The organism is Cocleimonas flava (assembly GCF_004339015.1).
Lineage (GTDB): Bacteria > Pseudomonadota > Gammaproteobacteria > Thiotrichales > Thiotrichaceae > Cocleimonas > Cocleimonas flava.
In genome coordinates, this window is sequence record NZ_SMFQ01000003.1 from 1 (window position 1) to 57,671 (window position 57,671).

The following is a 57,671-nucleotide window of genomic DNA, read 5'->3' on the forward strand; positions in this document are numbered from 1 at the left end:
AACAAAATAAACTACCGCGTCAACCCATCATTAAGATTACAGGGTAAGTTCAACTACTCAGACACCAAAGATCAGGTGGGCGATACAAACGATGCGACCTTTACCGAAGCAGCGGTAGGCTTTGCCTACAGACCGATCAACCATGACCGTTTAAATGTACTGGGTCGTATCACGTATCTTTACGACTTACAGCCCGTGTCACAAAGTATCGAGCCTGATGAGAAATCATTAATCGCCAGTTTGGAATCAAGCTACCAGCTCAACCAACGCTGGGAGCTCGGTGGTAAACTTGCGCATAAAGAAGGCGAAATCAGAAGTGACAGAGACGCAGGAAACTGGTCACGCAACGATGCCACACTTGCGGCAGTACGAGTGCGTTATCACATGACCAAGAACTGGGATGCGATGGCACAATACCACTGGTTAAACTCAGACGAATCACAAGACACCCAGCACGGTGCCATGATTGCCGTTGATCGTCATATCGGAGAAAACATGAAGATAGGATTAGGTTATAACTTTACAAACTTCAATGATGACTTAAGCAATACCGACGGTGATGCTGAAGGCTGGTTCATCAACTTAGTGGGCAAATACTAAAAGCAATTATCTTCAAGCAAGCGAAGAAACAAGAGTAAAAACAAAAAGCCCAGAGATGGGCTTTTTTTATGCCTGAAATAAACCCAGATCAAAACAATCGATTAATCAACAACCAACAACTAAATCAAAACAAACCAAACCAATTAAATAAAGCTAAAGGCACCCCCCCACCTTACAGGCACTTTTTCAACAGTACGAAAAAAAGGCCTCAAAGTAGGGGGGTGACTTTGATTATTAAGTAACTATACAAATAAAGTCGCTTACTCAGTCGATGCTTTCTTTTGAGAAGAATTGGCTTCTATATCAATTTCATTTGCCTGTTTATTAGCATCAGTATTGATAGGATCAGTTTTCAACGCTTCATTTTTATTCTGCATTATTTTTGTTGCAGGTTTTTGTGGTACAGGCTGATTAAAATTAGGATTCACCAAAGTTCTGGGAGAAAAGCGAGGTTGAATTACGGGTCTTTGTTGCATCAAAGGTGAAAATCTATTGTCATTGTAATAACGATTAGGCCCATTATTCCATGGACCTTGTTGATTATTCCAATTGAAATTTGGCATGCCCAAATTAGAACCATTATTGTAACCATTTCTATAGTTGTTCCCCCAGTTCATGTTTGGCATGTTCCAGTTCGAACCGTAACCATTATTATTTCCCCAATTCATGGATGGAATATTCCAGTTATTATCACCACCATTATTACCCCAATTGAAGTTTGGCATATTCCAATTATTGCCATTGTTATAACCATTTCTGTTTCCCCAGTTCATGGACGGCATGTTCCAGTTAGACTGATTGTTATAGCCATTGCCATTACCCCAATTCATATTGGGCATATTCCAGTTTGAACCATAATTGTTATTGTATGGTACAGGTGAATTATTGGAAAAATAACGCGGTGGGTTGGTTACATTATTGGGTGATGCATGCAATGTATTTGATAATAATAATGTCAATAATAGTGTTAAATATTTCATGTTGTTCTCCTTCTCGTGAAATTTATTCTTTCATTTTAAAATAGAATAAGAATATATGTATATACTAATATATAGATAGAAGTCATGAGTTTTCTCAATAAAACAGGCATAATCTCTATTTTCTTCAACTATGAATCAGTATTAATGAATTTAGCGCGTGAAAATGTACCAATTATCACTATTGATGGTCCTGCAGGGTCAGGTAAAGGAACGATATCCCAGTCTATTGCTACGAAATTAGGTTGGAATTTACTGGATAGTGGCGCTTTATATCGTCTGGTTGGTTTAGCCGCTACAATCAAAGGAATAGCATTAGATGATGAAGTTGCACTAAGTGTTATCGCGCGTGATCTTGATGTAAGTTTTAAGCCCGGTGATAGTGGCATTGTTGATATTATTCTAGATAACAATTTGGTCACCGATGATATTCGTACTGAAGAAGCCGGTGCGTCAGCCTCAAAAGTTGCAGCTGTTTCTGGAGTGAGAAAAGCCTTGCTAGAGCGTCAAAGGCAATTTCAAACGGATCCAGGTTTGGTTGCAGATGGAAGAGATATGGGTACGGTTGTTTTCCCTACGGCTAAAATAAAGATATTCCTTACTGCCAGCGCTGAAATTCGTGCAGAACGCCGTCTTAATCAGTTGAAACAACAAGGGATAAATGCTAACCTGCGCGGCTTGATTCGTGATATTGAAGAACGCGACGCCCGCGATACTAATCGTAAGGATGCGCCACTGATTCCTGCAGAAGATGCCATTATTATTGATACCAGTACTATGAGTATCGATGAGGTTGTAAATACTGTGATGGAAGCGGTTGAAAAAGTCTACTAATTACACATCATATTAAATCATAATTTTAAAAAATAGTGGTCCTTAAAAGCCCGATAGAAAACAGAAGTAACTATCTTTATGTATCGCTATTTAATGAACACCTTATGTCTATCAATAATGATTGGCGAAGGTTTAATTTAACCGTTTAGTATGGGTTTACTAACGTATATATAGGTTTTATACCATGAGTGAAAGTTTTGCGGAGTTATTTGAAGAAAGTCTAACGTATATCGAAATGACCCCTGGGTCTTTGATTACTGCGACTATCGTAGATGTAACTCCAGATTTTGTAACAGTAAGTGCCGGCCTTAAATCAGAAGGCGTTATCCCATCAGACCAGTTTAAGAACGAAGCAGGCGAGTTAGTTGCTGAAGTTGGTGATGTGGTTGAAGTTGCACTGGAAAGTGTTGAAGATGGATTTGGTGAAACCAAATTATCTCGCGAGAAAGCCCGTCGTTTACGCGCTTGGGAAATTCTTGACGAAGCACTAACTAACGATGAAATTATTACGGGTGTGATTACTGGCAAGGTTAAAGGTGGATTCACCGTTGAGCTTGGCGATATTCGTGCCTTCCTTCCTGGTTCATTAGTTGATGTACGTCCAGTACGCGATACTGCATACCTTGAAGGCAAAGAGCTAGAATTCAAACTTATCAAACTTGACCAAAAGCGTAACAACGTTGTTGTTTCTCGTCGTGCAGTTGTTGAAGATGAGTACAGTGTTGAGCGTGAAGCTCTTCTAGAAAGCATCGAAGAAGGCAAGCAAATCAAAGGTGTTGTTAAGAACCTTACTGATTACGGCGCGTTCATCGATCTTGGTGGTATTGATGGTTTACTACATATCACTGATATGGCTTGGAAGCGTGTTAAGCACCCATCTGAAGTTCTTGAAATCGGTTCTGAAATTGACGTATTGGTTCTTAAGTTTGATAAAGAAAAGAGCCGTGTATCACTAGGTCTTAAGCAAATGGGTGATGATCCATGGCAAGATCTTGTACGTCGTTACCCTGTTAACACTGTACTTACAGGTAAAGTTAGCAATCTTACAGACTACGGTTGTTTCGTTGAAATCGAAGATGGTGTTGAAGGTCTTGTACACGTATCTGAAATGGATTGGACAAACAAGAATGTTAACCCAGCTAAAGTTGTAACACTTGGCGATGAAGTTGAAGTAATGATCCTTGAGATTGATGCTGATCGTCGTCGTATCTCTTTAGGTATGAAGCAATGTAAAGCTAATCCTTGGGATGAGTTTGCGAAAACTGCAACTAAAGGCGAGAAAGTTAAAGGTGTTATCAAGTCAATCACTGACTTCGGTATCTTTATCGGTCTTGACGGCGGAATCGATGGTCTAGTTCACTTGTCTGATATCTCTTGGAATGTTCCAGGTGAAGAAGCAGTACGTGACTACAAGAAAGGCGATGAAGTTGAAGCGACTATTCTTGCGATTGATCCTGAGCGTGAGCGTATCTCTCTTGGTGTTAAGCAGATGGATCAAGATCCATTCTCACTATTTGTTGCAGCGAACGAGAAGGGCAGTATCGTTAAAGGTACTGTTACTGAAGTTACTCCTAAGATGGTTAAGATTGATCTTGGTGAAAACATCGAAGGCGTATTACGTGCATCAGAAATCTCACGTGATCGTATCGAAGATGCATCAACAGTGCTTAGCGTTGGCGATGAAGTAGAAGCTAAATTCATGGGTGTTGATCGTAAGACTCGTGCAATTAACCTTTCTATTAAAGCTAAAGATTACGCTGAAGAAGCTGAAGTAATGAAAGAGTACAGTTCTGCATCTGCAACGACTGGTACTTTAGGTGATATCTTTAAAGAGCAGTTAGATAAGTAAACTTTATAATGTAAGTTTATTTACCAAGTGTCACTTAAAAAGCCGATTATGTTTATGCATAATCGGCTTTTTTTATGTAATTTCAGTTGCTTATTGAATCCTGTATACTTATTATGTAAAACATAATTAATAATAAAATAACATTTTCTGTCTTTTAATAGATCGTCTGAAATGCAGGGAGAGCATAAATGACCAAATCAGAAATAATAAATATACTTGCGAGAAAACAAAGTCACTTAAGTAGTAAAGATATAGAACTATCAGTTAAGATTTTATTAGACCAAATTAGCGATACTTTAACCTCAGGTGAAAGGATCGAAATACGAGGTTTTGGTAGTTTTTCGTTACATCATAGAACCGCTAGAAAAGGGCGTAATCCTAAAACTGGGGAACAAGTTCAGTTATCACCCAAGCATGTGCCACATTTTAAACCAGGCAAAGAAATGCGTGAGCGTGTAAATGAGAACAAAGATAAGTATCCCATACAAGATTAATTCTATAAATTAGTACGTTTTCAATTTAAGTTTTATTTGCAGTGAAAGTCTGTAATTTTAAGTTAGATATATTTGGATATATAAATGGTAGAGATTCTCTTCTTACTACTTCCACTTGCTTTTTATTCGGGCTGGCGAGCAGCCCGGAAAAGCTTGCAAAGTAATCAAAAAAAAAAGCACAACTCTCTGATAGTTTTGTAAAGGGTGTAAATCATCTTCTCAGTGAAGAGCCTGATAAAGCACTGGAAGTATTCCTCAATTATCCTGATATTGATGAATACACCGCTGAAACATTTCAACTTCTAGGTAATTTGTTTAGAGATCGAGGCGAGGTCGATAGGGCTTTGCGCGTCCATCAAAACGTGATTGCGCGTTCTAATTTAAATGCCAAGCAAAAACAGAAGGCCATGTTCGCATTAGGACTGGATTTCTTCGCCGCTGGTATGCTTGATAGGTCTGAAAGTGTATTTCAGGAGTTGCTGGAAAACGATGTTAAATGGATTCCTAAAGCGGATATATGCTCATCCTTAAGAACGATCTACGAACAAACGCAAGAGTGGCAAAAAGCGGTCGAGGCGACGCATTGTGTTAAACAAAACACCAAAAAATCTGATGCTTTAAGTCACCTGATCAATCATGACAGTCTTATCTCGCATTATTATTGCGAGTTGGCGGAGATGGCCTTACAAGAGGGTAATCTACATGAAGTCGATGGTTATATTGCCAAAGCCAAAAAAGCGTATAAATTATCCACGCGTTTGATGACGTTGCAGGGTGATACAGCGCTGCATCAAAAACAGTATAAGCAAGCATTAAATCATTACCTGAAAGCCGTGAATGAAGATAGCCGTGTATTGAATATGTTGTTATCAAAAATAGAAGAAACTGCAAATCAAACAGGTGAGTTATCTTTTGTATTAGATTCACTATTAACGTTATTTAAAAAGAATCAAGATAAGAGTATTTTCGAAGTGATTCTGACGTTATCCACTAAGTACAAATTAACTGAAAATGTAGATTCTTTGATTTCTGAGTCCCTAGCCAACAAGAAGTTGAATATTGAGTCGATCTATAAAGCATCAGAATATATTAATACAGGGGAGGGTGAGATTACTCCTGAAACGGGAATGGTTCTTGTGAATCAATCATTAGGAAATTATTTGAAGGGAGTACCTGCCTTTCTATGCGAGCATTGCGGTTATAAAATGCATGATTACCTATGGCGTTGTCCTGCATGTCATCATTGGGATACGGTTGAGCACGCGTAACCTCTTCACCTAAATCGGATAATCACTAAAAAAAGGCCTGTAAGTGGGGGGGTGACTTTATCTATAATAAGGCACTATTAATTTTATTATTTTGAGAAAATATCATGTCTAGCAGGTTAATTATCGCCCTTGATTTCCCAACTAAAGAGCAGGCGCTTCAATTTATAGAGCCGCTGTCTCCACAGAGTTGCAAACTAAAAGTAGGCTTCGAATTATTTGTGGCAGCAGGTCCAGACTTTGTTAAGCAATTGGTCGATAAAGGTTTTGATGTATTTTTAGATCTGAAGTTTCATGATATTCCGAATACCGTTGCATCTGCATGTAAGAGTGCAGCTTCACTGGGTGTATGGATGATGAACGTTCATGCGAGTGGCGGTCAGAAAATGATGCTTGCTGCAAAACAGGCGCTCGAAGAAACACAATCTAACGCTAAGTTGATTGCAGTGACTGTTTTAACATCTATGGATAGCGAGCAATTAGCAGGTACTAATGTTGCGTCTTCTCCAGAAGAGCAAGTCAAACATTTGGCAAAACTCACAAAGGCATCGATGTTGGATGGCATTGTATGTTCAGCTAGAGAAGCTAAGATGCTCAGAGAAATTTTAGGTCCTGAATTTTTACTGGTAACGCCAGGTATCAGACCTGCTGGCTCAGCTCAAGGTGATCAGCATCGTGTCATGACTCCAGCTGAAGCGAATGCCAGTGGCGTTAATTATATCGTGGTCGGAAGACCTATCACACAATCTGCAGATCCTTTAGCTGTGATAGATCAGATCAATCTAGATATGCAATAAGAGTTCTATAAGTGATGAATCGATTACTTAATCAAGCTCTCGATGTTGCACTATGACAGAATCTTTATAAATTGTTTCAAAGTGTTTTGCGAGTTTTTCAATTAAGTAAACTGATCGATGATGTCCGCCCGTACAGCCAATTGAAATAGTTAGATAGGCTCTTTGGCTTGAAATGATTTTGGGAATCCATTTTTCGATGAAATACTTAAGATCGTTTTCCATTTCATTGACTAATTCATGAGACGATAACCATTCGGATACTTCTTTATCCAGTCCTGTGTATGGGCGTAGATCATGAATCCAGTATGGGTTGGGTAGGCAGCGAACATCAAATAAATAATCTGAATCTCTTGGTGTTCCATGCTTGAATCCGAATGATTGAAACATAAGCGATAGAGACTGATGCTGTGTATTGCTTACTCTAGAAGTGATTTTAGATGCGAGTTCGTAAATATTGGTGGTGCTGGTGTCAATCTGGATGTCAGCTATAACTCGGATGGGTTCGATTAGATCGTATTCTTTCAGTATTGCATCCCTGAGGGTTGTATCGGGGGAGCTTAGTGGGTGTTTTCTGCGTGTTTCATCGTAACGCTTAATAAGAACCGACTTACCCGCGTATAAATATATGACATCTGTCTTAAACTTGCGTTTAAGTTTGGTCACCATTTCTGGTAATTTTTTTAAGTATTTTTTGCCGCTTCTGATATCAACACCTACAGCAATCTTTTGATGCTTTAACAGTCGTTCGGTTTCAAATACGTTTTCAAATAATTCCAGAGGCAGATTGTCAATACAGTAATATCCCTGATCTTCAAGCGTATGAAGTACTTGTGTTTTTCCGGCTCCGGACATTCCACTTACAATTATGATATGCATCACATGTCCTCAAAATTAAAAAACTGATCAAAATATTGTGCAACTAATTCTGCATTTTCTGATTTAACCATCGTGTCTAATTCTTTATCTTTCAGAAGGCTTCGGTAATAGTCAGAGAGTATCGCAGAGCATTTTTTTTGTTGTTTTTGTGGAACCAGTATCGCAAGAAAAAGCTTAATATCTTTTTTATCGGCGCTATTTAAACTCAAGCCTCGTTTTAATACCAGTAAAGCAGCACGAGGATTGGTGATATCCAGGTGCGCTCTAGGGAGTGCAATACCATTTCCAATGTAAGTGTCGCCGAGTTTTTCGCGGGAAACTAATGCATCAAAAATTTGGTTTTTAGTAACTTCTTTTTGCCCTTTTTCAAGTAATTCAGTCAAAGCATCGAATACACATTTCTTGCTTTCCATCTTTTTGACGAAAGATACTCTTTCAGGTACTAACACAGGAAGCTTTTGTTTATCAGTCATGCACTATGAATCTCTATCGGATTTATATTTAAAGTTCGGATGGCTAGTTGTTGATATTACAGAAAAAAATATAGCGATTCTATTACATTAGAATGAATTGGGTTATTGTCTTGGTGTCTTATGGGAGTGTATTATTTTTATTGATTAGCATGTCTCTTACTCAGCGTAAGAGACATGTCTATAAGTTAACAGCTTGTAGAAAAATTAAGCATATTGATCCATAACAATATTTCTATGGTTGCCTTCGTGTTTACGATGGCTGCGAATTTTTTCTTTATGCTTAAGAATTTGTCGATCTAGTTTATCGGCTAAGGCATCTATTGCTGCATACATGTCTTCTTCTTGTGCATCAGCGTAAATATGATTACCGCTAACATTGATTGAAGCTTCTGCCTTATTGTGATGTTTTTGAACTTCTAATATGACGTGAATGTTGAGTACTTGATCAAAATGACGCGTTAAGCGTGTTACTTTTTCCCGAATATAATTATTAAGTAATGGGGTTACGTCAATGTGATGACCAGTAATATCTAATTGCATATTTTCACTCCTATCATTGAGGTTGTTGCGACTATTAACCTGAAAGCCCTTTCAGTAAATCGCAGTGTGAAGATCTTGATACTTTTACTATACAGTTAACTCCTATGCGAAAGCTTTACGATCGTGAGAAGATGGTATCGATTGTGCTTCACGGTATTTTGCGACAGTACGTCGCGCTACATTGATTCCCTGCTCATTGAGCAGATTTGTCAATTTGTTGTCACTCAGCGGTTTTTTTGGATTTTCTTTAGCAATTAAGCTTTTGATCATTGCTCGAATTGCGGTCGCAGAGCATTCTCCACCTGCATCTGTACTAACATGGCTGGAGAAAAAGAATTTGAATTCATATACGCCTCTGGGAGTGTGCATATATTTACGAGTGGTTACTCGAGAAACGGTAGACTCATGAATACCTAATTGATCGGCTAAATCACTTAATACCATAGGTTTCATGGCTTCTTCTCCGTATTGAAGAAAAGGTAGTTGATTTTCGATAATGGCATGAGCCACGTTAAGAATGGTGCTGTTACGGTTTTCCAGACTATTAATAAACCATTTAGCTTGTTGCAGGTTGTCTTTGATGTACTTATTTGTTTCCTGGCTGGCCGCAGTTTTTTGAGTTGGTTCTTTTAGCATATCTTCGTAGTAGCTATTAACTTTTAACTCCGTTTTCGTGCTTCCGTTAAGTGATATTTTCCACTTACCATTGATATTTTTCACATATACATCTGGAACAATATAGTCAGTAGAAGAATTATTATAGAGTTTACCAGGTTTAGGATCTAATTTACGGATCAGATGAATCAGATTTTCCAGTACCGTATCGGTTACTCTTAAGCTTCTTTTAATTCCTGTATAATCCCTTTTTTCAAGCAAGTCCAGATGTTTTTCTAATAAGCGTTTGGCTTTTTTGAATAAAGCATGATCGGCGTAATCATGTTGTAACTGAAGAACCAGGCATTCTCCAAGCGATTGGGCAGCAATTCCAGTAGGTGAAAGATGTTGCACATAAGTCAGTACTGCTTCTACTTCATCAAGCTCTACAAGTAGAATATCTTCCAGTGTTTCATGAATTTGTTCGAGTGGCTCAGTCAGATAGCCATCATCATCCAGATAATCAATAATGAGTTTTGCGATTTCTTTATCTTGAAAACTGAGATTGCCCATCTCTACTTGCCACATTAAATGTTCAGTGAGGCCTTGCTCAGTTGAGTGCATGGTTTCTATGAAATCGGATGTGCTATTTGCATTTGAACTGTCAGAATTTGTTGTTTTCCACTCAGGATCGTAAATATCATCCCAGTCAGCATCGATTTTCATATCTTCAGGGATATGCTCTTCGTTAGCGTCTTTGCCTTCTAATTCGGTGTTCGATGTGGGTTTTTCTTCAATGGGTTGAGCATCATCTGATCGTTCTAGAAGAGGGTTGGTATCAAGTACTTCCTGAATTTCCTGTTCAAGTTCTGTCGATGAAAGTTGCAGCAGCTTTATCGCTTGTTGCAATTGCGGGGTCATGGACAAAGATTGTCCAAGTTTGATATTTAAACCCTGTTTTATCATTTTCTGATATCTATGTGCTCTTTATTTATTGTTAATAAAGTGTAACACGAGTTGAGTTTTTTTTATAAAAAAATGATTAATGGTACGGTTATTGCATAGGTTCATTATAACTGCGTTTATAATTTAAAATCTTCACCTAAATAGATTTCGCGTACTTGTTTATTATTCAAAATATCTTCTGCAGAGCCTTCTGCCAAGATATCGCCATTACCTAATACATAAGCGCGATCACAAATACCTAATGTTTCTCTAACATTATGATCTGTAATCAAAACTCCAATGCCTCGCGCCTTGAGGTGAGAAATGATTTTTTGAATTTCAATCACAGAAACAGGGTCTACTCCAGCAAAAGGCTCATCTAATAGTATGAAAGAAGGTTCTGTAGCAAGTGCTCTAGCAATTTCAACGCGTCTACGTTCGCCGCCTGATAGACTTATGCCCAAACTATCGCGCAAGTGCGTAATTTGAAACTCTTCTAGCAGATTTTCAAGCTTGTCTCGGCGCTCTATTTTATTAAGATCTGCTCTGGTTTCTAAGATGGCAAAAATATTATCAGCGACACTCAGTTTTCGAAAAATACTGGCTTCCTGAGCAAGATATCCAATACCTTGGCGCGCTCGTAAATGCATTGTAAGTTTGGTTAAATCAACAGCATTCTCGTTACTTGAAGTGCTCGATTGAATCTTGACGCTACCTTTGTCAATAGCTACTAGACCTACTACCATATAAAAACAAGTCGTTTTTCCCGCCCCATTAGGGCCGAGTAAACCAACGACTTCAGCGCTATTTATTTCTAAAGAGATGCCTTTTAAAATGACGCGCTTGCCGTAACTTTTATGTAAGTCTTTTGCGATTAGTACACTCAATGGTTTACCTATTATCAATCATCAACGAGATTATCTTTATTGTAAGTTTTGGGTGAATGACGTTATTTAGTCTTATTGGTAGGGTAGAAAATTGCTTTAACGCGACCTTTACCAGGTGCTTTTTTGTCACCAGCTTTTAGTTCGCCATTTACCGTGGAGTATTCGATGTGATTACTTGCGAACTGGTCATTATTTTGAGAAATACTCGCATTACCATCAAGCACTATGCGTTTTTCTTTTACTTGATAAATCACTCTATTGGCTTTTCCTTTAGCCAGTTTTCCATCATCCATTTTTTGCTGAAAACTAACAGGAGAGCCACTCGCTGTAATTCGGCTAATTTCATTATTTACAGCATTGATTTCAATTTTAGATGCTCTGATATCAAGTGTTCCCTGAACAATTGTCACGTTTCCTTCGTATACGGCTAACCCTTTTGCTTTATTGAATAGAACGCTATCGGCATTGATATGAACAGGTTTTTCTATGTCATCTTTAAGTGCATAGACAGGTGATAAAACTATTGTAGAAAGTGCAATGGATGCGATAAAAAAACAAACAGTCTTGTTTAGTTTATTTACTAGGGATAAGTATAGCTTGTACATTTTTATGTATCCTTAATTCTTCTTCATCGAGTTTAGTGTTAAAGCCTTGGCCTTTTATGATACCGTTTACAGAATTCAGGGTAATTTCTTCTTCTGAAGATAGTTCTCTTATCAAAGGATTATAAGTCAAATTTCGAGTTAGCAATTCAAAACTTTTTGTAACTTCTGGACTATCTTTGATCGCAATAACATCTCCATTTAGGTTTATAGGTCCGTTTTTTTCTGCCTGTTCTGCTTTTTTAGCGGTTAAAGTAATAACGACACCATCCGTATCTTTGGCTATTAATTCGGGTGAAAATATCTGGCTAGCCCCAGTTGATTGCTGATGAACAAGGTGTTCACCTTTAATCTGGTATTTCATGTTTCCGTTTGGATAAGTATTTAAAACGCTAAAATCACTTAAATAATAATCAATGAGTTTTTCGTTTTTAGAAACAGAGAAGCCTTTAAATGAAAGCCACGTAGAGTTTAACCAGGTAAATCCCAGTGCAATAACCGTCGCCAAAAACAAGAAGAGTAAGCCGCTTCGGTTCATTTAGATATGTTAGTTAAGGTTGTCTGCATGGGGTGTTATTTTAACTACGAATATAGCTTTGTAAAATATCATCAAGAAGTCCGTGTGCTTCGAGTATAAATTCGCAGGCTTCCCGACCTGCGCCTCTGCCACCATTTAATTGACAAATCAAATCCGAATTTTGTTGCACAAACCAGTGTGCATCCGCAGTCGCAATAGATAAACCAACCTGACTCATAATGGGTAGATCTATGACGTCATCACCAATAAAGGCAATATTCTCTTTCTCAAGTTTTGTCTTTTCCAGTAGCTCATAAAAAGCGGGGACTTTATCTCGGTAACCCTGGTAGATATATTCTTTAGGGATCTTTAAATTATTTGCTCTATGCATAACAAGCTCGGATTTTCTGCCGGTTATTATTGCAACGTTAATACCATTATCCAGTAATAATCTGATGCCATGGCCGTCCTTCGAATTGAACGCTTTATATTCCTGACCCTGATTATCAAAAAACAAACTGCCATCTGTTAATACGCCATCAATATCGAAAATCAGCAGCTTAATTTTTTTTGCTTTTTCTAGTAGCTCCTGTCTTTTTTCTTTATCTGAAATTTGATTCATTTATACGATCCCAGCTTTTAGTAAGTCATGCATATGTATGATACCTTTTATTTTTTTATGTTCATCAGTAACCGGTAAAACAGTGATTTCTTTATCTTGCATAAGGTTTAAAACATTTACAGCGAGTTCATCACTGTGTGTAGAAATACATTCTTTATGAGCGATATCGCCAATCTTAACTGTCTTTAAGTCGATGCCATTTTCAAAAGTTCTACGCAAATCGCCATCGGTGAAGATACCTAGCAATGTATTATCCTTATCACTGATCAACGTTGCGCCGAGTTTTTTACTGGTCATTTCCAGAATTGCATTGCTTAATGTTGTTTCGGGCAAACAGATAGGAGTTGCTTCGCCTTCTTGCATAATATCTCTAACGTGAACCAGTAGTCGTTTACCTAAGCGACCACCAGGGTGGGATCGGGCAAAATCATCAGGCGTAAAGCCTCTCGCTTCTAATAATGCCACTGCCAGAGCATCACCCATAACTAAGGTAACCGTTGTGCTGGACGTAGGCGCTAATCCCAAAGGGCACGCTTCTTTTTCTACCGCAATATCCAGATGGTAATCAGATATTTCGGCTAATGGTGAGTGTTTATCGCCAGACATTCCAATGACAACAGCGCCTAATCTTTTAACAACTGAGGCTATGGTTACGACTTCTTCTGTGGTTCCTGAATTTGATATCGCCACAACCACATCTTCAGCAGTAATCATACCCAGATCACCATGCAATGCTTCACCGGGGTGAACAAAAAAAGCAGGCGTTCCTGTGCTGGCAAGTGTTGCAGCAATTTTATTACTGATGTGTCCGGATTTTCCCATGCCTGAAATAATGACACGGCCTTTGCAGGATAAAATAGCTTCACAAGTCTTTATGAAATTTTCATCAAGTCGATGCTTTAAAGCTTCAACAGCTTCAATTTCAGCAGCGATAACAGCTTGAGCCAATCCTATAAAATCGGGTTTATCTTTGTTGATAGTCATGAATAGTGCTAATCCGTCGCAATGCCATATAACGGGGCATTTGAGTAATTAATGTTAATTAAAAGACTTTAAACATTCATTCATACAGTAGGTATCAATGATAATTTAGAAGGCTATTGAATAGTTTTAAAGTAGAGTAATGCTTCATAGGCGATAAACGCCAAAAACAGTACTAAGCCATTCATTTTCGTAATTTTGAAACGGGCGTTTTTAAAACAACCATAGCTAAATATTAACAGGATAACAGTCAAACCTAGCATAACCCAAATATCTCTATCTAATACACCTTCAGGAATGGCTAGTGGTTGTATTAACGCCGGAATAGGTAGAACAGCAAGCGTGTTAAACAGGTTTGACCCAACAATATTGCCAACAGCAAGGTCGGTTTCACCTTTACGTGCACTGCTTATTGTTGCGGCTAACTCAGGTAAGCTGGTGCCGATTGCAACAATGGTCAGCCCTATAACTAAATCACTTATTCCCATGACACTGGCGATGCTTGAAGCACCCCATACGAGTAGTTTAGAGCTCACCAAAAGGAGTAATAATCCCACAATTGTCCATATCATGGCCTGTTTGAAAGGCATGGTTTCTGGTAATTCACCGAGCGTTTCATCTACCAGTGGGTCATGGGTATGTCGGTCTTTTCTTGCAGAAGATATCATCCAGTAAAGAATACCTGCCATTGCACAAACAAGAATGACACTATCCAGTCGAGAGAAGTAATTATCCAGCATAAGCAGCCAGGCCAGAATGGCGGAGGCTAAAACCAGTGGAATTTCTTTTTTCAGCAAGCTTGAATGCACAGGAAGCACAAAGAACATCGCTGTCACACCTAACACCAGTGTGATGTTAGTGATGTTAGACCCTATCGCATTGCCAATACCCAAACCAGGATTGCCTTGTAAGGCAGCAGCAGCAGAAACCAGCATTTCAGGTGCTGAAGTGCCAAGGCCGATAATAAGCATGCCCACAATAAGAGGCGATATACCCATCGTTCGGGCGATATTAGATGCACCATCGATAAAACGATCAGCGCTCCATATCAGTAGAAATAGCCCAAAAATAATGGCTGCAACAAAAGTTAACATAAGGAGATTAGTTCTTGGAAAAACGAGAGATTATACAGGCTTTAAGCGATCACGATAAACACTTAAAGATTATAAAAAGCGTATAAAATATTTAAACCGGGTTTGTAAATAATTGTTTGTTCCTGAGTACATTTCTCAACACATAAGTTAACTATAAAAAACGCCTCAAAGTAGGGGGGTGTCATTTTATTTGATAGCGTTATAATAAATCTTAGTATTTCTAATTAGACCATCCCATCAATGAACAATGATTATCAGCATAATAAAAACAAAGGTTATTTTGAAATAGCGCGTGAGCCTTCCAGTATTTCGTCAGAAGTATTTACAGAAAAATATTATAAAACCGAAACGCCAGTAATCATTGAAAATATCGGACAAGATTGGCCTGCAATTTCTACCTGGAGTGAAGACTATATTAGAGAGAAGTTAGCCAAAGACGCTAAAGCAAAAGCTGCTTCGCTTTGGTACTGGATGGAGAAAGGCTCTTTAGAAGAAGACTATCAAACCCCAGAAATCATTGATCAATTACTAGACACAGAAAATGTGTTTCCACGTAACGAGTTAATGCGAATTTGGGCACACCCACAAGGGAATGTCTCCAGCTGGCATTACGATGCCAATATGGTGAACGTTTTTAATGTGCAGATGACAGGTAAAAAGAAATGGTATCTGGTTTCTCCTGAAACACCATTAGATTGCTATCCATTCACTAGTTTTGCGATTATGGATGGTAATGATGAGAAGATTTTTAACAACAAAAACTACACTCGTGTCATTTTGAATCAGGGTGATATGCTGTATATACCGCCGTTATGGTTTCATAAGGTTGTATCACTAGAAGAAGAAAACCTTAATTTGAATTGGATCTTCACTAAAAAAACTACTAATGTTGTGTCCACAACTTTAAAACGTGAATTAGATCGCTACTCGCTGCAATCGTATCTTTCAAATCATCGTTACCAATGGGTGCAAAAGACGTTTTCGAATATCAACCAGAATATTCCCGGATACCTTCGCTGGAAATGGCGATACCCCGAAATGATCGAAACTCCAGTTAAACCGAGAGTATTCGCATTGACGCGTTTAACCCTTAAAGAGATCTCCTCATTAGCTAAGGTGGCGCTGCATGCAAAAAAAATCAAACCTTATATAGAGAGCATTCGCTCAATCAAAAAGTTAAGTTGATTATTAATTTCTGATATGAAGAGAAATTAATCAGTAATGAAGAGGAATTAGATTATTGTGCTTTTTTGTGTTTGTTGAAAAGTCAATAATAGTTCATAAGATACATAGTGAATATTAATAATTGCCAAAAACGGACTAAAATTGTTGTGGCGTCTTTTAAAGTGAAATCTTTTCAATTACCCTATAAGAAAATCAAGATTTTGTGATATAAGTATAAAATAATTTTTACTTATGATTATTATAATAAAATATCATGATGTGAGTTCGACCAAATTTTACTAGGGAGAAGTTAATGAATATTTTGGCCTTCGGTCCAAATGGAAGTGGCAAAGGCACTCAAGGTGCTATCGTGAAGAAAAAATATGGTCTTGATCATATTGAATCTGGAGCCATTTTTCGTGAGCATATTAAAGGTGGGACCGAACTAGGACTCAAAGCCAAAGAATACATCGATGAAGGAAATTTAGTCCCTGATGATCTAACTATTCCCATGGTATTAGAAACACTCGCAAATTCTAAAGAAAACGGTTGGTTGCTTGACGGTTTTCCCCGTTCGTTAGCGCAAGCAGAAGCGCTGGATAAGGCGTTAACAGAATCAGGTATGAAGCTTGATTATGTTATCGAAATTGTCTTAGATCGTGATATAGCCAAAGAACGTATAATGGGTCGGCGTTTATGTGCAAACGATAATAATCACCCTAATCATATTGCCTTTGATGCGATTAAACCTGTTGAAAAAGACGGCGAGCTAGTATGTCGTGTGTGTGGCGGAGAGTTATCAGCCAGAGCCGATGATCAAGATGAAGCTGCGATCAATAAACGCCATAATATCTATTACGATGATGTTACCGGGACGATGGCTGCTGTTAACTATTTCAAAAATAATACCGATGCAAAGATAATATCTATCGATGGATCAAAAGGCATTAAAGAAATATCTGAAGAGCTAATTAGTCAGTTGCCTTAATCAGTTGTTTTGAACAGTGTAAAAACGAATTGATTACTTCAATGTGATACTAAGTATTTTAAAGCCTGACTCATCATAACGATGGCTCAGGCTTTTTTATTAAACGATGATTTAGAATGATTTCATACTCAATATTTTGAATATGAAAAAAACGCCTGTAAGTAGGGGGGTGGCTTTAGAATTTATAATAGATTGAAGCCTTTTTATCCTTGAGCTAATCAATTTAGAGGCATACAATCCGCTCCCATTATTATTACTCCCTAATATAGTGATAGACTGATGAACATTGTAGCTCTGTTTCCCTTTTTGGCTTGGTTTAAACTCTTAACTAAAGAGACGATAAAAGCGGATATCATTGCAGGGCTGACAGGTGCGGTCATTGTGCTTCCGCAGGGCGTAGCTTTCGCTACAATAGCGGGTCTGCCTCCTGAATATGGTCTTTATACGGCAATGGTTACTCCGATCATTGCGGCATTATTTGGCTCCTCATTTCACCTGGTCTCTGGTCCCACCACTGCGATATCCATCGTTATTTTTTCTGCGGTTAGTCACCATGCAGAACCTGGCACTCCAGAATTCGTATCAATGGCGTTAACGCTGACTTTTCTGGCGGGTATTTATCAATTAAGTTTTGGTATCGCTCGTTTAGGGGCTTTGGCTAACTTCGTATCGCACACGGTTGTTATTGGCTTTACGGCTGGCGCAGCAATTTTGATTGCAACCAGTCAGATGAAAAATATTACGGGTATCTTTGTGCCAAAAGGAGAATCCTTTGTGCATACCTGGATAGAAATAATCACAGGCTTTGCTCAAACCAATATCTATCTTGTGTTGATTGCAGTGGCTACTATGATTGCTGCTCTCAGTATTAAAAAGTTTATACCGCGTTCGCCGTATTTATTATTCGGCATGATAGTCGGTAGTTTGCTCGCATTATTTTTTGGTCAATTTACCGACGACATAAAATTAGTGGGAGAAATACCGCGACACTTACCGCCGTTTTCAACGCCTGATTTCTCATTTGCTAATCTACAACTGTTAACCTCTGAGGCTTTTGCGGTTGCCTTATTAGGACTTATCGAAGCGGTATCCATCAGTCGTGCAATATCCACGAAATCCGATCAGCGCATAGATTCTAATCAGGAATTTATTGGGCAAGGCATGTCTAATATCGTTGGTAGTTTCTTCTCGAGTTACGCTGGCTCAGGTTCCTTTACCCGTTCAGGTATTAACTATGAAGCAGGTGCGAGAACGCCTTTATCAGCCATATTCGCTGCTTTGTTCTTGGTTGTAATCGTGTTGTTGGTGGCGCCATTAACCGCTTACTTGCCAATTGCATCTATGGGTGGCGTTATATTGTTAGTTGCGTATAACCTGATAGATATTCCACACATCAAACAAACATTGGCCTTTAGCAAATCGGAGTCTTCGGTGCTGATAACCACGTTTCTGGCGACACTGTTTCTGGAACTTGAATTTGCGATCTACCTGGGTGTGTTGTTGTCGCTGGTTTTATTTCTGGCAAAAACCTCTACGCCGAAAATACCTGTGTTATCTATCGATGATGGCCCAAAAAACACGCATCGTAAGTTTATCGATATTCGCGAAAAACCCATTCTACAATGCCCACAACTTAAAATAATTCGTATTGATATGTCGATTTATTTTGGTTCGGTGAATCACATTCAAAAGAAATTCGCCAAGATCTCTGATACTGAAAATATTAATCACATCCTGATAGAAGCCAGTGGTATTAACTTTATCGATCTGGCTGGTTCAGAAATGTTAGTTGCTGAAAATAAACGTCTTGATAAACAAGGGGGCGGCCTCTATTTCGTAGGAATGAAGCCCGGCGTTTATGCGGATGCGGCAAAATCCCACTTTATCAAAATGATTGGTAATGATCATTTCTTTGACTCTAAATCGCAGGCAATAAGACTCATCAAGAAAAGACTTGATGATAATAAATGCGCAAGGTGTCAGGTCAGAATATTTAATGAGTGTAATTAACTCTAAATAAAACTCATTAAATACAGTGAATGTTTTGTTATCGTTTGAATTTTGTAGGTTTGAAGATTGTAGGTTTGTAGAATGAAAAGAGAAGAAATTGTTGATACGTTAAAGCTTATGGCGGCAGAGAATAAGACGCCTGCTGAGATGTTGCGTTTTTTAGTCTTGGAGCAAGAAATAGAGCAGCAATTAGAGTGGATGACACTCTTTTCTGAAGCTTTTGATGTAACACTGGGTGAAGTAACAGCATTGAGCGGATGGTGGCACGATGAAAGTGCTGAGCTCAACGATAATGATATCAATGCTTATATTGCACCGTTGATAAAACAGTAGAACATTGATCGAATAATAGCCCATTGATTTATTGGTCGATAACTGACGAAACAGCCGTTTCTATAATCAATAAAAACGGCTCACAACTATTAAGACTTTAGCTTCTTATCTACAACGTTTTTCATAGCGATAAGAAAGCCCATAACCAAAAAAGCACCTGGTGGCAGAATAGCTAAAAGAAAGCCCTGATATTCTTCGAAGGGTTTGATGTACCAGTCTTTTGCAATATCACCAAACATCAATGATGCATCTGCAAATAAGGTGCCACTGCCGATAATTTCACGTATTGCGCCTAAAGCAATCAAAACCAAGGTGAAACCTAAGCCCATCATGAATCCGTCAAGAGCCGCACGTTTAATGGTGTTCTTGGATGCGAACGCTTCTGCACGCCCTATAATTAAACAGTTGGTTACTATCAAAGGGATAAAGATACCAAGCACACTATGAAGTTCTGGCGTGATGGCATTCATACTCAGATCTATCATGGTAACAATGGATGCGATTACTAATACATAGTATGGAATTCGAATTTCTTTTCGTACCCAGTTACGAGTAAAAGCAATAATGATGTTTGATACCGTCAACGTGATAATGGTTGCGATACCTAGACCTAAGCCATTGATCAAATTTCCAGTTACTGCTAGCAACGGACATAGACCTAATAATTGAACCAAGCCCGGATTATTATGCCAAAGGCCATCCATCGTGATTTTTCTGCGTTCACTTTTATTCCAGACAGTTCCTTTCGGAGGTGATACGTCGTCCAGATCTATGCCTGTATCAGTGGGTGATGTGGCAGACATTATTGTGTACCCTTGGTTTTAGATTGTTTATTGCTATTAGGCACAGAGTTTAGATGCGTCATAAAAATTCTGTCCATATTTTCTTGTGCGTAGAGTAAGGTAGATCTGGTAGCATTAACGATGGCTCTTGGTGTGATAGTAGCCCCCGTGAATTGATCGAAATCGCCCCCATCTTTTTTAACATGCCATTGCTCAATATCCGGATTGCCTAAGGATTTTCCATCAAAACCAAGTACCCAGTCACTCTTGCGAATTTCCATTTTATCACCGAGCCCCGGGGTTTCGTGGTGACTTACAACACGAAGACCGTCTACTGATTTATCGTCTACATTGATGCCTAATAAGAATGTGATCGCACCGCTATAGCCCTTCAATGTAGTCACTTCGAAAATGGCAGTTACAGGTTTGCCTTTTAAGGTGGCAAGGTAGACAGGTGTTTCTCGAATAAAGCCATTCTCAGCAGGATCAATAATGATTTTGCTATTTGCCAGATCATTGTCATAGGAATTGTTGGGGGCAATCTGGTTAAGTGCCTTTAACAACATCTTTGCCTGATTTTCTTCAATTTTATGCTTGGTTAAGCTATTCGTTGTCGACACTAGCACCACGCTAATGAAGGCAAATAATGCCAACGAAGCACCCGCTTTTTTCATCGCTTCAAAATGCTGTTTCACGGCTCTATCCTGATCATAGCTTTTTATCCTGTTTTCGCTGTGTAGCACCAGAAGAAAAGAACGAAGGTTTGTGACCAAATACGCGAGGCTGTGTGTAGTAATCAATCATCGGTACAGCCATATTCATGATGAGTACCGCAAATGCGATGGCATCTGGATAATTGCCCCAGACCCGAATAATGTAGATAAAGAAACCAATGCTGGCTCCGTAAATCAACTTGCCTACGGGTGTGGTACTGGCTGAAACGGGGTCAGTAGCGATGAAAAATGCGCCAAGTATGGTCGCGCCACTAGTGATATGAAACAAAGGGCTGGCAAAACTATCTGCAGAAAAAAGATAAAACACAGCTGAAAGTAAAAACAATGTACCTAACAAGGCAACGGGTATCTGCCATTGAATAACTTTTTTATAAAGTAACCAGATGCCACCTAACATGAAAGCCAAACTACTCCACAACCAGGTGTTTTGTGAGAGCGTTTGTAAATAGGAAGATTCTTTCATTACACTGCTGAAATCTGTGCCTGCGCGCAAGCCTGTCTTCACTTCATCCAAAGGTGTTGCCATGGTTATGGCATCCCAGGCGGGTTTTTGATTGCCAAAAATAAAGGAAAGTTTTTCCATAAGGCTAAAATCATAAGCGCCGAGATCACCAAAGGTTCGCGGGTGTACCCATTGGCTCATTTCAAAAGGAAAAGAAACAATTAATACGGCGAAACCGACCATAGCAGGATTGAAAGGGTTATATCCCAGGCCTCCATATAGATGTTTTGCAATGATGATCGCAAAGAAAATGCCAACAAAAATTATCCACCATGGCATTAGTGGAGGTAGCGTTAACGCAAACAACCACGCGGTTACTATGGCGCTTAGATCGCTTAGAAAAGGCAATAAAGGACGTTTGCGAATGATCAGGGCGAGCGTTTCCAGAGACACCGCAAAAACAATTGAAATGATTACATTCAATAATATCCCGGTGCCGAAGAAGTACATCAACGTTAAGGTGCCAGGTATTAAAGCTAATAGCACTTGCAACATCACACTGTTGATGTTCTGACTGCTATTCAAGAAAGGGGATGTTTTAGTTTTAAACTTCATTGTTTATTGAGCTTCTTCAGTACTGGCTTTTGCAACAGTCTTGGTATCAGATTCTTTGGTATCCATTTTCTCAGACTCTGTGCGTGCCAGTTTTTTTGCTTTAGCTCGTTCCATAGCTGCTTTTATAGCATCTGCTTTCGGAGAGGAGCTTTGCCCACCTGTTGTACTGTCTGATTTTGACGCGGCTTTTTTCTCTTGTAATGCTGCCTTGTGTGCTGCGCGTTTTTCTTCTCTTTCGCGTTTATCGCGTTCTTTTCTGTAGAGTAAGAATTCATGTCTTTGGCGTGAGAGATCGGCTTTCTCTAATGCTACTTTCTGTTCACGTATTTCACTTTTACCAAATCTAAAATAGTCCACGAGTGGTATATGACTAGGGCAAACATAGCTACAACAGCCACAATCAATGCAATCTCTTAAACTGTGATCTTCTGCTTTTTCAAAATCTTTTGCGCGAATATGCCAGTAGAGTTGTTGTGGTAATAATTTTACTGGGCATACTTCCATGCATTTGCCGCAGCGGATACATGGCAGTGTTGGTTGATTAGAGAATGCAGGATTAGATTCACGTAAAGATGTTGCAGAAATAAACAAGGCGCAGTTGGTCGCTTTAATAACGGGAACGGCATCATCCGGAATGGCAAAGCCCATCATTGGACCGCCCATGATTAAATTCTCAGCCATTTTTGTATAGCCGCCAGCTTTTTCTGCTAAATGACTAAAAGGTGTGCCAATTAACACTTCGAAGTTTTGCGGGTGTTGAATGCCATTTCCAGTAACGGTAATTATTCTTGAAATTAAGGGTTCGCCTAAATAAATCGCTTTGTAGATACTGTAGCTTGTACCTATATTCAAACACATCAGGCCTAATTCAATCGGTATGCCACCCGAGCGTACTTCTTTTCCGGTGAGAATTTCGATCAGTTGTTTTTCACCACCACTAGGGTAAATAGTAGGAATGGCAACCACTTCAATATTTGATAACTCTGCTGTGGCGTTGCGCATTGCTGCAATGGCTTCAGGCTTGTTATCTTCAATAGCAATCAAGCATCTTTGCGGTTTTACCAATGCTTGTAACAATTGAATGCCTTTTACAATATCAGCACTACGATCTTGCATTAAACGATCGTCGCAGGTGATGTAGGGTTCGCATTCCGCACCATTGATGATCAGGGTTTCAATGTGCTTTATTCCAGAACTGGCTAGCTTTATGGATGTAGGAAAAACGGCGCCACCCAGACCAACAATACCAGCCTGTTCAATTCGCTCTAATAAAACTGACGAGTCCGTGTTATCCGGGTCTTCTATTGGTGGTAGTTTGAAGTGACCCCAATCATCCTCTCCATCTGTTTCGATTATCACGCAAATTTCTGCCAGCCCAGATGGATGGGGAATTGAGTGCTCACCGATATACGTAACTGTTCCAGAAGTCGGCGCATGAATAGCAGCACTAATAACATCTGATTTTTCTGCGATTAATTGACCCTTTTTGACCAAGTCTCCGACATTAACCACTACCTCAGCACTTTTACCAATGTGTTGATGAATCGGTACAATTAATTTACTTGGTATGCCTGCTGACTCGATAGGTTTTTGATTTGAATCTTTTTTGTGAAACGGGGGGTGAACACCGCCATGAAACTTGTACAGTTTTATACTCGTCGTTTCAGCTAATGAACGATTAGATAAAAGCGAAGCATTCATGGTTATGCTGCTCCTCTTGTTTTTTCATTCAAATCATTTTTGCTTTTTTTATCGACGTCGGGGTTGGAATCAGATGAGCTAGATAGACCAGTAGTATCACTCTGATTATCTTGTGTGTCATTTAAGGGCGTAGAGGTTGCCATTGCAGAAGGCTCTTTAATGGTTGTCTCAATAATTGTTGGCACCATGTGATAAGTCTTTTCAATCGATTTTGGCTCAATCCATTTCCAGCTATCTGGCGTTTTTTTGAGAGGTTCCATGACTATGCAGTCAACCGGGCAGGGTGGCAAACATAGTTCGCAACCAGTGCATTCAGATTCGATGACCGTATGCATCAGTTTTGCAGCGCCAACAATAGCATCCACTGGGCAAGCTTGAATACACAGAGTACAACCAATGCAATCCTGCTCGATAATGACCGCAACTTCTGGTGTTTCAGGAGCAGCTTCAGCATCTTCGTCGAGTTCCATGGGCTCTACGTCTAATAAATCAGCCAGCGCCAAAATAGTGGTTTCTCCACCAGGAGGACATTTGTTAATCGGTGCTTCGCCTTTTGCTATGGCTTCTGCGTACGGTCTACAGCCTGGGTAACTACATTGCCCGCATTGCGTCTGGGGTAACAGGCTATCCACCTGATCAGACAAGGGGTCACCTTCGACTTTAAACTTTACTGATGCATAGCCAAGGACTAATCCAAAGAATACCGCAAGGCCAACCAAAATGAGTATAGCGGTTAACATATTATCCTTTGATCAAGCCTGTAAAGCCCATGAAGGCCAGTGCCATTAAACCCGCGGTAATCATGCCAATTGCATTGCCTTGAAAAGCTTCTGGCACATCAGCTGCTGCAAGACGTTCGCGCATTGCGGCAAATAACACCAGAACCAAGGTAAATCCAAGAGCGGAACCAAAACCGTATAATGCAGATTCGATAAAATTATTCGATTGCTGAACATTGAGGAGAGCAACACCGAGTACTGCACAATTTGTGGTTATTAATGGTAAATAAATACCTAAAACATTGTGAAGTAAGGGGCTGGTCTTATGTACGACTAACTCTGTAAAACCAACAATAGCGGCAATCACAAGAATAAAACTAATTGTGCGTAGGTATTCAAGGTCAAAAGGCGCTAATAAGTATTCATGGACCAAATAACTGGAAATAGATGAAAGTGTCAGTACAAATGTAGTTGCCAGGCCCATACCCATAGCTGTCTCAAGCTTGCGCGATACACCCATAAACGGGCACAAACCAAGAAACTGGGCGAGAACAATATTGTTCACCCAGACGGTTCCGACGATGATAAGTAGGTATTCAGTCATTTTGTAACTATTGCGAGTTTAGTCGAATTGGCGTGGTTTCATGTAAATGAAACCTGATACTTAAAAAAAGCGCTATTTTGACATATTTGGGCACATAACCTAACTGATTTTAATAGCCTGAGATATAAAACATACTATTTTTGTTGGTTATTACGATCTGAGTCATGAAAGTTTTCATTTATCGAAATTTGTCATTAAAAATACTTGATAAGTTAGTAAATAATAATATACTGAATTTGTCTATTTGTTTCATTCTTTTTTATGGGTATGTAACAAGAATGGTAATAGACAATTTAATACCCTCCTAGCGGTTGGCGCTCCTCTTTGGGGCGTCTTTTTTTGCCTAAAATAAATAGCCAAAAATATCGCTGTAAGTAGGGGGGTGCCTTAAGAATAAATCTAAATTCATATTTTCATCATGGGTGATGTTTAATTTTGCAATGAACGCTTCTTTTCACGATTTGCTATTAAGAACGAAGACATTCCTGCAGCGATCAAGATAATCAAACCGATAAAACTCAAATGATCTGGCCATGTATTAAATACCACTACACCAAAAATGGTAGCCGCCACTAATTGAATATACACAAATGGGGCAATGACACTTGCTGGTAATTGACGGCTTGCTTCTATGATTAAAAGATTACCAATAGCGGATGACAATGAACTAAGTAATATCAATAGTGAAAAATTTATAGTGAGTTCTGGTACCTCCTTAAGGCCGAAAGGTGCTAATACAAAACTGCCAATCACCAGTGTTGAAATTAAAATCAAACGCGGTCTAAAAGTGCCTGCGAGCCATCTATTGGTCACGAGAAAAAAGCCGTAAAATGTTCCGGCCATAACAGCATAAATCATGCCTGTACTCATACCGAAACCAGGTTTTATGACTAATAAAGCGCCGCCAAAACCCACAAATAACAACGTAGATCTCGCTAGTGTAATGGGCTCTTTCAGAAAAATCGCGGCAATAAAATAAGATAAAATAGGGCCAATAAAGAAAGCACCAAATACATTGGCTATGGATTCTGTTTTAACCGCAGTCAGAATAGAAGATACAGAGGCGATGAAAAGAGCTGCGCGAATAAGTAGCCGCCAGTTAAAGAAATGACGTAATTCTGAAAGTTTTAATCCGCTGAAAGGCAACAAACATAAAGCGCCAATAGCAAATCTAGACCAGGCAACAAAAATGGGGGTTACTCCCTGTTGCATGAGTAATTTGCCTGCTGTATCTCCCAATGGTATAAGCGTCATCGCTAATAAAATCATTGCAATAAATAGCAATTTATTATTTGAAGTCATTGGTGAAAACAGCCTATTTTAAAACGTCATTGAGCAACTAAAGGAACAAACCAGGTCAAAGAAATAGATACAAAAATTAATTAAAGAAGTAAATTGAAGAAGCTATTTGTAATAGCTATTTGAAATATCTAGTCGAAGAAATACTTTGTGTAACTATTTGAAGTAACTGAGAGGCGAATGAGAATAGTAACTAAAAAAACGCCTGTAAGTAGGGGGGTGACCTTTATTTACTTCCACCTTCACATTGAGGAGAATCTGCAACTTTTCCGGCTTTTTCAAAGTATTCACTTGGTGTCATGGTATGCAGTGCCAATGCATGAATCTGTTGTAATTCATCGGCAAGAGCTGCATTGATCATGCGATGACGGGCAATTAACATTTTTCCTTCAAAAGCATCACTTACCGCGATAACTTTAAAATGAGACTCGGTCGCTGGACCGCTATGCATGTAACTTTCATTGATAACTTCCAATACTTCAGGAGCAAGTGTTTCTGTTAATTTTTCTTCAATGGTTGTCTGCATATTCATAATTCTGGCTCTTAATTCATAACACTCGGGTAGGAGTGGCTATTATGCGGTCTAGTCAAATTTAAACAAGGTGATATTGATTTACGTTAAAGCATTAAATGTAAATTATTATTCTCGAACCAGTGAGCCAATCATGTCGGTTTGGGGTAGACCAAATATTTATTAAATGTTTTGTCACTGATTGCTTTGGCCAGTCTGACTAAAATGGCGGTTAGTAACAAGGCGAATAATACGCGGAAATAGAGCGCCCCAGTAATATCTGCGCCAAGTAACATGATGAGTAAAGTGTCCTCGATAATGCTGTGGCATAAAGCTAACAGCGTGAGTGATCCGAAAATATCCATTTTGGAAATGCGTCCACTTTTTGCTTCATTGATTAAAAGTGACCCGCCATAAACAACGCCAAGCGTAATACCGATAATAGTGATTGAGGTGGTTTTTTCGCCTAAGCCTAATAGCTTTAATACAGGTTTGAGTAACCAGCTCATGAGTTTTTCAATCCCACTGCTTTTTAGTAACCGTAAAAAGATAACCAAAGCGCTAATAACAAGAAATACCTTAAATAATGTTTCTAATTGCAACATTAACCATCCCATTAATGAATCATTTGTGCTGACTTCGGGGTTGAATAACGAGGTGCTTGGTGTGTCTAAGTATCCACCCAAGCTGTAAACTTTGTGACAGATAAAGCCTAAAAGTAACGCACCACCCACTCGCAATAACAATAAGTAGATAACCCGAACTCCCGCTTTTTGGGCGATGCGTAACTCAATAGGTAAAGCATGTGCATATAACATCATCGCACCAAGTACGGTAACTTGAGCGACTGTTAAAGGTTGCTCGATAGCCATGGTGACGTAGATGATCATGCCGCCGTAGATATTACTGATTAATGTTGTTGCCCAGACCAATCCCATAGAGGCAGGTAAGCCAACCATTTGCATAATGGGTTCAAGGATAATGCCTATATATTCAATGCCACCCAGTTCTTCAATGATTTTGACAACGATAATGATAGGGATCATTAGCTTGAATAAGTTGTACGTGATAGCAAAGATTTCTATCACCAGGCTTTTCAGCCAGCTTATAAAGACGGTGTATTGCATAGGGTATATTTCATTAAAGAAGTCAAAAATAAATTCTTATTTAATGTATTCGCATCAAATGAAGACTGGAAGTCTAGGTGAATTTAGTAGGTTTTGTCATGACTTTTGGAATTTTGTCATTATCCCAATGTTGAAAAGCCCATTTCCATAAATCATTTATTGATTCGAGGTTAGAACGTTTCGGTGGATTCTGTCCCAGAAATTCAAGCGAGGCTAGTAATGATTCCATTTTTTTATCGCTTGAATCATTATCTGTGAGCACAGGTGGGGAATGATTTTGTTTGCTGAGTTTTTTGCCATCAGCTGTAACTGCTGTAGGAAAATGCAGGTATTCTAGTTGTGGATAACCTAGTAACTGCTGTAAAAAGATTTGTCTTGGCGTGTTGTCTAATATATCTGAACCACGAACCACTTGATTGATTTCTTGAAAAGCATCATCGACAACAACGGCTAACTGATAAGCAAATAAACCATCTCTACGTTTTAAAATAAAATCACCAATTTCCTGTTCTATGCTTTGGCCGATAACGTGGGGCTGACATAGATCTTGGAAACATATTTCCTGTTTGTTGGTTTTTACCCTGATGCTGGGATTTTGTATGTCCGGATTGTTAATACCATTTCTACAAATGCCAGGATAGAGGTAACCGTAGGTGCTAATGTCTGATAAAGACTGCAGGTATTTACGTGTACAACTACAGGGGTAAATGTGATCTGATATGCGTTCTAAAGCAGTTTGATATCGTTCTGTTTGTTCGCTTTGAAAAAGGATATCGCCATCCCATGCAAAACCAAAAGACTCAAGCGTTTGAATAATGGATTGTGACGCGCCTGGCTGTTCGCGCTGAGTGTCAACATCTTCAATTCTTAAAAACCATTTGCCGTTGTTTTGTGTTTTTGCCGCTAGATAGCTGGCAACGGCAGCGACCAAAGAGCCAAAATGCAAAGGTCCAGTGGGTGAGGGGGCAAATCTGCCTATGACTGAATTGATTTTCTTTTGTGATTGATGATTAAAACCCATTGATACACGTTAGATGATCTAAGTACTAAAAACAATGTTCGCTTTAATTTAACAATCATTCAACAGCAATATCTGAATGATAAAAGTCAGCGTTAAAAAAAGCCCTGTAAGTAGGGGGGTGACTAACGCACATAATTTAATCCAAAAAAAAGGAGTGACAGCTGAAACTGTCACTCCTTTAGAGATTGATGTAATCCGGATTACATCAAGTTAAGCGATTTGCTTTTCTTTGATCTCTTCTGTTGTTTTACAGTCAATGCAAAGTTCTGCAGTCGGACGAACTTCTAGACGTTGTAGTCCAATTTCTATGCCACATGCATCACAGTAGCCGTAGTCATCGTTATCTACACGTGTAATCGTTTTGTCGATTTTACGTACCAGTTTGCGTTCTCTGTCGCGTGCACGCAGTTCAAGCGTAAACTCTTCTTCTTGAGTTGCTCTGTCAGCAGGGTCAGAAAAGTTACTCGCTTCTTCTTGCATGTGGCCCATGGTGCGATCTACTTCTTCCATGAGTGCTTTTTTCCAGGCAATTAAGATACTTCTAAAGTGCGCAAGTTGGTTTTCATTCATATATTCCTCATCTTTCTTAGGAACATAAGGCTCAATACCGTCAACAGGTAAAGCGGACTTGCGTGTTATTGGCGTGTTATTTGTTGCCATACTTCTACGTCTCCTTGTTTGCATTTTGCTTACCATAGTTATAAATGTAACCATGTTGCGGCAAAATTTTACGCGCGTATTGTACCTGAATTTTCTGTTAGGTAAATTAATACTTTCAATCAAGCATTTTTAAGTTATAAGTTATTCATAACATTAGTCTTAATCAGTTTAATATTGATATACTTTTCTACTAACGGGGCTTTTACTGCGCTTATTGACTGTTTGATCAGTGCCGATACAGCATTCAAAGGCCATAAAGTTGAATCTTTACTGAAGAAATCCTCCCTATGTCTAAACAAGTATCACCCAATGTACCTGAGTCTGTTCAACAGCGCGTTGCAGAACTTCACGAAATTTTACACTACCATAATCATCGTTATTACGTTCTTGATGACCCTGAGCTTCCTGATGCCGAATACGATAAATTATTGCGTGAGTTGCAAGACATAGAAGAAAAATACCCAGAAACGTTAACCGTAGAATCTCCTACACAGCGTGTTGGTGCTCTGCCACTCAGCGAATTTACGCAGGTAAAACACTTGGTGCCAATGTTATCGCTAGGTAATGCGTTCAATGAAGAAGAAGTATTGGCTTTTGAAAAACGTTTGTTAGATAAATTGGGTGAGAAGGATATTACCATCGAGTATAGCGTTGAGCCTAAGCTTGATGGATTGGCAGTGAGTTTATTGTATGAAAACGGCGTGTTGGTTCAGGCTGCTACCCGAGGTGATGGCGAAACAGGGGAGAACATAACAGAAAATGTCAGAACCATTAGACAGGTGCCACTTAAATTAAGCGGCAAAAATATTCCACAAAGACTAGAAGTGCGTGGCGAAGTGTATATGCCGAAGGCTTCATTCGAAGCGCTAAACAATAAAGCCAGAGAAAATGGCGACAAAACCTTTGTAAACCCTAGAAATGCAGCCGCAGGTAGTTTGAGGCAGCTCGATTCGAGAATCACAGCTTCACGAAATCTTGCTATGTATTGTTATGCCACAGGTTTAATCGAAGGGGGTACGTTAGCTGCTAATCATAGCGATGCTATGAAACAATTAGCAGACTGGGGCTTGCCAATCTGTCCTGAGAATAAAGTCGTATCAGGAGCGGCAGGGTGTCTGGAATATTATAACGAGATCGGCGACAAGCGAGATAGCTTGTCTTACGAGATAGACGGTGTCGTGTTCAAAGTGAATTCTCTGGAATTGCAAAATAAGTTAGGTTTTGTGAGTAGGGCGCCTCGTTGGGCAATTGCCCATAAATTTCCTGCTCAGGAACAAATGACGTTAATAAACGATGTAGAGTTCCAGGTCGGAAGAACAGGCGCATTAACACCCGTAGCTCGTTTAGAACCGGTTTTTGTTGGTGGCGTCACTGTTACCAATGCAACCTTGCATAATATGGACGAGATCAAACGTAAAGACGTACGAATAGGTGATACCGTCATCGTAAGAAGAGCAGGGGATGTGATACCGGAAGTGGCTAGAATCGTCCCTGATAAACGCCCAGCGGACGCTAAGGAAATAGTAATACCCTCGCACTGTCCTGTATGCGATTCTACCGTCGAACTTATTGAGGGAGAGGCTGTTGCTCGCTGTACAGGAGGTTTATTTTGTCCGGCACAAAGAAAAGAAGCGATAAAGCATTTTGCCTCGCGTAAGGCGCTGGATATTGATGGGCTAGGCGATAAGCTGGTTGAACAGTTATTCGATGAGAAATTAATTAAAAATGTCAGCGATTTGTTTAGTTTAAATGAAGAGAGTTTAATAAAGTTAGAACGCATGGGTGAAAAATCTGCGCAAAACCTGATCAAGGCCCTAGAGGATAGTAAGCATCCAGTGCTTGCCAGGTTTATCTATTCACTGGGTATAAGAGAAGTGGGTGAAACGACCGCCAAATCATTGGCAAATCATTACTATTCGTTAGAAGCAATAAAAGCAGCCGATTTAGATAGCCTACAAAGCGTTGATGATGTTGGTCCTATAGTTGCTAACCATATCGTTACTTTCTTCCAGCAAGAACATAACAATGAAGTTATACAGGCTTTGTTGGATGCGGGAGTTGAACCTCAAAATCCAGAAAAAAGACAATCAACAGAAAGTTTACCTCTAGCTGGGAATACCTACGTGCTAACTGGAACACTTGAAAAACTGAAACGAAATGAAGCAAAAGAACAATTAGAAGCATTAGGTGCAAAAGTAAGTGGCAGTATTTCAAAAAATACTACAACTTTATTTGCAGGAGAAAAAGCCGGTTCAAAGCTCACAAAAGCCGAGGAATTAGGCGTTCCGGTATCTGACGAAAATGAGTTGATAAATCTTTTAAAAAAATTGCATTCAGATGCTTGACAGTTTTTAAAAGTAACCTTAATATACGCGCCTCGTTGAGACGGCTCTGGTGGCATGAGTTGTTGATGATACGAAGCGGGTGTAGCTCAGCTGGTAGAGCACGACCTTGCCAAGGTCGGGGTCACGAGTTCGAATCTCGTTACCCGCTCCAAATACAAAAGCCAATCATTTTATTATGATTGGCTTTTTTGTTTCTTGAGTGTTACTTCATAGTTTAAGAAGGAATATTTAAGAAATAATGTAGAGATTATTCAGTATTTTTTATTATTAGTTGCTTAGAGATGATGATGAAAATAGGTGCTGAAAATTTATACAAATTACTTACCCCCCAATGGTCGTCATAAAAGGTGCCGTTGATCATGGTGAGTATAGTTTGAGCAAAGGCTTTTATTTATATTTGTTCACGGCTGGATGGCAGAGTGTTATGCAACGACCTGCAACGTCGGATACCCTGGTTTAATTCCAGGTCCAGCCTCCAAATTTAAATAAGAAAGCCTTAGGATTAATCATTCTAGGGCTTTTTTATTGAAGTAACAAAAAGGTTTGAAATAGGCATTCCATCCGTTAATTTTTGATGCTATCATCCCGCCCCTAGTGAAAAGGTTGAGTAGCAAAATGGTTATGCAGCGGTTTGCAAAACCGCCTATCCCGGTTCGATTCCGGGCTCAACCTCCACTTTTTAAAAGTGTGACTGAAAACTGTGTTAGCCAAACACTTAAAACTTAGGCTAGATTTATAAGACCATCTAAGTAGTATGCCCAGGTGGCGAAATTGGTAGACGCAAGGGACTTAAAATCCCTCGGTGGCAACACCGTGCCGGTTCGATTCCGGCCCTGGGCACCATATCTTTCTGGATAAATACAATCTCTTGTAAATTCTCTTCTGAAATCTAACTAAACATTGTTTGTCAATTATTGTTCATGATTTTGTATCTCTGATATTTTCTTCAAATTCTAAACTTTTCTGTTCAATTTTGCTCAATGATTGAGCAAGTGCTACTAACTAATTATTATATCAACCAATAGTATATTTAATTTCAAGTATCCTCATGATAGTCTGTGATATTTTTAATATTGTTTCGAATAAACAAAAGTTTATAACCATCACATAGAAGAATTTTGCATGAGTAAAGATATTTTCAAAACTATTAGATTAAATGTATTACTGTTTTTGGTTTCGTTTTCTGTTATTGCATGTGGCGGTGGTTCAAGTACAGATTTGGCCAGTGGTTCAGGTTCTTCTAGTTCGTCTTCAACTTCAGGTGGTTCGGGAGTTTCTTTAATATCTACGGACAACATAACGTGGCAAAAAGGTATATACAATTCATCTGGAGAATTTGCTGGACTTTGTGAGATCCCAAGAGAAGAGTTAGATTTGGTCTCTCAACAGACATTGTACCCTGATGTATTGGGTAGCTTAAATGATGAAAAAAATTGGCTAAGGTCCTGGAGTGATGAAAATTATCTTTGGTATAATGAGATAGAGGATATGAATCCTGCTTTATTTAGCACTCCTTTAGAGTATTTTGATCAGTTAAAAACTTTCGAAACCATATCATCAGGAAAACAAAAAGATAGATTTCACTTCACTCAGAACACAGATGTTTTTCTTGATGAGGCTGAAACTGGACTAACAATAGGCTATGGCTTCACAGTTGTCCTAACATCTAATCAAGTGCCTCGTGAAGCTGTTATTGCATATACACAGCCAAATACGGTTGCTACGAGTGATACAATTAATCTAAAACGTGGAGACAAAATATTAGCGGTTGATGGAATTGATATAATCAACACTTCTTCAGATGATCTTTCTTTGGCAAATGCTTATTTAGGATTATTTCCTGAAGAAGTTGGAAAGTCTCATACGTTTACTATTCAGGAAAAAAACTCTAATACTATTAGAGAGATATCTTTGACTTCAGCTTATGTAACTTTACAATCTGTGCAAAATAATAAAATTATTGAGACAGCCGAAGGGAAAATAGGTTACTTTTTATTTAACGAGCATATTGAAACCGCTGAATCTCAATTAATAGAAGCAATGTCTATATTCCATAGTGAAGGGATTTCTGATCTGGTTCTTGATATTCGATATAATGGTGGGGGATTAATTGATATAGCTAATGGTTTGGCATCGATGATTAGTAGTACTGAAAAAACTAATAATACAACGTTTTCTATACCAACATTTAATGATAAACACCCTGATATTAACCCATTTACTGGTGAAGAAATCACAGGTACTAATTTTTACCAAACTTCTAGTGAAGACTTCACTCTACCTCATTTGAATTTATCTCGAGTATTTGTTTTAACAGGAGAAGCTACATGTTCTGCCAGTGAATTAATTATTAATGGGTTAATAGGAATAGATGTTGAAGTCATTCAGATAGGCTCTTCGACTTGTGGAAAACCCCATGGTTTCTATCCTACTGATAATTGTGGGACTACTTATTTCAGTATTAATTTTAAGAGTGAGAATAATAAAGGCTTTGCAGAATTTGATGACGGTTTTGCGCCGATAGATAATACTTCTTCAGTGGGGGCAGTTTTACTTTCAGGATGTTCGATTCCAGATGATTTTACTAAAGATTTAGGAGATCCGGAAGAAAGCCGATTAGCGGCTGCTATTTTTTATAAAGAAAATGGAGAGTGCCCTGATATTACTCTAAGTAGACAATCTAAATTAATAAAAAAGAATGAGATTCCTTTCAAACCTTCTTGGTTGAATAACGCTATAGGTACAATAAGAAGATAAAGTAAATGAAGAACCCAAAATAATTAGAGAAAGTAAGATAAAACTTAGCTATTTGGCTCTAATTAAATTATTTATAGATGAGGAGGGACAATGAATAAAAACACTATTTCCCCTTATACTCTCGACTCTCTAAAATATGAATTAACCTCAGAATCTGCGTTGGCTGTCTACGTTGTTTTGCCAATCTGTTTATTAATTATCATTTATGATTATCTCTTAGGTAATGGTGTTGTAATTTCATCCTTACCTGAAAACCCTTCATCACTCGCTTTATATAATATGTTATTTGGTCTTCCACATATCATAGCAGGTCATTCATTGGTTCTTAATAAAGAGCATAGGGGGGCACATCGGAAAAATATATTATTAGGATCATTTCTGGTGATAATGACTATTGTCACTGCAAGTTATTTATTACCCCTTTATGTGAATTTAACTGCCTTTATCATCATTACATTAGTCCATGTCTTAAGACAACAATTTGGTTTAGTAAAAGTATTTTCTTCAGTTGGGGGTGTTTTGGTAGATTTATGGACTTGGTTAGCTATCGGTGTCGTTGGAACTTTAGCTTTTGTTTTTGCTGCAAAAGCACAACTTGATCCAGATATCATAAAAATTAGTTATATTTTAGTTTATTTACTCAATATCTGTTTTGTGGTTTTAGGTTTTTTCTTATATAGAAAGGTAGTTTCAACAAAAGGTAAATATTTTTTCTTAGTTAATTTGTTATCAGTTCCACTAGCAACATTTTTTTATTTTTCTGGTTATACATTTTTTGCAATCCTTACAATTAGAGTAATACACGACACAACTGCATTCATGATTTACCTAGTGCACGATAAAAACAAGAATTGGTCCAAGCTTTCTAAATTAAATGCAGGTTTTATTTCTTTTTTTACGGTCGTTTTGTTTAGTATTGCTCTTGCCTTTATATTAGAAAATTATCTTATAGATGTGATTGTATTTTTTACAAAAAGTCATTTGTCATATGCAATTATGAGTACGATCACGCTTTCTGTCATTGTTTACATTGAAATGATGCATTATTACTTAGAATCCAAGATATGGAAGAATTCATCTTCTTGCAGAAAATATGTAAGGTTTAACGTTCAATAATTGCATTCTAATAGTTTAAAATTATAGTGTTATGGCGATTATAATTGCTAGTTCAATTTCTACTTCATCAATTGTAGAGGGGGGGGTGAAATTGATAAGTGCGTAACATTACAAAATACATTTTTATAGTTCTCATCGATACTATCTATTTAACTTTGACGAGCTCTAAAGATAGATATTCACAATCTATTATCTTATTCTTTAGACGGCTTTAAAGCCTCTATGGGGCAAGGGTTGTATCATCATCTCCAGGCTCGGGATATGGAGGTGCATATATATGAACTCTAGAAGGGTCATCTACAACCTCTATATTTTCACTTGTGTATGTTTCTATAAAAGTATTTTCGGTCATACTATTACTTACAGCACCCCAAACCGCGCTAGCTGGAGTAAATCTGTTTATATTACTGCCTGCTTTTTTTATTACATCTCCGATTTTTCCTCCAATTTGATCACCTAAATCTTCTGTTTTACCTCTATTAAAGGGAGAGTATTCCCAGATTTCTGCGTCTTTACTATTATTTTGTTCTTGAGTAACGTTAACACTATTAATTGCATCTGCACCGTAAACAGCTGACAAGTAATTAGTTAAGTTATCTAGCTTGGGTGTAGGGCTATCTTTGATAGAAGAATGTGAGTCTAGAGCAATGCTGATTTCATCATTTAATGCTGTAGATCCATAGAGTTTTTCGGTCCCAGGTGGTGTAGGTATTTTACCATTGCGTTGTATTTCGAAGAGCTCATTAGCCATATCTACCGCATACTGCGCTTTTTCTGAGTCTGATAGCTCCTCTCTATTACGCCACTTTGCCCCAGAGAGAAAATCTAAAGAATGATCGGTGATTAAATTTTCTTGTGTAATTAATGGGTTTCTATAAGGAGTATTTGTAATTTTTCTAGGATCTAGACTGATAACAATTTCTTTATTAAAATTTTGACCATTTTGTATATGGACATCTGCACCTGTTGATTTATTATGAATTTTGATTTCAATATTAACTAATTCATCTCCAATATAGGTTCGTTTGATTTCTGTAGAATCGTATGTTGCATCCCAGATATCCTTTTCAGTTCCAACACGAGTCCTTGCTCTGTTGCTATATTTATAAGTTTCGATATCAGTCTCAGTATATCCATCTGGAGTTTGTTCTCTTACTGTATGTCCACTGTTTTCTATGCGTCCTTCATATCCGACCATATTAGCCCAAAAAATTGACCCATGTCCGTCGGCTCGATTTTCATAGCCGTTTTCTATTGTTCTAGTTGAAACCTGCAGTTGATCTAAACACTCAGAAAATCCAATACCACTATCACCATCTCTTCCATCATGGTTAGATACTGGTTCAGAAAGTTTTGGTAATCCCAGATTTCCATATCCACCTTCCATATCCCAATCATTAAGTGGTGTATTATCCATTGCGCGAAAGTAATTAACGACATTAATTGCTAGATCTGCATCATCTGCTATATATGTTTTTTGAACACCGCTATAATCCATATCCCTGATTTGAGCATAAAGTTGTGCTGCATCAGGTTTTATTTTTCCATTGTCATCAAAGATAGATTCAGGTAGTGGTACCCAATCAGGAAGATTATCTACGTAACCTTGTATTTTTTCCGTACTTTGTTCAGATAATCCAAGCCATTTTGATATGCTTGTTTCCCAAGATATTCCGTTCTTATCTAATGTATAAGTCGAAATTTCATATTTACCATCTTCGCGTTTAGTGACTTTTGTCTTAATAGCACTTTGTGTTTGGTAATTATCAGGGATAGTTAATCCTAATGCAGAGGTTACTAATCCTCCTGCTTTACCAAGATTACTATTCCCTATTTTTTTAATCCTGTCTTTCAATTTATCGCTAGTGTTTACATCTAAAAAATCTGATAAATTTAAATCTATACTGAAAGAATCCCGTGTTATTAACTCAATATTACTTCCGACGGAAAGATTGGTAATTCTATCAACCAGTCTTTCTTCCCCGAATAGAAGACCATCATGATATAAGTCATCAAAGATAATTCCATCAGCCTGGGCTTCTGCAACATAATCAGGTGGTGTAGCACCTTCACACTTATCAACAGGAGGGGGGTCTACTACTGTTGGTACTGGCTCAGAAGTGTCTGTATCCGTAACGATGATCTCCTGACCAATGTAAATCAAGTCTATGTCATCAATAAAATCTTCATTAAGTTTGATAAGGTCTTCAAGTGGTATGCCAAATTGCTCTGCCAACTCAGACAGAGTGTCGCCACATACCACAGTATAGCTAGGATGGAATTGTGCAGTATCACCTTCTAAGGGTATAAGTAGCGTATCCCCAGCCCTAATTTGGTTTATGTTTTCTATGTCGTTTAAAATTTGTAGCCTATCTGTCGATGTTCCATGGGCTATGGCTATATTTGCTAAGGTATCTCCACTTGCTATTGTATATACAGTAGTGATATCGGGTGCTTGATTATTGTCTGTTACTTGAATGTTCGCTGTATTTGAGCATTGATTTGCGGTTGTTTGATTTAAAGCGGATAAAGGACTGGTATTAATAGAACTGCAGCTATTTGTACTAGGCTTAAGACTATCTCTAAGATAATCTAATCGACTGTCATTTGGTGCAAGACCTAAACGATCGCTTAGCTCTAGAGGATTGTTTTTGACGTATGCATAAGTATTGATACCACCTTTGAGCCCAATAGGATCGCTAGTAATATAGCGACCAGTTTCAGGGTCGTAATCTCGTAAATAGTTATAATGAGTGCCCGTTTCCTGATCTTCGTATTGCCCTGGAAGTCTAAGATTTATTGCAATTGTGTTGTTGGTTACAGTTGCTTTACCAAAAGGTGTGTAACTCGCCTTCCAAACAGTCTGTTTTTGGTCATTACTAGCAGCCTTAGGTGTGCCTAAAAGATCGCTATGGATGGCATACAGTTGTTTATTTTCAAGCTTTGCAATGGGTTGTTTGTTAAGGTAAATGAATTGATTGAAAGTCACCCCCCCACTTACAGGGACTTTTTCTATTTCAGTAGTTAAAGTATGACCATCATATAGATAATAGGTTGTTTTAGATTGCTTGCCTCCCGAATAACTGACCTTCTTAATTCGTTCCCCAAAGCTGTTGTATTGGTATTCTGCCAATAGTTCATGGTTATTCGTGTCGTTGTCTTGTACCAGTTTAAAAACTTTTACAGGTCTTTGATTTGCATTGTACTCGTAGCTGAAGAAATCACTTGTCTCGGGGCTGCCGCTCTTATTGTATTTTATTGTATTGCTGTCACCATTGAATAGTTTTTGTAATCCTTGGGGAAAATCTTTTTTTATTGTTGATATGCGCTGTGTGTTTTTTGGTTGTTTACTGTTGGTTTTGCTTTTTGCTTTAGTGTTGTCTTCTGTTGATATTTGAAGGTCAGGTATTTTTATTTTTACATCTTGAAACTTTTTAGAGTATTTTTCAGCTAGCGTTATTAGTTTTCTATTTTCTGCTTTGGATGCGATAGTATTAATCTTTGTGTTTTCAGAAGTATTAGCTTTATGTAACTTCGAATTGTCGTGCTCTTCATTTTTTTCGTTTAAACGATGTCCTACTTTTTTATACTGGCCCTTTGTAGAAATGTTTTTAGAAATAGTTAATTGTCCCTGAGTTTTATTTTTAGATAAAAGCCGATTACCTTTTGTTTCTTCAGGATATTCATAACTATCTGCTTTTACAGTGCCGTCGTCGAGGTGGACTCTATGGGTACGATTGCCTACCTTGTCGTAGCTAAACTTATATAAGCCAGTTAGTGTGTCTGCATAAGACAAGCGTCCTTGGTCATAATCATAGCTTTGCAGAGTACCGTTTTCATCAATACCAGTGATATTGCCTTTTGGATCATAGGTATATTGAAGTTTTAAGGTATTTGCTATTTGTATTCCCTGTAATTGTCCATCTTCCCTATAGGTATATTGGGTCTGTAAGCCGTTGTGTGAAAGGTAGCTGCTTTTACCGTCTGTTGAATCATGGTCTATTTCACTAACAATGTTTTCTTGCTTCATACCAAATAGGCTTTCACGGGTAATAGCGCGAAGTTTACCTGTTTGATGATTATTTTCGTTACCAAGATCACCTTGAGCATAGTAGTGATAACGAAGTGTTTGACCATCTGGTAGATGCTTTTTGTACAGTTTGTCTTGCTCGTTGTATTCGTAGCTTGTAGTGAATGACTCTGTATCTATTTTTCGTGTATGGGTAATCAGATGGCCTTCATTATTGTAGTCAAAGGACTCTGTAGTGTACTTGTTCGAAGTACTTGCAAGTTTTCCTGTATTCACGTCATAGGTGAAAGTTGTTATACCATCGGTGTTTTCATTGCTAATGATTTGGTTTGCTGCATTCCATTGATAGGTGGTTATATTGCCATCCGCATCCGTGCGTTGAATGCGATTACCAGATGCGTCATAACTATATAGATTCGTGCCTGTATCAGGGCTGATATGTTGCACTGTTCTGCCAAAGTCATCTTTCATGACTTGAGTTTTATTATCTCTGGGATCTGTCAGAGCGGTATTTTGGCCTTTATTGTCATAACTATATTGGGTAGCAACATCCCCAGGTTGCGTTACGCTAAGCAATTGTCCAAGGTCGTTATAATTTAAATCTATTGATTTGTTGTTCTTTGATACGTGGACTAGCTGACCTTTGTCATCATATTGGTAATCTATTTCTGACTCATCATCAAGGGTTTTAATTTGGGTTTTAGCTAAGCGTCGTTGGGCATCATAGAGATAGCTAATAGAATTGAGTACATCACCATTAGAACCTATAAGTTGAGTTAGCGTTCGACGACTTTCAGAGTCATGAAGCTGTTTTATTTTGCGCCCTTTATGATCACTTATCGAACTTAATCGATCGGCATCATCGTATTTCAACGTACTAACATCGCCATCAGCGGATGTGAGTTTTGTCAGGCGACCTTCGATATCATAGGTGTATTGTATGCTACGTTGGCGTTGTTTTATTTCTGATATTTTGCCTTGAGGGTTATAGCTGATAAATAAAGGGCTTTGGCTGGATTGCTGTATTTTGGTGGGACGTCCATTCACATCATATCCAAGCACATTAATGATCTGGCCATCTGCTTGAGAAAGCGATTGAATGCGATTTTGCTCATCATAACTCAGCTTGGTCAGGTCTTGAACATCATTTCTAGGTCCGTCAATAAGAGTTAAATTACCCTGTGAGTATTGTAGATTTGTCGTGCGTTCTATCGTTTCGAAACTACCATCAGGTAATGGGCTAAATCCTGTTTCTGTCAAACTCACTGGTAACTGCTGTTCGTTATAAGTTACTTTGGTAACATGTTCTCCATTACTATTAACACTGGGTCTTGCAATGAGTGTAGGGCGGGATAAATTACCATCATATTCGTATCTTGCAATAAGTGTTTCAGTTGAGTCCTTCAACTTTTTAACAATTTTAGTAGTACGTCCTAATGCATCGTAATCATAAACGATGATATCCCCTGATTTTGTGTCGGTAGAGGTCGCAATCTGGTATCGGTCATTATAGGTATATATTTTATTAGTAGGTGGGCAAGTTACACAACCTGGTCCTTCGCTGCTTAGTAATAAAAATTGGCTGATTGAGTCATGAAAGCGCCATGTATAGGTGTTTTTCTGCCCCAGAGAATTGGTTGAAATGGTCGTTCCTATTTCCCCCATGACTTCCGGGATACGGTATTCCAGGGTTACCTTTTCAGCGCCATCCGCGTGGGTAGATAAGTTAGCACGTCCTTCATCAGTGTATGCCCATGTGGCATAGCGAACACCTGATCTGTTTGTAATACCTGTTAAGTGATTGGGAAAACCAATATCTTCATAATGATAAATTCGGCTCGTACCATCTGGGTAGGTGGCTTTAGAGAGATTGTGATCAGAGTCATAGCTATAAGAAATCACTCCGCCATCGGGTAAGGTTATAGATTGTAGATGGCCTGCTAGTTCCAATTCATTGCTTGCATCTTCATAGAAATTAGCCAGCGCACTGCTGCCTTCAGAGTAGTTAAAGAGGAGGGTGCGTCCTTTGGCGTCTGTTACTTGTGAGAGTTTTTTATTTTGTGCTTTTCCTGTGTACTTTAAGGTATAGCTATGATTTCCCGGATAGACTATTTTAGTCGGAAAGTTACTGTTAAAAATAATTTGTCGACCGTCTTGTAGAATCCAGGTTGGCCATTTACCAACCCGTCCAACTGTTCCGTCTGAAGGAGATACTGCTCGATAGACTTTTGCTTTTGGGTCCAATGTAAAAATGATACGACGACCATCACTTTGATTTATTTGTATTGTTTTTTGATCGTCTGAGTACTTCATTTGTACATCAAAAGAATGACTCCAACCTAGACCAATTCCTGTATCAGTTGAAATATTCAATGAGTTGTAATGACGTCTAAATAGTAGAGAAGCGATTCCATTTGCAGGCTGGTAATCAATCTCATTTTGGTATTTATTACCCGTAATGATACTAATAGGGTTACCGTTAGTAGCGGAAGGGTTATTCGAGGGTGGTGCGCTAGCAGGTGATTGTTGTAGGCATGGATTTTCTCCTGAAAAAGGAGACCCGCTTGACGATGAACTTTGACCTGATCCTAGTGGACATGAAGCCGCAAAAGATTGTATTGGAATTAAGAAAAAAAATGACAAACAAAAGAGAGTGATCTTTAGGTGTTTGAGCGATTTTTTAAAATCCATATTCTACCTTAATTAATTGTAAATACTGGGGAAATTCAACTGGTCTTAAAGCTAGTTTGTATTATTTGGTAAAGTATCAATCAAAGAAAAATTATGATACATATAATTCGCATATTTAGTATAAAAGTAGAAAATTTATACAGCACCTTCTTGTGAGTTACATAAAAGTGCTCGAAAGTAGGGGGGTGGCTTAAAACTACGCACTACTTTAGGGCAATTTTTTTATTTCACCATTGCTTCCTTAAAAATATGATCTTGCTATTTTTAAAATAAATAGTGTACTAACCATAGATAGAAGGTGTGGGTATGCGGATGTAAATTTTTTTAAATTATATTGCATTTAAATCAGGATTTATCCTGAGAAAATTAAACAAATATGTTCAAAAAGTAGATAAGAAATGAATCTCAAAACAAGATATGTATTTACTTTGATTAAAGTGAAAACTGGGGTCAAGTAGATGTATGTTATTGGTTTTCTAAGATATAGATATTACTATCACAGTCAATGATGTACATACGATCATCATGAATAATAGGTGCTGAATTTAATGCGTTTGAAGCTTTCGAAATGATTTCAAGGTCAATTTCAATATCTACTAAACATTCAAGTTCGTGGTTATCGGTATTAATTACGCCAACTTGAGGAAGGTAGGTTTTTAAAATTTCATCGTAGCCGTTACTGGCAAAATATAGATAACCGCCATTTGAAAGATAGTTTTTATGAGTGCTAGCTCGCAGGTGAGGGTAATCAGATATAAAATCAATTTCTTTTTCAATAACACCAGAGATTGGGTTTACAACTTGGAATATGCTGTCACCAAAAGTATATAGCTTTTTACTTTCTTTGCTGTATTGATAAATTGGGTATAAAGGTTGTTTGAGAATCTCCCAGAGAACTTTACCCGTATTAACATTCAATCCAACCAGGTTGTAGTGGGTATTATTCTGGTATTCACCTTGGTTATGATATTGAAGTCCAATCACAAGAATATCATCAACGACTTGCATGTAGTGACGCCCACTCGAATCGTCATTAAAATCAAAGCGCCATAGCTCAGTATCTGTGTTTGGACTAATACGTTTTAAACATTTGTTGTTTGAACTTTCATCGCTAAGTAAAAGGTCGCCATTTACTATAGAATATAATGTATTTTTATAATTCCATTGATAGTAAGTATCACAAGATGATAATGACTTTAACTCATAACTGTATGACCATTTAGGTTTTCTTGTTAGGGTAGAGCTTAGGCAATAGGTATCATCGAATATCAGAATATTCTTCTCGTTCGTTGTACAAACTTTCTCTAATGAAAAGTTATCAATGTGTAGTTTTTTTAAGGTATTGCCATAAGAGAGGTAAAGGTACTTTTCTGATATAACTTTAAAAATATTTCCTTTGCCTAAATCTAGCAAAGGTGAAAAGTCATTTGTGGATAGAATTTTGAGGGTATTATTCTCTTCATAAATAGCTAAATATCCACTGTTCAGTAATTTTTCGGCACCTTCAGTATTAAAACCGCCCCATGCATATCGCTTATAAATTCCTTTCCACATATTTATTTTGCCAAAAATATTGTGTTGAACTGGTTGTCTACGTTTTCAAAAAGGCTTTCTATTGAACCACCATACTTATCCAAAGGAGTATGGATAATATCGGGGTCAAATTATTTTCGTTAAGACAGAATCGAAACTCGGTGCATGGGTTGATTATTGGGACAAAAATATTGGTGTCTTTAAGAAATTTTATAAAGAATTCTTTGATTATTATATTGTTTTACCAATCAATAAATGGAAATAACTCTCTGAAACGCCTCTCAATATGGGGATTTTCTTCAAGTGCTTTTAACGCCTTCTCCCTTGGTACTGCATCACTTACAAAGTCATCTCGCCTTTTATAGCCAATACCTTCAAGCGCATAATCCTCTATTTTCGTGTGTTTCCAGTAAGGGTTAAAACCCATTACTGATAACGGCTTAAAATCAAACTTATTCTCTATATCTAAGATGTCCCAAAAATACAAAGGAACATCTTTTTGAATTTCTATAACATGATAAATCCACTGTTTAAATTCATTAAAATCCAATATTCCAGATACAAGACAAGCTTTTGCAAAACCAACATCATCACAATCATTTTTTCCAACCGTAGAACCATATTTACTGCCCTGCAATCTTTGCTTCTCCACCAATGTGATCCGTTTTGCTGTGAACTATCTTATCAACCAATTGTATTCTTCAACCATGTTGTTGATAATGCCATGTATAATTTGAAATTTTAGCATTTTCTGATTGAATAGCATTTAATTGGTCAGCATTAAATATAGATCTTGGCTCTGGTTTACAATAAATAGGTCAGCAATAATAATATTATTAGGTCATACCTTTTAGTTATTAAAAAAGTTCCTGAAAGTAGGGGGGATAGAGTGTTCTAATTATTTAAATTTATTCAAGTTTAAGTTTATGAAAAACTATGGTGTGAGGTAAGTTAATTTTAAATAAGTACCCTAGGATTAAAATTAGTAATTATTTGCATGCTCAAATTTTTTCATGGGGGTATTTTCATATTTAGTTACAAGCTTATTCCAGTGAGAATATAGTTCACCAATAGTAAGTTCATTAAACTTATTATGTCCGCGTATTTCTAAGGTTCTTTCATCTTCAACTTTCATAAATCTTATATGCATTGAATAGTTTTGATCACTAGGATTAAAGTGACTGAATTCAATCCAAGAAGCAGAATTTTTATTAGATTCTATTGGTAGAATATACTCGCCTGTCTTTAGATCAATTAATTCAAATACATCTTTTGCTGTTTTATTTTCTAGAAGACTTTTTAATGTAGAGTATCTTTCTGGGTTGTTTTTCATATCTTTAATATAAGATAAAGCAATATTTTTAGTATCGTTTTCAAACGAGGTACTAACTTCAAACATTAGTTTATAAGTATTAGCATCTATAATCCTAGATGATGCTTTTGGTTTGTTAGATTTTATATCTGCGTTAATTAAACTGTTTTTCTTTTGTTGATTTAGTGCAGCTGATTTATTAGCTTCTAAGTAATAAATATATTCACCTTGAGGTTCCCTTCCAATGAATAAGTCTTCTACGGTTGCAACATTTGTAGAGATAGTAGAAATGCTGAAAATCACGATTAAGTTTGGAATCATTTTTATACCTAAATTTAAGAAAATTAATTTTTAGTTTTTAAAATGAACTAGATCATCTGGATAATATTCATTATCTCGGAAGGTTGTATCATCTATATCAAAAAACTTAACAACTAAGGCAACTTCCCAAGCCCAAAATCCTTTATAAGTAGCGTTTTTTACTTCTAGCTCTTTATATAAGGTTTTGTTGGTAAGTTGTTTTTGTCTATGTATACCTAGTGACCCCAACCCTTTGAGGTTGGAGAGTAACTTTCCCCAGTCTTTTAAGTATAATTCAACAAGTGTGATACGTTTATTTTCATCAGCATCAATTATTTGGTCTAATAAAGTAAAAGTTTCTGGGTTACCTGAAATGTTCGAAATTTTTCGATCTTGTTGAAAGCGAGATAAAACAACATCTAGTAAACGGTCTTCACTTTCTGGTGCAAGAAAAGGGGCTATTTTTGAGATCTTATCTTTATTAATACCGAAACAAATAAACCAACTGAGTAGTGTATATAAAGATAAAATACGATGTGGGCTTACAAGTTTACCAGGATAGAAATATGTTTTTCCCATATAGCCTTGTTTTTTAATTTCTTCCGCAACCCAGACATACCTGTCTATTGCTTCCAAGGCACGTTTTTCTAATAGACTTAAGTCATCACCTCTAGAATACATATAGGTGATATCCTCAATATAATCATTGGTATATCCACCTGTTAATGCTGCAAAATTTCGGGGTTTTGTAGGGTCTTCATTTACTTTTTTATAAACAGCTATTTTATCTGTATTATGTGTATATTGTTGTTTTAGGTTCAAAATGTCATCAAACCACTCTCTGGGTTTTAATTTATCTCTCATAATTTCTGTCTGTCTTAAAGTTATACAAATAAATGGTGTTTAAGAAACAATTTTCTTATGGTGACCATTCTGTGTTGGTAACTGTTGCGCCTTGATCACCTACTCGAGTGACTTCTTTAAAGATAATTGTACCATTATCTGTAGCAACGTCTGTACCCCCAGTTTGTTGAGTTTGAACACCAGTAACTTCTGCTTTTACAGTTTTTAATGTGCCATCTTCTAATGCGTTCTTGATAGCTAGTTGATCTGCTTGAGGCAACCCTGAAGTTGCAAGACGATCATCTATCCATTTACTTGAAAGTTGGGTATCACCATCAACCGTCTGATTTAATGAACCAGTACTTCCTCCAGTTGAAGCTTTTGTTTCTACAATTACATATTCGTAAGTACCATCACTCTTTTGTCTTTTGAATATTCCATCGATACCATTTTGACCTTGATACCCAGGAAGGTCATCATCAACTGTACCGCTACTTTTTTGTGTGTTTCCTAATGGAGTCCAGCCTGCGTCCTCCATAGCTTGTGTAGTTCGCTTTTCACCTACTAAGCCTGTCACAAATCTGCTGACATCAGATGCATCAAGTTTAACTTCAACTTTCTTTCCATCCTCAAAAATATACTTTTTACCGCTGTTTTCATAAACTTGGTGACCTCGATATTCGGTGCCATTTAGTTTCGTATATATTCCTTCATTTGGTCCCCGTATATTATTGCCTAACGTGGAATAACCAGATGGTCTATTTGTGATAGGTGTATTTGGAAGATTCCTTATATCAGAGACTGAAACATTATTATTTGTTGCAGCTTTAGATATCCGTCTAGAACCTCCGGATATAATATCGATTGCAGACTCGGCAAATTGTGATGTGGCATTACCAAAGCTAATACCTAAATTACATAATTCAGTCCGAGTAGATGCTCTTGCTATACCGACTCCAGTCTTGATAATGCTATAAAGAAAATTTACACCGCTAGAGCCAAAGTTCCACCATCCCCATCCAAGAAGTACAGCATCTACAACTAAATTTAATCCTGGTACAGCTTGTAAAACAGCTATTCCAGCCATCATTGTAACCATGATGGCTATATTTTCAGGCTTTAACATATCGAGTAGCGCTTGTTTAACATTGCCAACAGCTTGTTCAAGAGCAACGTTCAATACGAAAGTTAATTTATCTGTGTATTCTGCAGTAGCTATTGGTTTATCAACGCCATCAAGTGTAATGGTGGTTTCATCAGGGGCTAAGCCTAAGATATCACTTGAAAATAGCGGGTTGTTACTAACATAAGCATATGTGTTTATACCACCCTTGAGCCCAATAGGATCGCTGGTAATATATCTACCAGTCTCAGGGTTATAATCCCTTAAATAGTTATAATGCGTCCTTGTCTCTTGATCTTCATATTGCCCCGGAAACCTAAGATTTAGTGAGATTGTTCCTACGACAACTTCTGCTTTACCAAAAGGCGTATAATCCGCTTTCCAGACAGTCTGTTTTTTATCATTACTGGCAACTCTCGGTGTTCCCAGATGATCACTATGGATCGCATAAAGCTGTTTGTTTTCAAGTTTGGCAACCGGTTGATGCTTAAGGTAAATATATTGATTAAATGACACCCCCCCACTTATAGGCTCTTTTTCTGTAATTTCAGCGGTTAAGGTATGGCCGTCATACAAGAAGTAAGTAACGGTTTTCTGACTGCCCGAATAGCTAACCTTTTTAATTCGCTCGCCGAAGGTATTGTATTGGTATTCGGCTATTAGCTCTTTATTTGATTTGCTATTTTTAAAGACTTTAATGGGGCGCTGGTTTGCATTGTATTCATAGCTAAAACCGTTAGTTTTTTCAGGGCTGCCACTTTTATTGTATTGGTAGGCTTTAGTTATGTTGCCTGATTCTTGGGAGTAGGATAGTAAACGATTACCTTCTCCATTTTCTGGGTATTGATAGCTTTCAGATGTAAAAGTGCTCTGTATATCCTGATGCGCTTTCGCCGTTCGATTACCTACCTTGTCATAGTCATAATGATACTGACCTGTAAGTGTATCGGCTAATGTGAGTCGACCTTGATCGTATTCAAAGCTTTGTAGAGTGCCATTTTCATCAATGCCCGTAATATTGCCATTCTGGTCATAGGTATACTTAAGTTTTAAAGTATCTGCGATTTGAATATTCTGTAACTGCCCATCTTCTCTAAAGGTGTATTCGGTTTTAAGCCCATTGTATGAAAGGTAGCCACTCTTACTGTCGGTTTTATCATTGTCAATTTCGGCAATGATACTTTCTTGTTTTATCCCTAATAGAGATTCACGGGTAATCGCTTTAAGTTGGCCTGTTTGTTTATTATTCGTGTTGTTTACATCGCCTTCGGCGTAATAGTGATAGCGCAGGGTTTGACCATCAGGTAGGTGCTTTTTGTGCAGTTTATCTTGTTCGTTGTATTCGTATCCGGTGGTGAATGTGTGTGTGTCTATTTCACGCGTATGCGCTATGAGTTGACCTTCGTTATTGTATTGGAAAGATTCGGTGGTACTAGGGTTAGTAGTGCTAGCGAGTTTGCCTGTTTTTGAGTCGTAATCAAAGGTAGTGATTTCAATCTCGCCATTGTTGCTTGTGCTTACTTTTTTGACCAGTTGATTCGCTGCATTCCACTGATAAGTGGTGATGTTGTTTTCAGGGTCAGTACGTTTAATACGATTGCCCGATGCATCATACGCATAGATATTAGTGCCTGTATCAGGACTGATGTGCTGAACAGTTCTACCAAAGTCATCTTTGATGGTTTGGGTTTTGTTGTCTCTGGCATCAGTAAGGGCAGTGTTTTGTCCTTTGTTGTCGTAGTTAAACTGGGTGACGACTTCGCCGGGTTGTGTTAGGCCGAGAAGTTGACCGAGGCCGTTATAGCTTAATTCAACCGCTTGATCATCCTTTTCTACTTTAACTAACTGACCTTTCTCATCATATTGGTAGTCTGTTTCTGTCTCACCATCAAGATTTTGTGTTTGGGTTTTATCTAACCTGCCTTGTGCATCGTAAAGGTAGCTTATGGTATTGAGCACCTTACCACTTGCGCCCATCAATTGTGTCTGTGTAGGACGACTTTCACTGTCGTGAAGCTGTTGAATTTTTCTGCCTTTGTTATCATTTAACGTATTCAGGCGACCCGCTTCGTCGTAGGCCATTCTGATTACTTCACCATCGGCAGAGGTGATTTGGGTTAAGCGTCCTTCGATATCATAGCTATATTGAACGCTACGGTTGCGTTGTTTGATGTCAGTGGGTTGGCCCTGAGCGTTATAACTGATGTGTAGGGGGCTTTGTTCGCCTTTCTGTATCTGTGTTGGGTGGCCGCTGATATCATAGGAAAGTACTTTGATGGATTGCCCATTAGCCTGAGTTAGGCTTTGCAAACGATTTTGTTGATCATAAGCAAGTTGAATTAAATCCTGTACATCATCTCTTGGGCCATCAATGGTTGATAGATTGCCATTGGTGTAATCGAGTTTTGTTCTACGCTCAATTGGGTCAAAACTGCCATCAGTAGTTGGGCTAAAACCTTTTTCTGTGAGTGTCGCCGGTTGTTGGTCATCGTTATAAGTTATAGCAGTTATGTGTTCTCCATCAGGATTCACGCTAGGTCTTGCTATTAGGGTAGGGTGAGGTAAATTACCATTGTATTCATAGCGTACAACTAATCGATTTGATGATTCTTTAGCTGCTGTAGGCACCCCCCCACTTTGAGGGCTTTTTTGTTTGATAGATGATATGCGGCCTTGTTTATCGTAATTGTATTGTAAAACGTTGCCAGTTTTTGTATCTATTATAGATTCTATTTGATAGTCATTATTGTAGATATAGTTTTTATTCGGAGCAGGGCAAGTTGCACATCCTGGACCTTCACTGCTCAATAACAGACGCTGACTTATGGTTTCATAATAACGCCAGGTGTAAGTGCTTTTTTGTTCTAAAGAATTAGTAACTATGGTTGTGCCGATGTCACCCATTTGCTCAGGAATTTTGTATTCAAGTGTGACTTTTTCTGCGCCATCTGCATGAGTTGAAAGATTTGCTCGGCCCTCATCGGTATATCCCCAGGTTGCAAAGCGAATGCCAGATCTGTTGGTTATACCGGTTAAGTGATTGGGAAAGCCTATATTCTCATAATGGTAAATACGTTTGGTATTATCCGGGTAGGTTACGGAGCTAAGATTATGTTCATCATCATAGCTATAGTTTATGACTTTTCCGTCGGGCAGAGTGACTGATTCTAAGTGTCCCGGGAGCTTAACGTTATTGTTTGTATTTTGCTCAAAGTTGCCTAGTGCAGTGTTGCCTTTTGAGTAAGAAAATAGAAGACTTCTGCCATTATTGTCTGTTACTTTTGAGAGGTGTCCATCAGGAATATTTTCATATTCTAACGTAAAAGAACGATTGCCTGGATAGGTGATTTCAACGGGGCGGGAACCAAGAAAGAAAATACTTCGCCCATCGTTTAATGACCATAATATTTTATTGCCTATAGCACTTATGACACCATCCTGGGGTGAAGTTGCTCTAAACTGTTTGGTATTGACGCTATCAAGAGTAAAGATGATCCTACGACCATCACTTTGATTGATCTGAATTTTATTTTGCTTAGGATTAGTGACAAGTTTTATGTCAAAAGAATGGCGCCAACCAAACCCTAACCCAGTATCGGTTTCGATATTAAGTGAGTTGTAGTGTCGTTTAAATAAGAGCGATGCAACACCACCAGCAGCTTCGTAATCTATTTCTTGCTGATATTTATTACCTGTAATAACACTAATAGGATTGCCCACAGATGAGTTAGGGTTGGCAGATTGTTGAGTGCTTCCTGGTATTGGTGAACTGTTTGCCCCTGAGCAATTACTGTCACCGCCATCGTTCCCACCACCGTCACAGGCGTTTGCATTGAAGGTTAGTGATAATAGAGCAAAGAGTGTTACTAAAACATGAATTAGTTTCATAGTGAACTTGTTGACGTTGGAATGGGAGTAAAGTTTGGGATATCAATTTCGCATATACACGATGCGCCAGTAGAGGGATCGCAGACTTCAACGCAAAGACCTATTGGGCTTGTGCTGCAGTCATAGCATGTGCCCGTATTTGCGTCACAATAATCCTGGCCATTTGTTCCACAACTAGAAACAGTAGGGTCACAAGTTGAAGGTCCCGATGGTGTTATTGTGTATGGGTCGTCATAAACGACGGATTCATCAATCGCACTATCTGGCAGTGGATTAACTGTTGGATTGATAATGCTATCGATTTCATTGTCTGTTAATAGGTTTCCTCCGCTTTCTCCTGCAAAAACAGGGCTTTGCATTCTTGCAATGGCATGAGATCGAATAGCTATATAGTAGCCCCTACTTTTACCAAATACAGTATTTGTTAGGGAGGTTGATGTGTTATTTTGTGATAATTTGTTACATTGTTTTTGTTCTTGGCTGCCACTAAACCTCAGGACCGAGTTATAAAATAATCTGTCTAGACCAGGAACCGAAAGCTTTTGGCACCAATAGGTTTTTATTTTCAAAAGGTTAGCATCCTGTATTCCAATATTCCTATTTACTCCTCCAATTGACACATTTTTTTCGGTAGGATCTCTCCACTTCAAATTATCATTTGGAATTACGTAGTTTTTTTCCTGAGTACTTCCCACTACATTAACTTTTAGTTCTACTTTGAATACGTCATAAATCTCTTTTGAGGGGCTAATTACGGTTAATGCTTTTTGGTTGTTGCCAGTGTCCATAAACGTTTGAATTAATCTAGCGCAATTATAGCCCGCAGCAATTATTGTACCTTGACCAACACCAGGGCATTTCTTTTTAGATGCGTATAAAGGAGCCATACCTTCAGCAAAAGCAGTTTTAATTGAATCTAGATCAGCATTGTTAAGTGTACCTTTTCTTACAGCTTCTGCTGATGCCAGGTTTAAAGTATTTTTAGCTTTATAGATGAAGGTCATTTCGACCATGCCAAAAATTATAATAAAAAATATAGGCAAAATATAAAGAGCTTCAGCTAAGGTTGCTCCAGATTGATATTTAGTGTGACTATTTTTAATAGTTGCGCGCATGATTTAATATTACGTAATAGTAAAAAAATTTGATAGGGGTGATTTAAATATTTATTACACAATAAATGTGATAAATAAAGTGAATCTTGTATTAAATGTATTTCTATAGTGATAATAAGTTATATGATGTTATTTTTAAAAAGAAATTTATGTAATAAAATGTTTTTCTTTTTAAGGCGTTAGTTTAGAGGCAGTATTTATGGATATGACATTAGCGGGTCAAATAGTTGGTCGTATTTTATTATCATATTTTGTTGTTTTAGTTATTATGTTTTTGGTTTCTAATTTTAATTTGAAAAGGGCTTTTTATCATACGCACCGCTGGTATGGTTTTATTGCTCTCGTTTTTATTTTCTTAGTAGGTATATCCTCGCACTTTTATAACTAATGGACTAATCTGAGGAGATGTTGAGTTTTTATCATCTTAGTCTTTTTATAAGAAATTTCATTATTCCGTGGTGAATAGTCCTATTAACTTGATTCTTATTTATTCATTTATTTATATTTAGACTTTTTACATATTACTTATTGATGCAATAGGTTAGGTTTTCTTTATTCGTGTATATTTATCTTTCTTTTTTTATATTTATTCTGTTCTCGTTTAAAGTGAATGGTTATGAATTAATTACTTCAAAAAGTGTAACTCAAGAAACGTCTACTAAAAAAGTAATAATTGGTGCGCGCAATTTTCAGAAGAAAAAAAATCTGAGACGCAAGTATGCCAATTTAAGTTCTTGTCATAAAAATAATACATATGATGCGTTTATTAATGAAACTGGATATTTGTATGGAGTTGATCCGTATTTTATAAAGGCGATTATTGCTTCCGAGAGCTGTTTTAAAGTTGATGCAGTTTCACATAAGGGTGCAGAAGGTTTAATGCAATTAATGCCATTTACGGCCAGAAGATTCGGAGTAATTGATAGCTTTAATGCAAAACAGAATATTGTTGGCGGGGTGAAATATTTAAAATTTTTACAAAACCGTTTTAAGTATAAGTATGAATTAATAGCCGCTTCTTATAATGCAGGTGAAGGAGCCGTTGATAAATATCGAGGTATTCCACCCTATAAGGAAACAGTCAATTATGTCAGAAAGGTAATGAGTATTTATAATCAAAAAAATACTTTTAAAAAGGAAGGAAAAGATTCTCTAATTGGAATACCAAACAATATACCTAACTCATGCCATACAAATTTTAATAAAAAGCGTTACACATATGTTGAAGTGAATGGAACCACTGTTCGTGGTTTTTTTAATGGCTCAAATTCTGACAATTTATTGAAAGTTTCTAGAAAAACTGGGATACCGCTTAAGGTTATAAAACGTTTAAATAAGAAAAATACCGAAGTTCAACAACAAGGTCTGCTGGGTAAAACAAAGATTTTACTTTGGCACTGCGATATTAAATGAATTTAACTTACTTGTTTTTTATGTAGAGCAAAATGCAGATATCTTACATTAGGTTAAAAGCAGAAAACTCAAATGTTATTTACCCCCTCATACTAGGTGGTATATCAGCGTTGTCATTTATTGTTTCGTTTCCTGTACTTTTTATCTTGAGTAATGTTTTATTGATTGTGTTTTTGCAGAATAAAACTTTTAAACATGCAGATATAGTAGGTCTATCTTATGGTTTGTCGTACTACTTTGTGGGTTTGTATTGGTTTTTTGTAGTTGATAATAGTTACGAGGCAACTAGTCATATAGTTCTACTGGGGTTTGAGGTGCTTGCTATATTTTTGTTAAGTTTACCTTTTGCTGTTCTTTGTCTTTTCTTAACGCTTTATTCAAGAAAAAAGAGAAATTCGATAATCTGGTTTGTGGCAATTGTGGCACCCGCATTTACTTTAGTAGAGTGGGTTAAAACTTGGTATTTTTCGGGTTTTCCATGGTTTCAAGCCTCTCACGTTTTTTCAGGTACTTTTTTTCGTGGCTGGTATGCCATATTTGGAGAGTTAGGTGTAAGTTTTATTATTTATTTAGTAGCGTCACTTTTAGCCTTTGCTTTTATAAATATAAAGAATTCGAAAACTAATTTGTTAGTATTAAAGGTATTAACTATTTTGTTGCTCTCTACTTTTTTTGTTAATACCTTGGTCTATACCAAACAATATAAAGAACCAGTGGTTATTCAGGTTTTCAGTGATGGGTTAGGTTCAACTATAAATAATCAACTGGATGAGAGGGTGAAGTCTTCCAAGAACTTCCAGGATTTGGTTTTATCAGAAGATGCATTAGATTTATCTATTTGGCCTGAATCATCTACGGGCATAGGAAGTTATGCTGATTTGAATGAATCTCTAAATGACGGATTTAAACAAATAGATGAAAAAAGCACCGAAGTTCTATTCGGTAGTTATGGCAGAGTTGGGGCTCAACATAAAAACTCTATATTCTTGGGTAGTACCCAAAAAGAAGTTTATACAAAACAACATTTAGTTCCGGTTGGCGAATATATTCCTACTTGGTTTTCAATTTTAGATTTATGGATACCAGGATCTTTTCAAAGTTCCACCGTTAGTGATTCTTCTTTAGGGGGTAGCATAAAAGCAAAAGGTTTAACTATAACGCCAATGATATGTTATGAGGTTATGTTTGGAAATGAGTTAAGAAAAAAGGCTGTTAATTCAAATTTGCTGGTTAATGTTGGGAACCTTGGGGCGCTTAAGCCTCTGTGGGTTAAAAAATATTTTTTGAATTTAGCAAAAATACGTTCTTTTGAACTGCAAACCCCAATTGCTATTTCAAATAGTTTTGGTTTCGCGGGCTTTATATCTAAAAAAGGGGAATTAGACACTTTTTTATCAAATTATAGAAAAGGTAAAATTAAAGAAATAAAAGTCGTCACCGGTAACACACCTTATTCAAAATATGGTTCGGTTATTATTTTGTTAGTTTGTTTTGCACTTTTGTGTATAGGTATTTTGATTTTTAGTAACCTCTTTAAAACTGTATAAGTCATTACTTCTGTTATTATAACTGTATGTTTTTTACACACATTTTTACCATTTATATTAAATTTGTATGACCTAATTTCATAAAACAGAATATAACTTTACTTTTTAGATAGTATTTTGCTATAAAGACAATTAATGATTTGCTCGTCTCAAGGGTGCCTCATTTTAGGGATAGTTTTTTAATATAATGTAAGGAGTTTTCAATGAAAAATGCAGTAAATATGAACATGAAAAAGCAACAATTAGGTCAGGGTATGACTGAGTATATTGTTATTGTTGCGCTTATCGCAGTTGCAGCAATCGGTGCATACGGTTACTTTGGTAAAACAGTTCAACATCAGGTTGCTAACTTGGCTGCGGAAGTATCTGGTGATCATGGTGCTGCAAGTACTTCTGCTGCTGCTGCTAAAACTACTGCGGGTAAAGCAGAAGAGAAAGCCAAGCAAGCTGTTGATATGGGTACTTTTGGAGCAAATACGAGTACTGGCGGAGAGTAAACGACTTTATATTTTGTCGTTTTCTTAGATAGCAAAATGCATATAGTTTATAGAAGCTATATGCATTTCTTAAAATTATTGAGTGTTTTTTATTAATGTTCTTATTTTTAGTTAAGAGATTTTATTTCTGTTTCAGAAACAAAATCCTCAATACTTATATACTTTCAAAGAGTGTAAAGTATAAACAGAGGGGTTATGCAACGGTTCTGACTTTAGTCATGTTCTCTGTTTTAGGATTATCTCTCTTAGCTATGTTTAATAGTGGTCAAGTAGTAACTCATAAATTAAAGTTACAAAATGCAGTTGATGCCGCTTCCTATAGTACGGCAGTAGTCGTGTCTAGAGAATTAAATTTCATGGCGTATACAAACCGTGCCATGATTGTAAATCAAGTGGCGATTGGTCAAATGGTGGGTCTTGTTTCATGGCAAAAAATGCTAATAGAAGCCACTGAAAATCTAAGCGACGTCGCTGACCTCGTTTCTTGGATTCCAATTATTGGGCAGGTTATCCAAGGCTATTTTAATGCTTTTGAAATTGCTGTATCGGTATCAGAGCCGATTATCGAAGGAATGAGCACGCTTCTTGTTTACGAAGCTAATGCTGTTATCCGGGCTTTATCTCAGGCTCAGTTCCTTTTGCATAACGCCACAAAAGGTTTAATTCAAAGTACTTTTCATGATGTGTTAAAAGATAATGATCCCGATGCAGTGATGAGTGCGATAGGGAATGCTAATTTATTATCTTTCGGCTTTCAAGATGTTGAAGCTTTTGCAAAAAGAACAGAAGAAGCTAATACAGGGACTTCTGACTTAGGGCGATATGATGATTTTGCATCTGTTGTAAAAGAGTCCGGCGATGATTTTATGAAGGGAAGAAGCTATGAATGGATTCATCCCCCTGCTATACCGTTATTCTTTGAAGCATGGATTGACAAAAAAGGTGGGAATGAGTTTGATCGTAAAACTCAAAACGGGAAATATGTTTGGGAGTGGAGTGCTATGGATACGGTTAGTCTTTGGACCAGAACTTTTAGCTGGGATCCTAAGGACTTTGGCTGGCAGTCTCCAGAAGAAACCCTTCCTATAGGATGGGGCGCAGCACATACTTCTAATCAATCAGGTAATTATTCAAGTTATAATTCAAATAGTAAATGGGATAATGCTAGAGAAAATTCTATGTCAGCCGGGTTTGCAGTAAATGAATATGGGGATAATAAATTAGGTGGTACTAGTGGTCTTCAGCGTTTCTTCTATTTGGGGGATGATAATCAGAATCCTATACCACCATCATTTATTGCAGTTGCTGCCAAAGATGCAGGAAGTGTAAGAACATGGAAGGAGATTGTTGAAAGTAATGGTGGGCAAGTAGGCCCAAGATTTGATATTGAAGAAAAAGGTACTTTGAAATCGAGTAAAATGTACTCTATTTCTAAAGCTGAGCCATATTATTCAAGATCGTATGATTTGGATGCTTTTAGAAGGGAAGATCTTCAAGAAGAGTT

The 57,671-nt window shown here is 37.7% G+C and carries 45 protein-coding genes, 4 tRNA genes and 1 pseudogene (1 of these 50 running past the window's edge); 21 read left to right on the forward strand and 29 right to left on the reverse strand.

Features of this window, described 5'->3' with window-relative positions:
- The coding region (locus tag EV695_RS06160) for an MtrB/PioB family outer membrane beta-barrel protein (protein ID WP_165874634.1) at nucleotides 1-600 on the forward strand (600 nt) is incomplete at its 5' end.
- Nucleotides 601-860: 260 nt separating this feature from the next.
- On the opposite strand, the gene EV695_RS06165 is transcribed toward EV695_RS06160, so the two are convergent.
- Nucleotides 861-1,580, reverse strand: a complete 720-nt coding sequence (locus tag EV695_RS06165; RefSeq protein WP_131905086.1) for a hypothetical protein — start codon at nucleotides 1,578-1,580, stop codon at nucleotides 861-863.
- A gap of 84 nt (nucleotides 1,581-1,664) precedes the next feature.
- Between EV695_RS06165 and cmk the strand changes: the two genes are divergently transcribed.
- The 5 genes from cmk (at nucleotide 1,665) to pyrF (ending at nucleotide 6,816) form a co-directional block, all read left to right on the forward strand.
- On the forward strand, nucleotides 1,665-2,411 hold the full coding sequence (cmk, locus tag EV695_RS06170) for a (d)CMP kinase (RefSeq protein WP_341539026.1): 747 nt from the start codon (nucleotides 1,665-1,667) through the stop codon (nucleotides 2,409-2,411).
- 184 nt (nucleotides 2,412-2,595) lie between these two features.
- Nucleotides 2,596-4,260 carry a 30S ribosomal protein S1 gene (gene rpsA / locus EV695_RS06175; RefSeq protein WP_131905087.1) on the forward strand — a complete coding sequence of 555 codons (1,665 nt, stop codon included), beginning with the start codon at nucleotides 2,596-2,598 and terminating at the stop codon, nucleotides 4,258-4,260.
- A 188-nt stretch (nucleotides 4,261-4,448) separates the two neighbouring features.
- Entirely contained in the window at nucleotides 4,449-4,754 is a 306-nt protein-coding gene (locus EV695_RS06180; protein WP_131905088.1) for an integration host factor subunit beta, read from the forward strand.
- A 311-nt stretch (nucleotides 4,755-5,065) separates the two neighbouring features.
- A complete protein-coding gene (locus EV695_RS06185) occupies nucleotides 5,066-6,022 on the forward strand; it encodes a hypothetical protein (RefSeq protein WP_131905089.1) in 957 nt (318 codons plus the stop codon).
- Between the two features lie 104 nt (nucleotides 6,023-6,126).
- Nucleotides 6,127-6,816, forward strand: a complete 690-nt coding sequence (pyrF, locus tag EV695_RS06190) for an orotidine-5'-phosphate decarboxylase (RefSeq protein ID WP_131905090.1) — start codon at nucleotides 6,127-6,129, stop codon at nucleotides 6,814-6,816.
- A gap of 27 nt (nucleotides 6,817-6,843) precedes the next feature.
- Here the strand turns inward: pyrF and rapZ are convergent, their stop codons facing one another.
- From rapZ to EV695_RS06240, 10 genes are all read right to left on the reverse strand, one after another.
- Nucleotides 6,844-7,692 (reverse strand): RNase adapter RapZ, encoded by an 849-nt coding sequence (gene rapZ, locus EV695_RS06195; RefSeq protein ID WP_131905091.1) that lies wholly within the window; start codon nucleotides 7,690-7,692, stop codon nucleotides 6,844-6,846.
- Entirely contained in the window at nucleotides 7,692-8,165 is a 474-nt protein-coding gene (locus EV695_RS06200; RefSeq protein ID WP_131905092.1) for a PTS sugar transporter subunit IIA, read from the reverse strand. The genes rapZ and EV695_RS06200 overlap by 1 nt, the downstream gene beginning before the upstream one ends.
- Nucleotides 8,166-8,369: 204 nt before the next feature.
- The gene (hpf, locus tag EV695_RS06205; RefSeq protein WP_131905093.1) at nucleotides 8,370-8,705 is read right to left on the reverse strand and encodes a ribosome hibernation-promoting factor, HPF/YfiA family; all 336 of its coding nucleotides are present in this window, start codon (nucleotides 8,703-8,705) and stop codon (nucleotides 8,370-8,372) included.
- A gap of 102 nt (nucleotides 8,706-8,807) precedes the next feature.
- On the reverse strand, nucleotides 8,808-10,265 hold the full coding sequence (locus EV695_RS06210) for an RNA polymerase factor sigma-54 (protein ID WP_131905094.1): 1,458 nt from the start codon (nucleotides 10,263-10,265) through the stop codon (nucleotides 8,808-8,810).
- Between the two features lie 116 nt (nucleotides 10,266-10,381).
- The gene (gene lptB, locus EV695_RS06215) at nucleotides 10,382-11,131 is read right to left on the reverse strand and encodes an LPS export ABC transporter ATP-binding protein (protein WP_131905095.1); all 750 of its coding nucleotides are present in this window, start codon (nucleotides 11,129-11,131) and stop codon (nucleotides 10,382-10,384) included.
- Between the two features lie 62 nt (nucleotides 11,132-11,193).
- Nucleotides 11,194-11,736 carry a lipopolysaccharide transport periplasmic protein LptA gene (gene lptA / locus EV695_RS06220; protein ID WP_131905096.1) on the reverse strand — a complete coding sequence of 181 codons (543 nt, stop codon included), beginning with the start codon at nucleotides 11,734-11,736 and terminating at the stop codon, nucleotides 11,194-11,196.
- Nucleotides 11,705-12,241, reverse strand: a complete 537-nt coding sequence (gene lptC / locus EV695_RS06225; RefSeq protein ID WP_165874635.1) for an LPS export ABC transporter periplasmic protein LptC — start codon at nucleotides 12,239-12,241, stop codon at nucleotides 11,705-11,707. Before lptC ends, lptA begins: the two co-directional genes overlap by 32 nt.
- Before the next feature lie 70 nt (nucleotides 12,242-12,311).
- A complete protein-coding gene (gene kdsC / locus EV695_RS06230; protein ID WP_131905098.1) occupies nucleotides 12,312-12,872 on the reverse strand; it encodes a 3-deoxy-manno-octulosonate-8-phosphatase KdsC in 561 nt (186 codons plus the stop codon).
- The gene (locus EV695_RS06235) at nucleotides 12,873-13,856 is read right to left on the reverse strand and encodes a KpsF/GutQ family sugar-phosphate isomerase (RefSeq protein WP_131905099.1); all 984 of its coding nucleotides are present in this window, start codon (nucleotides 13,854-13,856) and stop codon (nucleotides 12,873-12,875) included.
- Nucleotides 13,857-13,969: 113 nt separating this feature from the next.
- Nucleotides 13,970-14,947, reverse strand: coding sequence for a calcium/sodium antiporter (locus EV695_RS06240; RefSeq protein ID WP_131905100.1), 978 nt, complete (start codon nucleotides 14,945-14,947; stop codon nucleotides 13,970-13,972).
- A gap of 240 nt (nucleotides 14,948-15,187) precedes the next feature.
- On the opposite strand from EV695_RS06240, the gene EV695_RS06245 reads away from it, so the two are divergent.
- From EV695_RS06245 to EV695_RS06260, 4 genes are all read left to right on the forward strand, one after another.
- Nucleotides 15,188-16,132, forward strand: coding sequence for a cupin-like domain-containing protein (locus EV695_RS06245; protein ID WP_131905101.1), 945 nt, complete (start codon nucleotides 15,188-15,190; stop codon nucleotides 16,130-16,132).
- 292 nt (nucleotides 16,133-16,424) lie between these two features.
- Nucleotides 16,425-17,099 (forward strand): adenylate kinase, encoded by a 675-nt coding sequence (locus tag EV695_RS06250; RefSeq protein ID WP_131905102.1) that lies wholly within the window; start codon nucleotides 16,425-16,427, stop codon nucleotides 17,097-17,099.
- 279 nt (nucleotides 17,100-17,378) lie between these two features.
- The gene (locus EV695_RS06255) at nucleotides 17,379-19,109 is read left to right on the forward strand and encodes a SulP family inorganic anion transporter (protein WP_207906990.1); all 1,731 of its coding nucleotides are present in this window, start codon (nucleotides 17,379-17,381) and stop codon (nucleotides 19,107-19,109) included.
- An 81-nt stretch (nucleotides 19,110-19,190) separates the two neighbouring features.
- Nucleotides 19,191-19,442 (forward strand): hypothetical protein, encoded by a 252-nt coding sequence (locus EV695_RS06260; protein ID WP_131905104.1) that lies wholly within the window; start codon nucleotides 19,191-19,193, stop codon nucleotides 19,440-19,442.
- A gap of 89 nt (nucleotides 19,443-19,531) precedes the next feature.
- Here EV695_RS06260 and EV695_RS06265 read toward each other — a convergent pair whose 3' ends face one another.
- From EV695_RS06265 to dksA, 11 genes and pseudogenes are all read right to left on the reverse strand, one after another.
- On the reverse strand, nucleotides 19,532-20,245 hold the full coding sequence (locus EV695_RS06265; RefSeq protein WP_131905105.1) for an electron transport complex subunit E: 714 nt from the start codon (nucleotides 20,243-20,245) through the stop codon (nucleotides 19,532-19,534).
- Nucleotides 20,245-20,919, reverse strand: coding sequence for an electron transport complex subunit RsxG (gene rsxG / locus EV695_RS06270; protein ID WP_207906991.1), 675 nt, complete (start codon nucleotides 20,917-20,919; stop codon nucleotides 20,245-20,247). The genes EV695_RS06265 and rsxG overlap by 1 nt, the downstream gene beginning before the upstream one ends.
- Before the next feature lie 13 nt (nucleotides 20,920-20,932).
- Entirely contained in the window at nucleotides 20,933-22,015 is a 1,083-nt protein-coding gene (gene rsxD, locus EV695_RS06275) for an electron transport complex subunit RsxD (RefSeq protein WP_131905106.1), read from the reverse strand.
- 3 nt (nucleotides 22,016-22,018) lie between these two features.
- Nucleotides 22,019-23,716, reverse strand: a complete 1,698-nt coding sequence (gene rsxC / locus EV695_RS06280) for an electron transport complex subunit RsxC (protein WP_131905107.1) — start codon at nucleotides 23,714-23,716, stop codon at nucleotides 22,019-22,021.
- A 200-nt stretch (nucleotides 23,717-23,916) separates the two neighbouring features.
- Nucleotides 23,917-24,456, reverse strand: a pseudogene (rsxB, locus tag EV695_RS06285) (electron transport complex subunit RsxB); the annotation flags it as partial.
- A gap of 1 nt (nucleotide 24,457) precedes the next feature.
- Nucleotides 24,458-25,039: an electron transport complex subunit RsxA gene (gene rsxA / locus EV695_RS06290; RefSeq protein WP_131905109.1), complete on the reverse strand. Its 582-nt coding sequence runs from the start codon at nucleotides 25,037-25,039 to the stop codon at nucleotides 24,458-24,460.
- Nucleotides 25,040-25,468: 429 nt separating this feature from the next.
- Entirely contained in the window at nucleotides 25,469-26,341 is an 873-nt protein-coding gene (locus EV695_RS06295; protein WP_131905110.1) for a DMT family transporter, read from the reverse strand.
- Nucleotides 26,342-26,564: 223 nt separating this feature from the next.
- Entirely contained in the window at nucleotides 26,565-26,870 is a 306-nt protein-coding gene (locus tag EV695_RS06300; protein ID WP_131905111.1) for a BolA family protein, read from the reverse strand.
- A gap of 131 nt (nucleotides 26,871-27,001) precedes the next feature.
- Nucleotides 27,002-27,976, reverse strand: a complete 975-nt coding sequence (locus EV695_RS06305; RefSeq protein ID WP_131905112.1) for a hypothetical protein — start codon at nucleotides 27,974-27,976, stop codon at nucleotides 27,002-27,004.
- 73 nt (nucleotides 27,977-28,049) lie between these two features.
- Nucleotides 28,050-28,997: a tRNA glutamyl-Q(34) synthetase GluQRS gene (gene gluQRS, locus EV695_RS06310; protein WP_131905113.1), complete on the reverse strand. Its 948-nt coding sequence runs from the start codon at nucleotides 28,995-28,997 to the stop codon at nucleotides 28,050-28,052.
- 210 nt (nucleotides 28,998-29,207) lie between these two features.
- Nucleotides 29,208-29,657 (reverse strand): RNA polymerase-binding protein DksA, encoded by a 450-nt coding sequence (gene dksA, locus EV695_RS06315; protein WP_131905114.1) that lies wholly within the window; start codon nucleotides 29,655-29,657, stop codon nucleotides 29,208-29,210.
- Between the two features lie 287 nt (nucleotides 29,658-29,944).
- Here dksA and ligA point away from each other — a divergent pair, with 287 nt between their 5' ends.
- The 7 genes from ligA (at nucleotide 29,945) to EV695_RS06345 (ending at nucleotide 35,875) form a co-directional block, all read left to right on the forward strand.
- Nucleotides 29,945-32,002 carry an NAD-dependent DNA ligase LigA gene (ligA, locus tag EV695_RS06320; RefSeq protein WP_131905115.1) on the forward strand — a complete coding sequence of 686 codons (2,058 nt, stop codon included), beginning with the start codon at nucleotides 29,945-29,947 and terminating at the stop codon, nucleotides 32,000-32,002.
- A 75-nt stretch (nucleotides 32,003-32,077) separates the two neighbouring features.
- Nucleotides 32,078-32,153 (forward strand) — tRNA-Gly (locus EV695_RS06325).
- A gap of 254 nt (nucleotides 32,154-32,407) precedes the next feature.
- Nucleotides 32,408-32,480 (forward strand) — tRNA-Cys (locus EV695_RS20125).
- Between the two features lie 123 nt (nucleotides 32,481-32,603).
- Nucleotides 32,604-32,677: transfer RNA gene (locus EV695_RS06330), tRNA-Cys, on the forward strand.
- Nucleotides 32,678-32,758: 81 nt separating this feature from the next.
- Nucleotides 32,759-32,845, forward strand: a tRNA-Leu gene (locus tag EV695_RS06335).
- 279 nt (nucleotides 32,846-33,124) lie between these two features.
- On the forward strand, nucleotides 33,125-34,759 hold the full coding sequence (locus EV695_RS06340) for a S41 family peptidase (RefSeq protein ID WP_131905116.1): 1,635 nt from the start codon (nucleotides 33,125-33,127) through the stop codon (nucleotides 34,757-34,759).
- A 90-nt stretch (nucleotides 34,760-34,849) separates the two neighbouring features.
- Nucleotides 34,850-35,875 carry a hypothetical protein gene (locus tag EV695_RS06345; RefSeq protein WP_131905117.1) on the forward strand — a complete coding sequence of 342 codons (1,026 nt, stop codon included), beginning with the start codon at nucleotides 34,850-34,852 and terminating at the stop codon, nucleotides 35,873-35,875.
- Between the two features lie 220 nt (nucleotides 35,876-36,095).
- On the opposite strand, the gene EV695_RS20470 is transcribed toward EV695_RS06345, so the two are convergent.
- The 7 genes from EV695_RS20470 to EV695_RS06380 all read right to left on the reverse strand — a co-directional run bounded on the left by EV695_RS20470 (nucleotide 36,096) and on the right by EV695_RS06380 (nucleotide 52,710).
- Nucleotides 36,096-42,548, reverse strand: a complete 6,453-nt coding sequence (locus EV695_RS20470) for an RHS repeat-associated core domain-containing protein (RefSeq protein WP_165874636.1) — start codon at nucleotides 42,546-42,548, stop codon at nucleotides 36,096-36,098.
- Between the two features lie 513 nt (nucleotides 42,549-43,061).
- Nucleotides 43,062-44,150 carry a PQQ-binding-like beta-propeller repeat protein gene (locus EV695_RS06355; protein ID WP_131905119.1) on the reverse strand — a complete coding sequence of 363 codons (1,089 nt, stop codon included), beginning with the start codon at nucleotides 44,148-44,150 and terminating at the stop codon, nucleotides 43,062-43,064.
- Nucleotides 44,151-44,370: 220 nt separating this feature from the next.
- Nucleotides 44,371-44,781 (reverse strand): hypothetical protein, encoded by a 411-nt coding sequence (locus EV695_RS06360; RefSeq protein WP_131905120.1) that lies wholly within the window; start codon nucleotides 44,779-44,781, stop codon nucleotides 44,371-44,373.
- A 330-nt stretch (nucleotides 44,782-45,111) separates the two neighbouring features.
- On the reverse strand, nucleotides 45,112-45,762 hold the full coding sequence (locus tag EV695_RS06365; RefSeq protein WP_131905121.1) for a hypothetical protein: 651 nt from the start codon (nucleotides 45,760-45,762) through the stop codon (nucleotides 45,112-45,114).
- Nucleotides 45,763-45,792: 30 nt separating this feature from the next.
- The gene (locus tag EV695_RS06370) at nucleotides 45,793-46,605 is read right to left on the reverse strand and encodes a PoNe immunity protein domain-containing protein (RefSeq protein ID WP_131905122.1); all 813 of its coding nucleotides are present in this window, start codon (nucleotides 46,603-46,605) and stop codon (nucleotides 45,793-45,795) included.
- 55 nt (nucleotides 46,606-46,660) lie between these two features.
- Nucleotides 46,661-51,595 carry an RHS repeat-associated core domain-containing protein gene (locus EV695_RS06375; RefSeq protein WP_131905123.1) on the reverse strand — a complete coding sequence of 1,645 codons (4,935 nt, stop codon included), beginning with the start codon at nucleotides 51,593-51,595 and terminating at the stop codon, nucleotides 46,661-46,663.
- A complete protein-coding gene (locus EV695_RS06380; protein ID WP_131905124.1) occupies nucleotides 51,592-52,710 on the reverse strand; it encodes a TadE/TadG family type IV pilus assembly protein in 1,119 nt (372 codons plus the stop codon). Before EV695_RS06380 ends, EV695_RS06375 begins: the two co-directional genes overlap by 4 nt.
- Nucleotides 52,711-53,316: 606 nt before the next feature.
- Between EV695_RS06380 and EV695_RS06385 the strand changes: the two genes are divergently transcribed.
- The 4 genes from EV695_RS06385 to EV695_RS06400 all read left to right on the forward strand — a co-directional run.
- Nucleotides 53,317-54,123: a lytic transglycosylase domain-containing protein gene (locus EV695_RS06385; RefSeq protein WP_165874637.1), complete on the forward strand. Its 807-nt coding sequence runs from the start codon at nucleotides 53,317-53,319 to the stop codon at nucleotides 54,121-54,123.
- A 32-nt stretch (nucleotides 54,124-54,155) separates the two neighbouring features.
- Nucleotides 54,156-55,670, forward strand: coding sequence for an apolipoprotein N-acyltransferase (gene lnt, locus EV695_RS06390; protein ID WP_131905126.1), 1,515 nt, complete (start codon nucleotides 54,156-54,158; stop codon nucleotides 55,668-55,670).
- Nucleotides 55,671-55,873: 203 nt separating this feature from the next.
- The gene (locus EV695_RS06395; protein ID WP_207906992.1) at nucleotides 55,874-56,167 is read left to right on the forward strand and encodes a Flp family type IVb pilin; all 294 of its coding nucleotides are present in this window, start codon (nucleotides 55,874-55,876) and stop codon (nucleotides 56,165-56,167) included.
- A gap of 95 nt (nucleotides 56,168-56,262) precedes the next feature.
- Nucleotides 56,263-57,671, forward strand: partial view of a Tad domain-containing protein gene (locus tag EV695_RS06400; RefSeq protein ID WP_131905127.1) — the 5' portion only. Its footprint extends 91 nt past the window's final position; only the first 1,409 of its 1,500 coding nucleotides appear in the window; it begins with the start codon at nucleotides 56,263-56,265; its stop codon lies beyond the right edge, outside the window.

Excerpts from the sequence above, each read along its gene's own strand:
- EV695_RS06165 (WP_131905086.1), bottom strand. The coding sequence starts at position 1,580 with ATGAAATATTTAACACTATTATTGACATTATTATTATCAAATACATTG.
- cmk (WP_341539026.1), top strand. The coding sequence starts at position 1,665 with ATGAGTTTTCTCAATAAAACAGGCATAATCTCTATTTTCTTCAACTAT.
- rpsA (WP_131905087.1), top strand. The coding sequence starts at position 2,596 with ATGAGTGAAAGTTTTGCGGAGTTATTTGAAGAAAGTCTAACGTATATC.
- EV695_RS06180 (WP_131905088.1), top strand. The coding sequence starts at position 4,449 with ATGACCAAATCAGAAATAATAAATATACTTGCGAGAAAACAAAGTCAC.
- pyrF (WP_131905090.1), top strand. The coding sequence starts at position 6,127 with ATGTCTAGCAGGTTAATTATCGCCCTTGATTTCCCAACTAAAGAGCAG.
- rapZ (WP_131905091.1), bottom strand. The coding sequence starts at position 7,692 with ATGCATATCATAATTGTAAGTGGAATGTCCGGAGCCGGAAAAACACAA.
- EV695_RS06200 (WP_131905092.1), bottom strand. The coding sequence starts at position 8,165 with ATGACTGATAAACAAAAGCTTCCTGTGTTAGTACCTGAAAGAGTATCT.
- hpf (WP_131905093.1), bottom strand. The coding sequence starts at position 8,705 with ATGCAATTAGATATTACTGGTCATCACATTGACGTAACCCCATTACTT.
- EV695_RS06210 (WP_131905094.1), bottom strand. The coding sequence starts at position 10,265 with ATGATAAAACAGGGTTTAAATATCAAACTTGGACAATCTTTGTCCATG.
- lptA (WP_131905096.1), bottom strand. The coding sequence starts at position 11,736 with ATGTACAAGCTATACTTATCCCTAGTAAATAAACTAAACAAGACTGTT.
- kdsC (WP_131905098.1), bottom strand. The coding sequence starts at position 12,872 with ATGAATCAAATTTCAGATAAAGAAAAAAGACAGGAGCTACTAGAAAAA.
- EV695_RS06235 (WP_131905099.1), bottom strand. The coding sequence starts at position 13,856 with ATGACTATCAACAAAGATAAACCCGATTTTATAGGATTGGCTCAAGCT.
- EV695_RS06240 (WP_131905100.1), bottom strand. The coding sequence starts at position 14,947 with ATGTTAACTTTTGTTGCAGCCATTATTTTTGGGCTATTTCTACTGATA.
- EV695_RS06245 (WP_131905101.1), top strand. The coding sequence starts at position 15,188 with ATGAACAATGATTATCAGCATAATAAAAACAAAGGTTATTTTGAAATA.
- EV695_RS06250 (WP_131905102.1), top strand. The coding sequence starts at position 16,425 with ATGAATATTTTGGCCTTCGGTCCAAATGGAAGTGGCAAAGGCACTCAA.
- EV695_RS06255 (WP_207906990.1), top strand. The coding sequence starts at position 17,379 with ATGAACATTGTAGCTCTGTTTCCCTTTTTGGCTTGGTTTAAACTCTTA.
- EV695_RS06260 (WP_131905104.1), top strand. The coding sequence starts at position 19,191 with ATGAAAAGAGAAGAAATTGTTGATACGTTAAAGCTTATGGCGGCAGAG.
- EV695_RS06265 (WP_131905105.1), bottom strand. The coding sequence starts at position 20,245 with ATGTCTGCCACATCACCCACTGATACAGGCATAGATCTGGACGACGTA.
- rsxD (WP_131905106.1), bottom strand. The coding sequence starts at position 22,015 with ATGAAGTTTAAAACTAAAACATCCCCTTTCTTGAATAGCAGTCAGAAC.
- rsxC (WP_131905107.1), bottom strand. The coding sequence starts at position 23,716 with ATGAATGCTTCGCTTTTATCTAATCGTTCATTAGCTGAAACGACGAGT.
- rsxA (WP_131905109.1), bottom strand. The coding sequence starts at position 25,039 with ATGACTGAATACCTACTTATCATCGTCGGAACCGTCTGGGTGAACAAT.
- EV695_RS06295 (WP_131905110.1), bottom strand. The coding sequence starts at position 26,341 with ATGACTTCAAATAATAAATTGCTATTTATTGCAATGATTTTATTAGCG.
- EV695_RS06300 (WP_131905111.1), bottom strand. The coding sequence starts at position 26,870 with ATGAATATGCAGACAACCATTGAAGAAAAATTAACAGAAACACTTGCT.
- EV695_RS06305 (WP_131905112.1), bottom strand. The coding sequence starts at position 27,976 with ATGCAATACACCGTCTTTATAAGCTGGCTGAAAAGCCTGGTGATAGAA.
- gluQRS (WP_131905113.1), bottom strand. The coding sequence starts at position 28,997 with ATGGGTTTTAATCATCAATCACAAAAGAAAATCAATTCAGTCATAGGC.
- dksA (WP_131905114.1), bottom strand. The coding sequence starts at position 29,657 with ATGGCAACAAATAACACGCCAATAACACGCAAGTCCGCTTTACCTGTT.
- ligA (WP_131905115.1), top strand. The coding sequence starts at position 29,945 with ATGTCTAAACAAGTATCACCCAATGTACCTGAGTCTGTTCAACAGCGC.
- EV695_RS06340 (WP_131905116.1), top strand. The coding sequence starts at position 33,125 with ATGAGTAAAGATATTTTCAAAACTATTAGATTAAATGTATTACTGTTT.
- EV695_RS06345 (WP_131905117.1), top strand. The coding sequence starts at position 34,850 with ATGAATAAAAACACTATTTCCCCTTATACTCTCGACTCTCTAAAATAT.
- EV695_RS06355 (WP_131905119.1), bottom strand. The coding sequence starts at position 44,150 with ATGTGGAAAGGAATTTATAAGCGATATGCATGGGGCGGTTTTAATACT.
- EV695_RS06365 (WP_131905121.1), bottom strand. The coding sequence starts at position 45,762 with ATGATTCCAAACTTAATCGTGATTTTCAGCATTTCTACTATCTCTACA.
- EV695_RS06370 (WP_131905122.1), bottom strand. The coding sequence starts at position 46,605 with ATGAGAGATAAATTAAAACCCAGAGAGTGGTTTGATGACATTTTGAAC.
- EV695_RS06375 (WP_131905123.1), bottom strand. The coding sequence starts at position 51,595 with ATGAAACTAATTCATGTTTTAGTAACACTCTTTGCTCTATTATCACTA.
- EV695_RS06380 (WP_131905124.1), bottom strand. The coding sequence starts at position 52,710 with ATGCGCGCAACTATTAAAAATAGTCACACTAAATATCAATCTGGAGCA.
- lnt (WP_131905126.1), top strand. The coding sequence starts at position 54,156 with ATGCAGATATCTTACATTAGGTTAAAAGCAGAAAACTCAAATGTTATT.
- EV695_RS06395 (WP_207906992.1), top strand. The coding sequence starts at position 55,874 with ATGAAAAATGCAGTAAATATGAACATGAAAAAGCAACAATTAGGTCAG.